Raw genomic sequence first — 57,671 nt, 5'->3', positions numbered from 1 at the left:
GGTGTAGAGTTAGTATGGGAACAATGGAGGAGATGCAAATGTTTACTTCGGCCTTGGGTAAAGTAATGGAGTAATTAATAGCCTAGCAGATAAATGGATCCAGCTTTACAAAAGACTTTCACTTTTTTATCATTCATTCTCTTAGGCTTTTTACTGAAGAGTAAGTTTAATAGCAAAGAGCAGGTAAATGGTATCAAGTCATTCATATTAACAATAGCCTTACCATCAACAATTTTTGTGGCTTTAATGGGGGTTGAAATGAGTGCAAGCATGCTTGTCTTCCCCATACTGGCTCTAGCCTTTAACTTTGTTATATACTTCATTACACCACCGCTACTTAAAGTGGTAGGTGTGGATAATGATTCAGCGAAAGGAAGAACCTTAAGGTTGTTGTTGCCTTCTTTGGCACCTGGTCTATCTTGTTTTCCATTCATACTTGAATACCTGGGAGAGAAGAGTCTTGCGGATGCTGCCTTGGCCGATGTTGGCAATAAGTTCTTTGTACTTATTTTTCTCTATGTAATGGCGATGAATATGTTTTATAGCATTCATCTTTTGGCTAAAACAAGTTCCAAAGGGAAGATCAAGGAGCTGCTTATGTCTTTAGTAAGGGAGCCTATCAATCTCGTAATTATAATAGCTATGGCTCTGTTGTCATTAGGGTTTAACTTTGATAGTCTACCAGTATTCATCGGAGATACTTTCAGTAGGTTAAGTCTCATTATGACTCCACTTGTCCTGTTCTTTATAGGTTTAGCAGTTAAGCTTAAAAAGGAAAGTCTTTGGGCTATTTTGAATATTCTTTTGCTCAGAGCGGGAGTTACTCTATTGATAAGTACAGGTTTGGTTCTATTGCTAGAAGTTCAGGATACCAGTACCATCCTCCTCATGATGGTTTTTCCGTTAAGCTCTTGCAGCTTTTGGCCTTTTGCTCATTTGTCTGTGTTCAGCAAGCGCGAGAAAAATTCATCAAAGACTTTTGATACTGAATATGCCATTTTGGTTTTGGCGTTATCATTGCCCATTTCAACGTTAATGATATTAGGTATACTATCTAGTGGTGAATTTTTTGCCAGACCAGAGGTCTCGGCCACCTCTGGGTGTATTTTACTGGGTACAGTAGCACTGGTTCAATTAGTTAGAAAACTAAGTTCATCCAGGTTTAATTGGCAGGTTGAAGAAAACAAGAAGCTAATTGAACAGGCAGAATGATTTAAAGAAATAATTCCTCAATAAAGTCATGTTGATTTATTGTGTTTTATGTAGTGTCAACCTGAAAGGCCCCTGGAGAGGGGGCTTTTCGCTTTGCTTTGATGTAGAGATAAGCTTATTGTCGAAAATTACATGTTCTAAGCTGGTCGATTTGTATACGGGTATTAGATGTAATGTTGATACCAATCAAGCCATCTGATCTGATCGGTTGGTATACTGTGCCAATTAAAATAGTTAGATTAGTTGATGTGTCAATTGTGTTATTTCTAGTAGTACTAATATAGCCATCATTTAGGCTTAAGTACTTGGAGGATACTGTTCTTTAGCAAATTCAGTCCATCTGACCCTATAATTACAAATTCACTTCCTGAAAAGACATTTCTTATCCATTTCGGATTTTTAAGGACGCGCTTTGGATACCGGTCCAGTTGGTAAGAGTGAATCCAAAATCAAGTGAGTTAGTGTCACATAAATAAAACTCGATACCAATAATGAGGAATAGAATCAAATATTTTTGAATTAGAAAGCCAATTGATTCCATGTCATAGTTATATGTAAGGTTGGTTTTCTTCCCTTACTATTAATAAAAAGTCCTTGAAGAACCACCGAAACTTTCGCTATCCGTCTTATACTGGATACTAAAAGAACACCGAAACGCTTTTACTTTATCTTCTTGATATTCATTCGTCTTATACGTTTCTTTTTTACTTAAACAACTTAGAATAATTGAATGACAAAAAAAAAAACTTTATGATGGAATCAACTAAAAAACCAAATTATTCAAAAATACCAGTGGGCAAGCCGTCAATGCTTACTTGGTTCTTTTCTTCCCAATAACTTCTAATTCCATCTTCACCCTTTTGCTTTGCCCACTCTTTAAGTATTGGTCTTTCTTCCTTGAAGTCCATTAATGGAACTGCGAAACCACATGAGGTTTGAACAGAATCTAACTCTACTTCAAAAATATTTCTGGCGCCACTGTCTTTTGGGAACAGAGCGTAAAGATCATCCCATTCTGCATCTTGTCGATGTATGGTTTTGGCGGTTCCGAAAAGCCTTAATATCAATGGTTTTCCTTCAAAAGCACAGAACATTATGGTCATTCGGTTTACCTCTTTCAAATGTGCAGCCGTCTCATTTCCACTGCCAGTCAGGTTTAACCATACTACTTTGCTAGGTGAGATAACCCTGAGCGAATCTAAGCCCTTTGGCGAAATATTAACCCTGCCTGATGCAGCAGCCGTGCCGGTAAAGAACACTTTTTGATTTTGAATGAATTCGATTTGTTGAGGTGTTAGAGATTCATAGAATTTTGCCATGCTCTTATAATCGTTAAGCGGATAAGAAATGTTCTTCATTTCTAAATTAATTACTTTTTGAACAATCATCTTTCCTTAGTTTTGTGCCCGCTCAAAATTTTACCTATGATGTATTCTCAACTTATAGCTCAAGAACTTTCGGTTGCAAATAAGCAAGTAGACGCAACAATTAAACTATTGGAAGAAGGTGGAACAGTCCCATTCATTGCCCGATATAGAAAAGAGTTAACAGGTAGTTTAGATGAAGTACAAATTGCTGCTGTCAGAGATAGGCTGCAACAACTTAAAGAGCTAGATAAAAGAAGAGATGCAATACTTAAGTCTATAGAAGAGCAAGACAAACTAACAGATGAACTTGAGTCCAAAATAAAATCGGCAGAAACCATGTCGGTTTTAGAAGATATTTATTTGCCCTATAAGCCTAAGAGAAAGACTAAGGCTTCAATGGCTCGAGAAAAAGGTTTAGAGCCATTGGCTACATGCATATTAGAGCAGTCTAGTTTAGATGTAGAAGCTGAAGCCTCTAAATATATTAATGAGGAAAAAGGTGTGGCTAATGCCGATGAGGCCTTAAAAGGTGCTCGGGATATTATTGCTGAAACGGTAAATGAGAATGCTGAGGCTCGTGAAAAGATGAGAAAGTATTTTCAGCAACATGCTACAATTAAGTCTAAGGTTTACACTGGTAAAGAAGAAGAAGGTCAGAAATATAAGGACTATTTTGAGTGGGAAGAAGCCTTGAAAGATGCGCCATCGCATAGAGTTTTGGCTATGCGCAGGGGAGAGTCGGAGCTTTTCCTTATGCTCGATGTTTTGCCTCCAGAAGAAGAAGCCATCGGCATATTGGAGCGGCAGTTTATAACTGCTAATAACGCAGCAGCTGAACAAGTGAAGTTGGCAATAAGAGATGCTTACAAAAGATTGTTGAGCACTTCAATGGAAACGGAGATGCGAATGCTTTCTAAAAAGAAAGCTGATGAAGAAGCAATAGATGTATTCGCTAAGAACCTGCATAAGCTCCTCATGGCGGCACCACTGGGAAGTAAAAGAGTCTTGGCAATTGACCCTGGTTTTAGAACTGGCTGTAAAGTAGTGTGTCTAGATGCTCAAGGTAAGCTGCTACAGTTTGAGGCTATCTTCCCTAACGAACCTCAGAAGAAAGTAGCAGAGTCAGGAGCAGTTATCAAACATTTGGTTGATAAACATAATATTGAAGCAATTGCTATAGGTAACGGAACGGCCAGTAGAGAAACGGAAGATTTCGTTCGAAATTTAGGCTTACCTTCTTCGGTAACAATTGTGATGGTCAATGAAAGCGGAGCTTCTATTTACTCTGCTTCTGAAATTGCCAGAAATGAATTCCCAGATCAAGACGTAACAGTTCGTGGGGCCGTGTCCATTGGCAGAAGATTGATGGATCCACTTGCTGAACTCGTGAAAATAGACCCTAAATCGATTGGCGTAGGGCAGTATCAGCACGATGTAGATCAGTCTGCGTTAAAGCACTCTTTAGATGATGTGGTGATGAGTTGTGTGAATGCCGTTGGAGTAGAGGTCAATACTGCTTCAGAGCAATTACTCACCTATGTAGCTGGTCTAGGGCCTCAATTGGCTAAGAATATAGTGGAGTACAGAAATCAAAATGGTCCTTTTACCAATAGGGCAGCTATTAAGAATGTTCAACGTCTAGGAGAAAAGGCATTTGAGCAAGCAGCTGGTTTCTTGCGAATTAAAGGAGCAGCAAATCCATTAGACGATAGTGCTGTTCACCCTGAAGCGTATAGCCTAGTTAAGAAAATGGCTAAAGACCTTAATTGTGAGGTTAAAGACCTTATCAGAGATGCATCACTAAGAGCAAAGATAGACCTTAAGCAATATGTGACCGATACTATTGGCTTACCTACTCTTAAAGACATTCTGGCTGAACTAGCTAAACCAGGCCGTGACCCACGAGACAAATTTGAAGCATTTAGCTTCGCTGAGGGCGTAAATCATATTGAAGACCTGAGAATAGGCATGAAAATTCCGGGCATTGTTACTAATGTGACCAATTTTGGTGCATTTGTAGATGTTGGAGTGCATCAAGATGGGTTGGTACATATTAGCCAATTGGCCGATCATTATATCAGTAACCCAGCAGATGTGGTAGCAGTGCAGCAAAAGGTAATGGTTACTGTTACTGAGGTAGACGTAGCCAGAAAGCGCATCTCTTTATCTATGAAAGGTGAAGCTAAACCACAGGCTAAAAAAAGCGCTAAACCTAAAAGGCAACGAGAGCCTGAGACCGATATGGCGGCTAAGTTAGCAGCCTTAAAAGGTAAGTTTGGAAGGTAAGATAGCTTCTTACTTTTCAACTATTCTGATGCTATACTTTATTAACTAATAAGTAGTAAATTGAAGGTTAGGTTGAACTAACTTCAATGACAGGAAACAGTTGCTGTAAGAATTGTGGAGCACCTCTAAAAGGTTCTTATTGTCACTTATGTGGTGAAAAGAGGCTTACTATCCAAGACAGGTCTGTCAGCTACTGGTTCAAGGATACTCTTTCTCAGGTCACTCAGTTAGATGGTAAAGTAATAAGAACTATCATATCCATGATGGCTCATCCTGCACGGTTGTCTAACAATTATCAGGAAGGTATTAGAAAGCCATATTTGAAGATGGCCAACCTGTTTTTAATTGCCAACCTGCTATATTTCTTAATACCTGGCTTACAGACTTTCAAAACACCTCTTCGCATTCAAGCTAATGAGCAGGTGTATAGTGTTTTGGTAGAAAGAATCGTAGATCGTTACATGTCGGTTACAGGCGAAAGCTTTGAGACATTAGAGGTAGTCTATGATCAGAAAACTACTGAGGTAAGCAAGCTCTTACTCATCTTGCTAGTCCTGTTGTTGGGGCTGTCAATCTATGGGGTGTTCTTTCGGCAAATGTATCTCTCCGATGCATTTAATGTGGCACTGCAATTTTGGTCGGCTTACATTATTATGTTCATCCTGCCATCTTCGCTGCTCATACTCATTCACTCTAGGTTTTTCTCCTTTGGGGCAATTAGCCAGGTTGTTTTCTCAGAATGGTTTCTGTCAGGTGGAACATTACTTTTTTCAGCTGTATACTTATGGAAAACGCTTAGTATGTTCAGTCGAAAGTGGTGGCATCATCTGTTAAGGATGAGCTTCATCATCCTTTCATTTTTTGTGATTTTTACCTTTTACAGGTTAATTCTCTTTCTGGTGACAATGCTGGTTATCTAAACTATTGTTTGCTTTTAGATGCATTTCTCTCGGTGTTCGAGATTAGCATTTTGTATACTATCTTATTCTCAAAAGTTGAACAATGGAGTATATGCCCTCCGTTCAAGTCGAAGGTCCACTCTTTAGAGTGACCGTCTTTTCCAGTATGGTTAGATGATCCTAAAAGTATATTGGCATGTAATTCCATAGAAACCTCATCTTTAAAGTTTACTACTACTTCATAAAGAGGCATTCTGGGTTGTTCTGCATCAAAATAATAAATGATGGAGGTAATATCCTCAGAATGCATAGGCTCCAGATACGTATTTGGTGATCCGTTTTCAGCCTCTTGGGCCACGGCATTAGGCCTAGTCGACATGAACTGCATAAGCTCTTCATTGAAGGCTACTTCTTGTATCTCCTTAGGTAGTAAGTCTTCAAGGGTTTTTCCGCGCTCAAGGGAGTTCCAATATAAGACGCTGAAAACAACTAGCTGACTGGCCAAAATTATGTGTGTGAATTGTCTGACAGTCTGATTGTTCATAATTCACAGGTTGAGTACGATGAAAGTAGATATTTTTCTCCTCTCATTCAATGAAAACGTAAATTATGTAATCGTTAAATATTGACTGTTAGGTAGTTATAGGTATTTTGCCTATCGATTGACTCTGTGTTTAGTAGAGTAATGCGTTCATCCAGTTAAGAATATTCATGTTCTGACCAGATTTTTTTCTAATTGAGAGTGTTTTTCTCAATTCAGTATTTTTTAGTTCAATCTGTTTGTTTTTAATTAACTGTTAATCAGTGTGTTGTGTATTTCTGGTTTTCATGGAACGGTTCTTTCTCATTATCAGATGAAATTATTATTAACCAAAAATTTATCATCATGTTACGTTGGACATTAACCTTCTTAATTATAGCAGTAATCGCAGCCATTTTAGGATTCGGAGGAATTGCGGCAGGTGCGGCATCAATTGCCAAAATTGTCTTCTTCGTATTCCTTGTACTTCTAGTGATTTCATTGATCAGAGGAGCGGCCAGCAGGAGTTAGATAAAATATTACCATACAGTCATAAATAAGCAACGTGCACCTTGAAACCAAGGTGCACGTTGCTTTTATGGAACTCTTAAGAGAGAGATGACTTATAAAAAAGTAGTATCATATAGCTTATTACCGCTGCGTCAAACAGGTTTAAGGATTGCCTTAGAATCTCTAATTCAGGTTAGTGTAAAGGCAAAAGTTCGGACTGTATAAGAGAATGGAGGATGCAACGCTATGTTTCAGATCTAACCGATCAGACGTATGTTGTCTTTTATGGAATGATTTGGTCTATTGTATAACCTGTATAGTCTTCTGTTCTTCCCATTTTGCATAGTCTCTTATGGTGGGCTATAAGAGTTGAGTTAGTAGAGATTGCAGCTATATGGAAGACATCAATTATGAAATTCTAGCAGGTGATCTTAGCCATGAGGCTTATTCTTCCACCATTTCGGCCAGCTTATTGATTGTATTTAGGTTTCGGGCTGTCATTTCTGCCTTTGCGAAGGCTTTTGGGATTTTGTCAACCATTTTAGATCGGCCAATGCCGTCTGGAGCATGTAGGTAGAGTACATTATCAATCAACTGGTAATGCTCGTTTTTGGCCTTTACATCATCTAGTGTATTATAGTCGACAGATGAAGGAGAACTATGAAAAAAGAAGAAATGTACCATTTTACCTCCATCTCCCGGGTAGGGATTGTTTTCAATTACCGACATTAGGTTCTCAACTGTTAAAGCGAAAATAGAAGGTTTAAATCCAAACTTTTGCTCTATTAGAGTACTTATTTTGTGACTTGGGTTAGTTGGGTAGCTACAAACAATATTTCCGCTTTGAATGTACGTAGCCACTTTTTCAAAACCATTATTTTCTAAGAGTTGTCTCAGTTCTTTCATGGGTACTATGTGGTAGCCACCAACATTAATGCCTCTAAGAAGTACAATCCAGATTTTCATAAGGGTAAAAGTTAACGATTAAAGTTAAAAGACTACCAACCGCTACTTAAGCCAGCTTCATTAGCTTTGATGTAACTGGCCTCATCAAATTCATAGAGTAAAGGAGCTTTGTGTGCCACACCAGTTCTTCTTTCATTGGTACAGACCAAAATACCAAAGCTCATCACCTTTCTTCTGAAGTTTCGCCTGTCTAATTTTTTGCCCAAAATGGTTTCGTATAACGACTGTAATTCTGGTATAGTGAATCGTTTTGGAAGTAAGTTTAGACCAATAGGTTGGTTGTTGAGTTCTTTTTTAAGTGTTTCATGAGCTACGGTAAGAATATGTTCATGATCTAACATAAGGGGAGGGAGGTCATTGACTGAGCACCACTCGCATGCCTCAGATATTGGCCCGGGAATAGGTTCCTTCACTTGAGAGTATTCAACCAATGCGTAAAAACCAATGGAAATAAATCGCTGGTTAAACCAAGGAAACCATTCTTCTGGTATAACTTTTTTGTCTACCAACATTTTATTGTGATCAGTGTCATTGCGCTCAATTGATCCGAAGGTGTGAAACTGCTTCAGAAAAATATTGTCTAAGCCTGTCCGAAGCTCTAGAGCATTGTGAGCCTCCGTTTCTATATCTACATGCTTATGAACAAAACCTCCAGGCAAGGCCCATAAATCTATATTCTTGAGCTTTAGCAACAATACCTTGAGTTCGTTTTCATGAAACCCGAAAACCACACAATCAATTGCTACAGAAGGAGTTAGGAGGTCAGTGTTTAGGTTAGCCATTCAGAAAATTAGGAACTGATTCCAAAGTTAATCAAATGTATTATATCTTAGTGTCTTATTGACACTAAGAAAATTATATGAAACGCGCTTATATTATTCTGGTGATTTGTGCCGTAATGGCCAATACTGTCTCGTTAATGGGGCAAACACCACAGAAACATCAGGTAGAAGTAAATAAGGATGTAGTGTTTGCTTCTCCTGAGGGTTTTGACCTTACTATGGATATCTATACTCCTCAAACGGGTAGAAATAGTTATCCTGTTCTAATTATAATTCATGGAGGCGGATGGCTTATTAACGATAATTCAATCATGAATCAGATGTCGGAATATGTCTCTGGTAATGCCGAATATGTAGTGGCCAACATTAACTATAGACTTCTTGGTGATCAGAACAATACAGTTACCATTAATGAAATTGTAGAAGATGTATTTGGTGCGGTACTATGGGTTAAAGACCACATTGAGCAATATGGAGGTGATCCAAATCGCGTAGCCGTTACCGGTGATAGTGCTGGAGGTCATTTGACTGAAATGGTTGTTCTGGCTGGACATAATCTTAAATCGTCTGGATTCGCCCAAGAACCTTATGGATTCAACCCGAGCTATTTACCGGCAGGTAAAACGGCAGAACAAGTAGCTGAAGATGAAGGCCTAAAGGTACAGGCTGCCATACCAAGCTATGGAGCCTTTGACATGCTAGCTGCTGCTCAAGGTGGCTTTGAAAAGGAATCGAACTTTTTTTGGCAAATGGGGGGAGCTAAGGCAAGAGGGCTTTTTGGTAATAAGTTTAACGTAGAAGATAATGCCGCAATGTACAGGGCCGTAAGCCCCATTTACCTTATTCCTTCTGCTGATGAAAGACAATTACCACCTCAGTTTTTTCATGTTGGTAGTGAAGATTCAACCACGCCTCCTGTAGCTGTAAAAGCATATTTTGACAAGCTGAAGGCACAAGGTCAGCCAGGTCAATTCTGGTTATATCAGGGCAGAAATCATGCTTATTTAGATTCTGGGTCTAACGAGTTTTTAGGAAATAGCTTTGAGAAAGATGCTATTGAACCGTTAAATAGAATGATTACGTTTCTGAATGAGGTCTTTTACTAAGCTTTAATTTCAATCGTGAGTTTTAGCAGAGCTTTCTACCATAGAATTGATCTGCTGTAACTCCTTTGGAGTAAGGTCTCGCCATTGTCCTACTTTCAAGTCTAAGTGTATGTTCATAATGCGAACACGCTTGAGTTTATAAACCTCGTAGCCTAAATACTCGCACATACGTCTAATTTGACGGTTAAGTCCTTGAGTAAGAATAATCTTGAACTTGAACTTACTGATTCTTTCAACCTTACATTTTCGTGTAACCTGATCTAAAATAGGTACTCCATTACTCATCCTTCTAATGAATTCATCAGTGATGGGCTTATTCACATCTACTATGTATTCCTTTTCATGATGGTTGCGGGCTCGAAGTATTTTATTTACAATGTCACCATCACTGGTAAGCAGAATGAGGCCTTCACTGGGTTTGTCTAATCGGCCTATTGGAAAAATCCGCTTTTCATGGTTGATGTAATCAATGATATTGTCTTTTTCAACCCGAGTATCTGTAGTACATACTATGCCAACAGGTTTGTTGAAAGCGATGTAAACATGCTCTTCTTCTGGGTTAGAAATAAGTTTTCCATCAACCCTAACTTCATCACCTTCACTTATTTTGGTGCCTAATTCTGGTACTTTTCCGTTAATGGTAATTCTACCTTGTTCCAGAAGCTTGTCGGCAGCACGCCTAGAGCAATAGCCCACCTCACTGAGGTATTTGTTTATTCTTACAGTCTTCGATTCTGACATTACTGCAAAGTTATTGATCTCTTCGGAATCAGTGCTGTTGAAACGGTTACTTGTGTGGGCTTGCCTTCCATTAAGAACAAATGCCACATTGGTTGGTTTATATGTCTGTAGATTTTTTAACCATAAACTGAACCATGAATAGCCTTATTAAAACCATTTTAATTATTGTTGGAGTTGCCCTTTTAGGATATGGAGGGTATTTGTTAGTGACTCCAGAAGCATCTATAGACATTGGAATTGCCGAGGCATCGGCACAGGATAATGACAATGCATATATCACTATTGGTCTTGGCTTAGTAGCCTTGTTAATCGGACTTTTAGCTAAGAAGAAGTAGGTTCCATAATTCTGCTTACCTTCCTGTATGAGTACTTATCAAGTAGCAGTAGTGCAGGCAGCACCAGTATTATTCGATCTAGAAACCACACTTCAGAAGGTTGAGTCGTTGGTGAATGACTCAGCCCAAAGAGGTGCTAAGTTAGTACTCTTTCCAGAAGCTTTTTTATCGGTTTACCCTAGGGGGTTGAACTTTGGAACAGTAGTAGGGAGTAGAACCGATCAAGGTAGGTTACTATGGCAGAAATATTGGGATTCTTCAGTTGCTGAAGGAGACCAAGCATGCAATAGACTGGCTGAGTTAGCTAAAAAGGCACAAGTATTCTTAGTCATTGGCGTCAATGAAAAAGATACTATCTCTGGTACGCTTTATTGTAGCCTCTTTTATTTTTCTCCTCATGGTGAATTCATAGGGAAACATCGTAAAACTAAACCTACCGGTCAGGAGAGAGTGATTTGGGGTGAAGACGATGGTTCTACACTCAGCACTTTTAAAACCGTCTACGGAAATATTGGAGGCCTAATTTGTTGGGAGAATTACATGCCCATGGCCCGGATGGCCATGTATCAGAAAGGGGTTCAGCTATATTTAGCACCCACTGCCGATGCCAGAGAAAACTGGCAAGCCACCATGAAACATATTGCACTAGAAGGTAGATGTTTTGTTCTAGCCAGCAATCAGTTTGTACAAAAGTCAATGTATCCTGCAGAACTTCAGGCAGCGCTTTCCGATCAGCCTGAAGTAATGAGCCGTGGAGGCTCGGTGATTATAGATCCTTTAGGTGAAGTTCTTGCTGGGCCACTATGGGATGAGGAGGGAATAATCACCGCTGAAATCAATTTAGACCGTGTTACACAAGCTAAGTTAGACTTCGACCCAATTGGTCATTATCATCGCCCTGATTTGTTTAACTTAACAGTCAAGAATATGCCCGCTATCAAACATGTAGACGATTGATAAGGATGTGATTTGGTGAATTTACTTTGCCTCAGAAGGCCAATTCCTTGCTGAAAACAATGTGCCAATAGCGGTTCAACCGATAACTACTAATTATGAAATTCAAACACCTCTTATCTGGCTTGCTGATGATGCTTATGCTCTCACAAGCTACTGCTCAATCTGATTACTTTTTTCCCGAGGGTTCTCGCTTTGACCCGAACATTCCTACACCCGAAGAGTATTTAGGCTACCCTATTGGAACGCTCCATACTCGGCACGATGCCATAGTAGGGTACATGAAAGAACTGGCAAGTAAATCTGAAAGAGCCAAGTTTGAGATAATTGGTGAAACTTACGAACACCGTAAGCTAGTGGTGCTTACTGTGTCTGCTCCTAGCAATATCGAAAACCTTGAGTCGATTAGAAAAGATCACCTACAATTGGTAGACCCAGATAAGCACGTTGGGGATTATGCAGATCATAAGTCTGTTGTGTTGTTGGGGTATAATGTTCACGGTAATGAGCCTTCAAGTTCTGAAGCGGCATTGTTAGCGGCTTACTATTATGTAGCAGGCTTACATAATGAGGTAACCACCGCGTTGGATGAAGCTGTGATAATGATTGACCCAAACTTTAATCCAGACGGAAGGGATAGACATTCTACTTGGGCAAACGCGTACAAAGCTAACCCTCTAGTTTCGGACCCTACAGATGCAGAGCATAACGAAATGTGGCCTGGTGGTAGAACAAACCATTATTGGTATGATTTGAATCGCGACTGGCTACCATTAGCTCATGTAGAAAGTCAGGCCAGAATTGATTTTTATCACAAGTGGTATCCTAATGTGGTGACAGATTTTCATGAAATGGGAACCAACTCTACTTACTTCTTTGAACCCACAAAACCTTTTGGGTCGGAGAATCCTGTAGTACCGAGAGATAATTATGATGGGTTGAATAATCTTTTTGCAGGCTATTTCCATGAAGCTCTAGACGAAATTGGTTCTCTCTATTTCACCAAAGAAAGCTATGACAATAGTTATCCTGGCTATGGTTCTACCTATCCTGATATTCATGGTGCATTAGGTTTGGTGTTCGAACAAGCGAGCTCTAGAGGTCATTTGCAAGATTCAAGAATGGGTAAAGTAGCTTTTGCCTTTACCATTAAGAATCATTTAACCTCAAGTATGGCCACGGTAAGGGCAGCTGTAGCAGAGAAGAATACCTTGTTGGCTCACATGGAAAATTACTTTGAGTCAGCTAAAAGTGAAGGCGCTCAAGCTGGTGGAGGCTGGGTTTTTGGAGACCCATCAGATAACGGTAGAAATGAGGCATTTTTAGACCTTTTGCTTCGCCATAAAATCAAGACTTTGGCCTTAAATGAAGATATCTCTTTGGGTGATAAGAACTTTAAAGCTGGTAGTGCATTCTATGTTCCTAACGCTCAGAAGCAATACAGAATGGTGAGAACAATGTTTGAGAAAGTGACCACCTTCTATGATAGTATTTTCTATGATGCCTCTGCTTGGACAGCTGCACTGAGCTACAATATGCCTTATGAAAGATATGTTGGTAAGAATCAATTGAATGGAGTAGAACTCCAACGTGACGATTTAAAAGGTAGCTACGAAAGCGTAGGTAAGTCAGAATATGCTTATTTAATTGAATGGGATGAATATTTTGCCCCTAAAGCGCTTAACTACTTGCTAGAAAAAGGGCTTTATGTTAATTCAGCATTCAAACCTTTCAGCATAGAAACTCCTAAAGGAGTTCAAGAATTTGGATACGGTACATTAATGATTCCGGTTCGAAGACAAGAGGTTAGTTCAGAATTGGTGAGGGCCTATGTAGATGAGGCAACAGAGTTAGCAGGTATATTGGCTTACCCTGTCACTACAGGCTATAGTACTTCAGGAATAGATTTAGGGAGTGGAAACTTCCAGACAATAAGAAAGCCTAAACTGCTAATGCTTATTGGTCCAGGAACAAGCAGTTATGAGGCTGGCGAAGTGTGGCACTTGCTAGATTCTAAGGTGGGTATGCCTATTACCAAAGTCTGGACTGATAATGTTGGGCGAATTAACTGGAGCGATTACAATACCCTGATTCTACCTTCTGGTTATTATTCATCTTTAGGAGAAAATACTATAGATAGAATTAAACAATGGGTGAGAGACGGAGGCACTATGATTACGCTCAGAAATGCTACTAGCTGGGCTATTTCTTCCAAGTTTGTGAATGGAAAGTTTGCAGATAGACCTCAGCGAGAAACGCCTGAAAGAATGGACTACGTAACGTCTAGAGACTTCTATGGGTCAAATGCTATTGGTGGTTCAATGTACATGACCGATGTGGATATTACTCACCCACTTGCTTTCGGATATACCAGTAGAGAATTGCCGGTTTACAGAAACCACTCCATTTTCATGGCTCCTAGTAGCAGTCCTTTCAATACGGTAGTAAAGTATGCGGATAATCCTCTCTTAAGTGGCTATGTCAACAAAGAGAACCTAGCGGCACTAGGAGGAACAGCCTCTTTAATTACTAGTGGAATGGGCAGAGGGAATGTGATTCTATTCGCGGATAACCCAAACTTCAGAGGTATGTGGTACGGAACCAATAAGCTATTCCTAAATGCGATTTTCTTAGGGAATATGGCTAGGTAAGACTAGGCCTTTTATAAAATGAAGAGGCTGCTTTAAAGTTTAGACCGTGCACGGAATAAGCTTTGAAGCAGCCTCTTTCTTGTTTTATTATATAGATACTTGCAGTTGAAGAACAGTCATTCCTCTTCTATCTGTAGAAACTAAATCGTTGGTATTGTTAAAGTTGAAGACAGGCCTACTTTGGTAGTTTAAAGAGACCTTGGTAGCATGCCCCTTTATTAACCAGTTCATGCCAAATTCATACATGGTCATGGTATCATTAAGTAAATCCAAACTAGCGATTTGTGAGGCAACATAGGGCTGGAGGGTTCCCATTTCTCCGAGTAAATTATTCTTCAATAGATAGCCCAACTGAAAGTAACTAAGTGTACCGGTGCCATTGATAGGGAAAGAATTACCTGAGCCATTAAATGAGCTTCCGCCACCATTGGCAGGGTTCATAACCCCTAAGTTTCTTACATAGTTTTTCCCATAATCGTTCGAACTGATTGCTGCATATGCTGTAATGGCAGTGTTTTTAGAGGCGTCAAGCACACGGTCGTAAAATACATCTACGCCAAAAAGTGCTAAGTTTTCTCTTACAATATCAGCCCCGTTGTTCTCTGTGTGCCACATGGCATCCTTCTGATAAATGAAGCCTGCACCAATGTTGAAGACATTTTTAGACCCTAAGTATGAGCCTGTATTATAAGGCGTAAGGTTAGACTCTGAGTCCAAAAATTCATACTTGAAGTATCCTTGTGTTTGGAGGTTTGCTGGTTCGTTAGAAAACAGTGAATTAGGGCCGATAACTGCACTTTGGACTGACGAGGCTGAAATGCTCATGGGTTTAGATAGGGCAACTCTATAATCTAGCTTCCCTAATTTGCCTTTAGCATAGATACTATACTTTCTTACAAACTGATCGCTTACATCGTTAGTTGCTTGTTGATAAAGTGGAGCATCCATAGTAAGCAAGCTGCCTATTGAAGGAGAGGAGTACCTAAGAAAGCCCACCCAGCCAGTGAGCCCGGTGCCAACTGAAAGCTTGTCTTAGGCCAATTCTATTTCTCCAATAGCATCGTGAAAGAACAGACCCTGCTTTCTTTCGCCAATGTAGCTAAGGTTGTTTGTGCCGAACTGTGTGTAGACAAATACTCTATCAGATATTTTTCCAAAAAGTTGAATTCTGGTTCTTCTTAGGCCAATATCAAAAGTGTTGTCTTCTAAATAACCATCTACCAAAGCGCCCGGGTTATTTTGAGTCCATCGAACCCAGGTCTGGTTAAGAAAAGTGGCTTTGATGTACTGACTGCCGTCATCGTTGAGGTTATATCTCAAGTCCTTTTTTTGACCATATAGTGAGCCAAGTGTTAAAAGAGATACGGTGAGGAGGGATAAGAATCTAGTCATAAAAAATAGTTCGCTTCAATTTACTTGCCCAATAATAGGAGTTTCTGGAGCGAAAATGACCTTGTTCTCTATCAAAAGTACATAGGTTGTAAGAATGGTATAAAAAGAAACCCCAGCAATTGCTGGGGTCTCAGTAAATACAAATTACTTTATTGCTTAGGCCTCGGTGCCAATTTGAGCATCGAGTTTGTTAGTTAAAACGCCTTTTGGAACAGCTCCAACTACGTTGTCTACTACTTCACCGTCTTTGAAGAAAAGCAAAGCAGGAATAGATCTGATACCATATTTGATGGCAATGTCTTGGTTGTTGTCTACATCAATTTTACCAACAACGGCAGTATCACCGTACTCATCTGCAATTTCTTCCACCACTGGACCAACCATTCTACAAGGCCCACACCACGCTGCCCAAAAATCCACTAAAACTGGCTTGTCAGACTTCAACACCACTTCCTCGAAGTTTGAATCGTTTATTTCTAATGCTTTTCCCATTATATATAGTTTGTTATTTTCTTATGCTAAGCTACACCGAATAGACATCAAAAGTAATCAAAAAGTTCCGAACGGAAACTTACTCAATTACACACGCCTTATGCAGTAATTAATCTGGCACCATCTGTACAGCTATTCAAGGTTTTGATTAACTCACGAGTTGGATCGATTTTCACTTTTCTAGAGATAAGTTCAACCTTGATGTTTTCTTCCCTGTCAAAAAGCTCAATCTTCAACATGGTTTCTCCTTCGTAGGTTTCGGTAAGTTGCATAATGGTATCGATTAAATCTTGATCGACCATTCTTGCATTTAGTCTTATATGAACTCCTTTCCCCATTTTCTCTCGAAGCTCACTAAGTAGTGAGATGGTCTGAGTCTGGAGTTCCCAGTCTTCAGGGTTCGGGTTAATAGCCGGGTTGTCTCGAATTTCCTTCTTTTTTCTCCAGTTTAATTCAACCTTTCCTCGGATGAATAAGAACTCACCTGGGCGTAAGTAGGCGGCATTATTGATGAATTTTTCACCCATCAAGAAGAGCTCTGTGGCCCCGTTGTAATCTTCAATGTTTAGTATACCGAAGGGTTTACCAGTTTTAGTCTGCCCATTCCGAACGGAGTTGACTATTCCACCAATGGAAATATCTTGATTGGGGAATTTATTGATGTCTGAAATTGGTTTGCAGAAAGATTCTAATTCTATCTCAAACTGGTCGAGAGGATGGCCAGAAACGTAGAAGCCAATGACCTCTTTCTCTAACCTAAGTTTTTCCATCTGACTAAAGGTTTCTACCTCAGGAACTTTAGGTAGGGGAGTGGCTACATTACTATCTCCGCCAAACAATGAAACCTGAGCAGCATCTTTCTCTGCCTGCATGGCATTGGCATATCTGATAACCTTTTCAATTAGGGTTTGCTCATTGTCTTCTGCCCATAAGTATTGTCTTCTATGGTATTCGAAGCAATCAAAGCCTCCTGCTTGCGCTAGGGCTTCAAAGTTTTTCTTATTTACCGCTCTTAGGTTTACGCGTTCGGCAAAATCAAAAATGTTCTTATACGGCCCATTTTCTTTCCTTTCTGCCACTATCGATTCAATAGCTGCTTCGCCTACACCTTTAATGGCCCCCATTCCAAAACGTATTTCTCCGTTTTGGTTTACAGTAAATTTATAGTTCGATTCATTAACATCTGGACCGAGTACAGGAACCCCCATTCGCTTGCACTCTTCCATAAAGAAGGTTACCTGCTTAATGTCGTTCATGTTGTTGCTGAGTACAGAAGCCATGTATTCAGCAGGGTAGTGAGCCTTAAGGTATGCCGTTTGGAAGGCTACATAGGCATAGCAAGTTGAGTGCGACTTATTGAAGGCGTAAGAAGCAAAAGCCTCCCAGTCGCGCCAGATTTTTTCAAGCTTCTTTTCATCGTGCCCTTTGGCCTTAGCTTGCTCAACAAACTTAGGCTTCATTTTGTCTAGTACAGCCCTCTGCTTTTTACCCATGGCCTTACGCAAAACGTCTGCCTCACCTTTGGTAAAGTCGGCCAGCTTTTGCGAAAGAAGCATCACCTGCTCTTGATATACCGTAATTCCGTATGTTTCAGCCAGATATTCTTCCATATCGGCCAAGTCATAAGTGATTGGTTCATCACCATGTTTTCTTCGAATAAAGGAAGGGATGTATTCAAGAGGCCCCGGGCGATAGAGGGCGTTCATGGCAATAAGGTCTGCAAACTCCGTAGGTTTTAGCTCCTTCATGTACTTCTGCATGCCAGCAGATTCGTACTGGAAAATCCCTACCGTTTCTCCTCGCTGAAAGAGCTCATAAGTCTTTTGGTCATCTAGTGGAAAGTCATCAGGAACTAGGTCTACATCATGTTTCTCTTTTACGTTTTTAACCGCATCCTTAATAAGGGTAAGGGTTTTCAGACCCAAGAAGTCCATTTTCAGTAGACCTGCACTTTCTACCACCGAGTTGTCGAACTGAGTACACCACATGTCAGAGTCCTTGGCGGTGGCTACAGGAGCAAACTTGGTGATGTCGTCAGGCGTAATAATTACTCCACAAGCATGTATACCAGTGTTTCTAACAGAGCCTTCAATTACTCGTGCTTGGTTAACCGTTCTTGCTTCGAGGTTGTTGCCTTCGGCTATCTTTCTAAGTTCTTGTGCTAGTGGTACCTGTTCAGACCTTAGGTTGTCGCGGAGGTCTTTTTCAGACCACCCAAAGAGTTTTCGCAGTTTGGTGTCAGGAACCAGTTTTGCAACTCGGTCGGCTTCCGAAAGAGGGAGTTCAAGCACTCTGGCTGTATCTCTGATAGAAGACTTGGCCGCCATTGTACCGTATGTAATAATCTGAGCAACTTGATTTTTGCCGTATTTGTCAATCACATAATCAATTACTCTTTGTCTTCCTTCATCATCAAAATCAATATCAATATCGGGAAGTGATACCCTGTCAGGGTTTAGGAAACGCTCAAAAAGGAGATCGTACTTAATTGGGTCTACGTTAGTAATTCCTATACAATAGGCTACGGCCGAACCAGCAGCCGAACCCCGGCCAGGGCCAACGGATACATCTAGTTCTTTGGCTTTGTTGGTAAAATCTTGAACAATGAGGAAGTAGCCAGGGTAACCTGTTCTTTCAATGGTAGCAAGCTCAAAGTCTAGCCTTTCTCTAATATCATCAGTTATTTCTCCGTATCGAGCTTCTGCACCTACATAAGTTAGATGTCGTAGATAGGCGTTTTCTCCTCTCTTGCCTCCGTCAATATCGTCTTCGGGGTGTTGAAACTCTTCTGGAATCTCGTATTTAGGAAGAAGTACATCTCTCGCTAATTGATATGATTCTACCTTCTCAACAATTTCATTGGTATTGGTAATGGCATCTGGAATATCGGAGAAGAGCTTCTTCATCTCGTCTTCCGACTTAATGTAGAACTCGTCATTAGGGAAGCCATACCTAAACTCTCTACCACGCTTACCTATGTACTTTTTCGGCTTATTGACCGATTCGGCATCTTTTACACAAAGCAGTACATCGTGAGCAGAAGATTGGTCTTTGGTGGTGTAGTAAGTGTTGTTGGCTGCTATATATTTTACATCATACTTTTTACAAAGTTGAAGTAGAATGGAGTTGACATGGTCTTCTTCAGGGATGCCGTGTCGGTTTATTTCTGCATAGAAGTCGTCTCCGAACTGTTCTTTCCACCAAGCAAAGGCTTCTTCTGCCTGCGTTTCTCCAACGTTTAGAATCTTATAAGGAACTTCGCCCCAAAGGCCACCAGTAAGTATAATTAGGTCTTCTTTATACTTAATTAAGTCGTCCTTGTCAATTCTTGGTACGTAGTAGAAGCCTTCTGTAAAGGCAATAGATGAAAGCTTTACAAGGTTATGATACCCGTTTCTGTTTTTAGCCAGAATAACCGTTTGAAAACCATTGTCTTGAACTTTTTTATTAGATCGGTCGGCACAAACATTGAATTCGCAACCTACAATAGGCTTGATGTCTGCAGCTAAAGCGGCACTTACAAAATGAAAGGCTCCCATCATATTGCCATGGTCAGTAAGAGCCACGGCAGGCATACCCATTTCTTTTACAGCCCCAACTAAACTATTGATATCCGATACGGCCTGGAGGATGGAAAACTGTGAATGAACGTGTAAGTGTGAAAATGGTACTTCTTTAAGCTCTGTGAGCCCTTCTTTATCTACTTTATTGTGGTCTATTTTGGGGCCAGTAGTGTCTGTTTTAGCAAAATTTGCTTCGTCTAACTCAGGGGCTTCATAAATAACCTCGTGTAGTTTTATTCCTTTTGCTGGAGGAACAACGCTTTCCTTGATTAGGCCGAAGAAACATCGTGCTGTAGCGTCTACATCATAGGCGGCATCGTGAGCCTCAGCGAAGGCCTTGCCGAAGAGTTTAGTATGAAGTTCGGTTAGGGTAGGCCACTTGAATTGACCGCCTCTACCTCCCGGAATTGCACAATAATTAGTAGAAACTAATTTGGTGTCTAACTCTTCTAAATGCTCCAGCGGATTGGTTAGTCCGGCTCTTAAGAATTCAGATCCTACAATGTTATAATCGAACTCTATATTATGGCCAATACCGAATTCGGCACCTTTCATGTCCTCTTCAAACATGGCTAGCACTTCTTTCAGGTCTTTCCCTTCTTCTAAAGCTCGTTCAGTAGTAATTCCATGAATTTGAACCGAGTTATAAGGAATGGTGAAGCCCTCAGGTTTAACTATGAGGTTTCTGGCAACGAGCAAGTTACCCCTCATGTCATGTAACTGCCATGCTATTTGCACTAGCCTTGGCCAGTTCTCAAAATCCGTTAACGGAGCATTGTAATTTTGGGGTAAACCGGTGGTTTCGGTATCAAATATCAGATACATAGAGACTTAGTTCGATCGGTTGCTGGAAAACTAAAATTGGACATCTAAATTACTAAATCTCACCCGAGTGGAAAGGTTCCTTAGCTAAAAAATGATACAGAATTACTCAAGTTTTTAGGAGGGCCGTTTATTATTCTTGAGTAACGAAAATAGAAGCTTTTGAAGGCTATAAGAAGATGATAATCCCAAGAGATATAGATATGATCAGGACTATGATTTGCTTAATTAGCTCCCTTTTCTTTTCAGTAGAAAGTTGTGCCTTTAGCTTTCTAAGGTATTGAGGGGTAGCTTCTTTAAATCTATACTTTCTGATTTCGGAAGAAGCTTTAGGTCTGAATGAATTGGCTTCTTTTATGTTGAAAGCGTCCCTTCGCGTAGTTAACGCTCTGTTGGCTTTCATCCTTTTTATAGAATCCATTACGTGACCTGCGCTAGACATATCAACATATACGGCTCACCTATGTGCCTTGTAAAGAGATACGGGTAACCGGACTTAGACTTAGATTGAAAGGTATCTAATGAGTTTCAAAAACCATTTCTGGCTCTTCAACTTCAACTACGCCATTGTCATTAATATGAGTGAGTTGAACAGTTTTGAGCTCATTTATCAGAAGTGGATCATATTTGGCAGCTACACGAACATAGTTTTCGGTGAAACCGTGCATCATACCATCTTGAACGTCATCTTCAAAAAGTACGGTTCTAGTAGAACCAAGTTGGCTTTCGTAAAACTGACGCTTCTTCTTTTCTGACAGAATGCGAAGCATTTTAGATCTTCTATTTCTCTCCTTCATAGGAACCGTTCCTTCCATGTCTGGAGCGGCAGTATTGGCTCTTTCAGAATAGGTGAAAACATGAAGGTAAGATATATTCAGCTCATTCAAGAAGTTGTAGGTGTCTAAGAAGTCTTCTTCTGTTTCGCCAGGGAAGCCCACAATCACATCTACTCCGATACATGAGTCTGGAATAATGTTTTTGATTTTAGAAACTCTGTCTTCGTAAAGCTCACGAAGATATCTTCTGCGCATCTTCCTGAGTATTTTGTTGCTTCCAGATTGAAGCGGAATATGAAAGTGAGGCACAAACCTATTGGAGGTTAATGTGTACTCAATTATTTCATTGGTTAATAGATTGGGCTCTATAGATGAGATTCTTATTCTATCAATCCCATTCACTTGATCTATCGCCTTGACAAGGTCTACGAATTTTTCAACGCGTTTACCCTCTTGAATACCAAAATCGCCAATATTGACACCAGTTAGAACTACTTCTTTGGTATCGGTAGCCGCAATTTCTTCTGCAGACTTAATAATATTGGCTATGCTATCACTTCTACTCTTTCCTCTCGCCAAAGGAATAGTACAGAAAGCGCAATGGTAATTACAGCCGTCTTGAACTTTAAGAAAGGTTCTGGTTCTATCATTAACAGAGTAGGCATTGTTAAATGCACGAGCCTCTTTAATTTCTGAAGCAAGCACTTGAGCTTCGTCAGACTTTTGAAACGTAGGGAGAAGGTCTAATAGCCTGAACTTTTCTGCTGCTCCTAATACAGCATCAACTCCTTCTATTTCTGAAATTTCTTTGGGCTTGAGCTGAGCGTAACATCCTATTATAGCTACAAACCCGTCTGGATTGATCTTTTGAGCCTCTTTTACAATCTTTTTACACTTCTTGTCAGCATTTTCAGTAACCGAACAAGTATTAATGATGAAAACGTCTGGAGTGTCTGAAAACTCCACCTTCTGAAAGCCTCTGTTTTCAAACTGTCTGGAGATAGTTGAAGTCTCAGAGAAATTCAGTTTACATCCTAGTGTATAAAAGGCAACTTTCTTCATGCTTTCCTTAACGGGGTGCAAAGGTAAGAATTATGAGTGCAATTTAGTTCATTTCCCGTAGAATTCGATTTCATCCAATTTTGTTTAAAATTTCGTTTTAGGTTGTTTTCGAGACCTAATTTTCAATTTGAAAACGTTTTCATTCCGAAAACGGATAATTTTCTGAGTGTTGTTCGTCATGGATTACGTAATTATGTTAATTTCGAGACGAATTTTAAAACACAAAAATCAATAGATATGTCGAATCAGCGCCAACGTGCCCTAAACATCGTTCAGCAAAGAACAACTGATCGTGTTTTTGCTCCTTCGGACAAGATTTCTGACTTCTTCGCGGATGAAGTATTCACCATGGAGAAAATGAAAGCTACTCTTGCTCCCGATACTTTCAAAAAAGTAGAATCTGCCATAAAGAAAGGTAAGAAGATAGATGTAGAAACTGCCAACGAAATAGCATCGGCTGTTAAAACTTGGGCTATTTCTAAAGGTACTACGCACTACACGCACTGGTTTCAGCCACTTACTGGAGCTACAGCAGAAAAACACGACTCTTTCTTTGATGCCCACAAAAAAGTGGAGGTTCTTAAAGGGAGTGAGCTGATTCAACAAGAACCAGATGCCTCTTCTTTTCCTAACGGAGGTATTCGCTCAACTTTCGAGGCTAGAGGATATACCGCGTGGGATCCAAGTTCTCCAATCTTCATTTGGGGTAGAACGCTATGTATTCCTACCATCTTCGTTTCTTACACAGGGGAGGCGTTAGATTACAAAGCTCCATTGTTGAAAGCGGTAGAGGCTGTTGATAAGGCCGCAACCAAGGTTTGCCAATTGTTCGATAGGAATGTGAACAGAGTAAGTGCTTCTTTGGGTTGTGAGCAAGAATATTTTGTTGTAGACAGAGCATTGTACAACGCAAGACCTGACTTGGTGATGGCGGGGAGAACCGTATTCGGGCGTCATCCTGCAAGAGGTCAGCAGTTAGACGATCACTACTTTGGAGCTATTCCGAGTAGGGTTTACAACTTTATGAAAGACTTTGAGATTGAGTGTTTAAAATTAGGTATCCCTGTTTCTACACGCCACAATGAGGTGGCTCCAGCTCAGTTTGAGGTGGCTCCAATCTTTGAAGATATCAACGTGGCTACAGATCACAACTCTTTAATGATGGATGTGATGAATAGAGTTGCTGAAAGACATGATTTGGCTATTCTGTTCCATGAAAAGCCATTTGCTGGCCTAAATGGAAGTGGTAAGCACAACAACTGGTCACTTATTGCTTCTAACGGGGTTAATGTTTTCCAACCAAGTTCAAGTGCACGTGAAAACCTTCAGTTCCTTACTTTCTTGGTAAATACTGTAATGGCCATCCATAAAAATGCTGGTCTTCTAAGGGCTAGTATTGCGTCTGCTGGTAACGACCATAGACTTGGTGCTAATGAGGCTCCTCCGGCAATTATGTCTGTTTTCCTTGGTTCTGATCTTACTGCAGTTCTAGATGAGTTGGAGAATAACGGTAACATTAAGGTAGACAAGGGTGATAACATGTATATGAAGCTGGGTATCGATAAGATTCCTCAGATTATACTGGATAACACTGATAGAAATAGAACTTCCCCGTTTGCGTTTACAGGTAATAAGTTTGAGTTCAGGGCTGTAGGTTCTAACCAAAACGTTGCAGAACCAATGACAGTGTTGAACTTGATTATGGCTAAGCAGCTCAAGGAGTTCTACAAAGTTGTTTCTGACAGAATTAACAAAGGCGAAGACAAGAAAATTGCCATTGTTAATGTGCTTAGAGAATATATTAAGGCTTCTAAAGGAGTAAGGTTCGAAGGTGATGGTTACTCTCAAGAGTGGGCCGATGAAGCCGAACAAAGAGGCTTGCCTAATGTGAAAGATACTCCAAGAGCACTTGATGCTTACATTACTGATGATGCAAAAAGTACTTTTGAGGAGTTTGGCGTTATGTCTGCCATTGAGCTTGAAGCAAGAAATGAAATTCAGCTCGAGAATTACATTTTGAAGATTCAGATTGAGGCCAGATTGATCTCTGAAATTGCAATGGCTCAAGTTGTTCCTGCCGCGGTGCAGTATCAGAATAAGTTGATGCAAAACGCAAGAGGTTTAGCAGAATTTGGTTTAGATAATAGCCACATTAAATCGATCCTTGAAAAGGTAAATGCCCAAATTGTTACCATCCAAAACAATGTTCAGGCTATGAACGATGTGAGAGGAGAGATTAACAACCTTGAGCACTCTAGGGATAAAGCAATTGGTTATTGCGATAAAATTAAGGGGACATACTTTGATGTGATTAGAGATGCAGTTGATAGGCTAGAAGGAATTCTAGATGATGAATCTTGGCCATTATTGAAGTATAGAGAAATGTTGTTCTTAAGATAATTGTCTGACAGAAGCGATATTTAAAACCACTTCCGTTTGGGAGTGGTTTTTTATTTTTATCAGGTTGAATAACTATGAAAGCGAAAAGGAAAGTTAAAGTCGGGTGTCTAGTAATCTTTATTGGCTTTATTGTGGTTTCGCAAATTGTAAGTAGCTGCATTAGCTTCTCTAAAACGGAAAGGGAGGTGGAAGCTTATTTTGCCAACAAGCCCGTAAAACCTGAAAGTACTTACTACGATGTTGACGGCTATCAGATGCACTATAAAGTGTTGAATAGAGCTGATAGTGGTTCTTTCATATTCATTCATGGAACACCCGGTGCTTGGGATGCATTCATAGATTATTTTGCTGATAGCACTCTTTATAACGGTGCTCAGATTTACGCCCCAGATAGGCCAGGTTTTGGTAAATCGAGTTATGGAATACCTATTCGCTCATTGGAAGAGCAGGGGAGATTACTAAAACCTATGCTTGAAGTGGCGGCAGCTCCACGCATAGTGATTGGACACTCTTTGGGAGGGCCAATTGCAGTGCGAATGGCTATGGACTATCCAGAATTAGTAGATGGCTTGGTTTTGTTAGCTCCTGCTTTAGACCCAAAGTTGGAGCCTGAAGAAGATTGGTTTAGAGTGCCAATGCGTTGGCCAGTTGTAGGTGCTATTGTCCCTAAAATCTTTAGAATATCTAACGAAGAATTGATTTTTCTGGAAGAGGAGTTAGAGTTGATGCTGCCTTTATGGAAAAATGTAAAAGCTGATGTCATTACCATTCAAGGAACTGAAGACAACTTGGTTGCTCCTGGTAACGGTCCATTTGCAGATAGTGCTTCGGTAAATGCACCTCATGAACTAATTATGCTAGAGGGGCAGAATCATTTTTTGCCCTGGAATGAATCTGTGCTAATCAAAAACAAACTCTTGGAATTGTTGCAGAGATTGAAATCGGTAAATTAATTCAGCGACTCTATCTTTCTTAAAATTTCATCAGCTTCTGCAGCCTTTAAATCGCTGGCTTTTCTGTCGGTGTGTGATAACTTATAAGACTCAGCAATGAGCTTTTCGTATTTGCTTTGAAGCTTTTCTTTTTCAGACTTTCTCTTAAATAATCCCATAATGACTAAGGAACAGAAGGTAAGACTTATTGTTTAGTCATTTCTGCTACTACGGGTAAGTTCTCCATTCTCATATAGCTCAACCTCTATTACTTGACCATATCTACTGAAGATTTGCCATGCGCCTTCTTTTACACCATCTTTTAAAGTTCCAGAGGTTACTTTTCTACCTTTTTCATCATAGAAAGTCCAATTTCCATTAGGCATTCCATTCACGTAATCGCCTTGAGAGAATACTTCACCATCGGCATAATAGTTAATTACTAGGCCGTTACCATTTTTTAATGAACCAGAAGAGTGAGTGTCACCATTGTTATCCGTAAAATCAGTAAGAGAAAGAAGTTTTCCATTGTTCCATTTTTCTTCCTTCATACCGTCTCCATCTCTATGAAAATATCCCCATAAGCCATCTTTTTCTCCCTTTACAAAGCTTCCTATAGACTCCAGTTTTCCATTGTTGTAGTAGTAAAACCACTGGCCCGCTTCTTTATCTTCTAGGTACGACCCTTCGGCAATTAGGGTGCCTTGCGTGTCGAACGATTTCCAGTTGCCTATTCTCTTGTCTTTGGCATATCTTCCGAGTTCTGAAATCATTCCGTTTTCATGAAAAATCTTCCAAGGGCCAGTTTTCAAGCCAAGCTCAAAAAGGCCTTCCATGGTTAAAACTCCATTACTATAATACTGTTGATAAAGGCTATCGGCTAAACCGAACTTGTAATGAGTAATAGACTCCAGTTGTCTATTGGGGTGCCAGCTTTTGGCTGTGCCAACTGGTTCATTGTTTTTGTAGGTGATTTCGGAAGCTTTTCTTCCGTTTGGATGATAGGTTACCCAAGTGCCTGTTTTTTTACCTTCAATGTAATATTCTACCGCAGCCTTCATATTCGGTCCATAGCTGTATTCCCAGGTTCCATCCCTTTCCCCTTTTACGAACTGACCTTCTTCGATGACAAAACCATCGAAGTCAAACTTTCTCCATGAGCCATCTAGCAAGCCATTCTTGTAGGAGGTTTCTACCGTTTTATCCCCGTATTCATCATAAGAAACATAGCCACCATGCAGCTGACCATTATGATAGTCTGAGATGAATTCAATGGCCCCATTTTTATAAAAACCTTGCCAAGTACCAGTTTTGACTCCATTTTTGAATGTGCCTTTCTCAAGCATAGAAGAATCTTCTCGAAATGATTCCCAATCTCCATTTAGCTGATCACTAGCAAAATTGGCTTTTACGGCTATTACTCTGCTGGGGTAGAATAAATAATAGGTACCATTTAGGCTGTCGTTTTTATAGCTGACTCTGGCTCTTTCTACCATGTCTACAAAAACGTTCCAATATCCTGTTTTTACTCCTTCATAATAGTTTCCTCTATGAATGTAGGAGCTGTCTTCGTTGTATGCTACCCATAATCCGTTGCGTTTGCCGTCTTTGAAAGCGCCTTCATAGGCAAGTTCAGTGTCGGTAGAAGGAAAAATAAGATTGAAGTTATCTTGAGCTTGTAATAGGAGTGATGGAACTAAGAAAGAAAGGAATATGAAAGTGCTTCTTATTTGCCGCATAAATTGTGGTGGTTGAGAACGGCCTAATTTTAACAAATATTGAGCCAATTCAATTTGCAAACCAATCATTAAAATATTCAAGTGTCAAACGATGAATGTCATTGATTTGGTTCATGTTAAACCTTCTAAAGAGTCTTATTGATTCGCTTTTTTCGAAATAGGCAGAAATTTCATTCATATAATCTATGTGCATGGGAATGCTCTGGAGTGAGGAAGTGTCTGTTTCCCAGATGTTTTCAGACTTTAAAAGTTGGGTTTGAGAGTCTAAAAACCGTTCAGGATTATTTTTATATAGGTCTTTAAATTTCTTGGTGAGAATCAGATTTATGGAAAAGAAGTTGCCGTACCAAACTACTACTCTAAAGGTAAAGATGTTCTTTTTCTCAAAGATAGAGGGGAAGTCAAAAACCTGATAGGGAAAGTTGTTGTGGTTGTATCCTTTAATGATTTTACCAGGTGTTTTAGATATGCCAACTGGTAAATTCCATTCCTCACAGCTCTGCCAGCAATTTAAAATGTTTTGCTGTAGGGCGTAAAGAATGGAATTGAGTTGGTTATCTACTTCTTGCTTTAGTAAAAAGTAATCTTTGGACTGCAAGAAGTTAATATGTTCTTCAGAGAGCATTACTACCAGCGAATCAGTGCCGAAGCCCAAGTGAATCCACTACCGAAAGCGGCTAAACAAATCAAGTCACCTTCTTTGATTTTGCCTTGCTCCCAAGCTTCACTCATGGCAATAGGAATTGAAGCTGCAGTAGTATTGCCAAACTTCATTATGTTGTTGAAAACCTTATTGTCTGGCAGATTAAACTGCTTTTGCACAAAATTGCTAATTCTCAGGTTCGCTTGGTGTGGTACTAATAAGTCAATGTCTTCTGGGGTGTGGCCGTTCTGCGATAATGCCTCATTAATGACTTCACTAAACCGTACCACTGCATGTTTGAAAACAGCATTTCCGTTCATAGTTAGGTTGAAACTTTTACCATCCAGCAATTCTTTAGAAAGTCTGACTTTTCTGCTAGAGCCCGGGTCTTTAACATATAATTCTTCTGCATAATCTCCATCGGCATGAAGGTGAGTAGAAAGAACGCCTTTATCTTCATCTGTGGCTTGAAGAATAGCTGCGCCAGCACCATCGGCAAATATTACGGAGCTAGAACGCCCTTCGGTAGACTTGTCTAAGGCAGATGACTGTATTTCGGCCCCAACCACAAGTATGGTTTTGTACATACCAGTTTTAATAAATTGGTCGGCAATAGAAAGTGCATAAATAAAGCCAGAGCAAGCATTTCTAATGTCTAAGGCTCCAATACCCTGAAGCCCGAGCTCTCTTTGAAGTAATACTCCCGAACCTGGGAAGAAATAGTCTGGAGTAATGGTAGCGAAAACAATGAAGTCTATTTCTTTCACATCTAAACCAGCTCTTTCCAAAGCAACATGTGTTGCTCGGGTTGCCATATTTGATACAGTATCTTTTTCAGGGTCGAACCATCTTCTTTCCTCTATTCCAGTACGTTCAACAATCCACTCGTTGTTCGTATCCATTATTTTCTCCAAGTCACTATTCTTGACAACCTTTTCTGGAACGTAGTGCCCCAGCCCAACAATTTTAGATTTTTTCACAGGCGATGAGTTTACTTTGAGTACATGCTGAAACCAGAAGTTCAGCTGATAATTTCCTTTTGGTGGCTTCCAAGTTACATAATTTAGTCAAATCAGAATGTTTACATGTTTTAGTTAGAATTCTACGCCTAAAGAATGGACGGAAAAATAGGTAATCACTAACATTTTTGATGAATAGTTGGCTGACCCCGAAAAATTGATGTAAGATTGATATTTGGAAAAATAGAAACATCACAGACACTTATTCGTATCAGAGTTCGGAAGTAGTTCGAGTGAAATGAAAAAGAGCGGTATTTATTATTTTTTGGCAATAGCCATTCTCTCGGCATATAGTTGTGGTCATCAAGAATCGGAGTTAACAGCAGATCAAGTGATTGAAAAAGCTGTGCAAAAGCACGGAGGGAGTAACTATGACAACATGGAGGTGCAATTTGACTTCCGAAACAGACACTACAGAGCTAAGGTTAGCGATGGTGAATATGTCTATGAACGTACTTTCAAGTCTGACAATGGTTGGGTGACGGATGTTTGGTCTAACAAGAAATTCAAGCGAATGATAGATGAGAAGGAAATTCAGCTTAACAGAGAAGACCTTCGAACCTACCGTTCATCAACCAACTCAGTTATCTACTTCGCGCTTTTACCTTTTAATTTGAACGACCCTGTTGTGAACAGGCAATTAATGCGTTCGGTAGACATAAAGGGTCAGCCTTACTATAAGGTTGAAATAACCTATGGCGAAAGAGGAGGTGAAAAGGAAGACTTTGAAAATGCCTATGTCTATTGGATTCATAAAGAGAAGTTCACTATGGACTATTTGGCCTACTCTTTTAATATTAATGGAGGAGGTGTAAGGTTTAGAGAGGCCTATAATCAAAGAGAGGTCGAAGGAATCTTATTTCAAGACTATAGAAATTATACTATAGACAAAGATTTCCCAGCTCAAGAGCTAGACTATGCCTTTGTTACTGAGCAATTGCAATTGGTATCAGATATTAAGCTGGAAAATATTAAAGTAGACCTTGTTCAGCCAGATTAATTAAACAGAGTCAAGTTGCCAAACTGATTGGCTGGCGGTACCTTTTCCCATAAATCAATACTGTTAAACTTCGGATCGGCCAGTTTAGGATTTACCGTATAGCTTTTTAATGGTTCATCATTAAAAGGCTTTACATACTCTAAAATACTCTCTGAGGTATTGGCTTCATTTAGCCACTCATCTAGCAAATCATCATTCAAAATAGCAGGCATTCTGTTACTCACATCGGCCACATCATTATTGGCCATAGTAGTGAGCATCATAAAAGTGTTTACCTGTTCACCTTCTTCCGTTTCAAAAGTATCCCAAATGCCAGCAATGCTGAAAAGACTATTGTTCTGAAGATAAAATCTATAAGGTACTTGCTCTTTTTTCCCTACATCCTTCCAGCAATAAAAGCTATCGGCAGGTATAATGCACCTTTGTTGTTTTATACTTTTTCTTTGTGATGCTTTGCTCAGAATTTCTTCGGCCGGAGCGAAAATCAGTTTTTGACTTACGCCTTTACTCTTAGTAAAAGAAGGGTGAATTCCCCAGTGAAAAAAGCTGAGTTCATCAGGGTCTGCACTGGTAATAATTGGAAGTAAGTCAGTAGGTTGAGCGTTATAGGTCCCTTTGTGGTTCTCAGGAATTTCTATGCCAAAGTGTTCTTTTATGAGTTGCGACTCAGATGCAATGGAGTAGTTCGGAAGCATTTAATTGGTCAAATAATTGAACCAAGATCGGTAAAAATGCCTTTTGAATCAAATACTCTGTATGTTGTTTACAAATAAATGCACGTACAGGTTAAACTAGTGTATAAGGGGCGTTTATTCTAGGTGCTTTAATTTGAATATACATTGTTTTAAAACTATTTTTGGGGCTCAAATTTTGAACAAGTAATATGGCTGAAATCGTAAGAATGCCGAAGATGAGTGACACCATGGAAGAAGGTGTCATTGCTGTTTGGCATAAAAAAGTTGGTGATCAAGTAGAATCTGGAGAGTTAATGGCTGAGATTGAAACAGATAAGGCCACCATGGACTATGAGTCATTCAATGATGGTACAGTTCTGTACTTGGGAGCAGAAGAAGGAGAAGCAGTAGCAGTAGATGGAATTCTGGCTATTGTTGGTAAAGAAGGAGAAGACTATAAGGCGCTCTTGAATGATAATGGATCTACATCTGAAGAGAAGGAAGAGGAAGCCCCAAAAGAAGAAAAATCAGCTCCTGCAGAAAAAGCAGAGAAGATAGATACTAGCAGCATTAATGCTGAGATTGTAAGAATGCCAAAGATGAGCGACACCATGGAAGAAGGTGTTATCGCTTCTTGGTTAAAGAAAGTAGGAGATTCTGTTGAGTCTGGTGAGCTAATGGCTGAGATTGAGACAGACAAGGCCACTATGGAGTATGAGTCTTACAACGATGGAACTGTGCTTTACTTAGGTGCTAAAGAAGGCGAGTCGGTAAAGGTTGATGGTATTCTGGCTATTGTTGGTGAAGAAGGTGCTGATTATGAGGCATTGATTAAAGCAGACCAACAAGGTGGGAGTTCGGAAGAAAAAGCTGAAGAGCCTGCTGAAGAACCTCAGGAAAAAACAGAATCAGCATCATCAGCTACCAATGCTGCTCCAGCAGCTGAATCTTCAAATTCTAATGGAAGAGTAAAAGCTTCACCATTAGCTAAGAAGTTAGCCGAAGACAAAGGTATTGACCTTGGTCAGGTAAAAGGATCTGGCGATGGTGGTAGAATCATTAAAAGAGATATAGAGAACTTTACTCCAACTCAGAAAGCTGCAGCACCAGAAAAGGCAGAGGAATCTGCTAAGTCTGCACCTGCTATAGAGCTACCTAAAGTAGTTGGTGAGGAAAGTTTTGAAGAAATGAGAGTAAGCCAAATGCGTAAAACAATCGCTAAGCGATTGGCGCAAAGCAAGTTTACTGCTCCTCATTTCTACCTTACCATGGAAATAAATATGGATAAGGCTATAGAGGCAAGAAAGAGCATGAATGAGATTTCTCCGGTGAAAATTTCATTCAATGACATGGTTATCAAAGCTGCTGCAGTTTCATTAAGACAACACAAGATGGTGAATGCCTCTTGGTTAGACGATAAAATCAGAATTAACCATCACGTACATGTGGGGGTAGCAGTAGCAGTAGACGAAGGTCTGTTGGTGCCAGTTGTAAAGTTTGCCGATAACAAGCCACTTTCGCATATTTCTGCAGAGGTGAAAGAGTTAGGAGGTAAAGCCAAAAGCAAGAAACTTCAACCTGAAGAAATGCAGGGTAATACCTTTACCATCTCAAACCTAGGGATGTTCGGTATTGAAGAGTTTACAGCAATCATTAACCCGCCAGATTCTTGTATCATGGCTGTAGGTGGAATCAAGGAAACTGCCATTGTTAAAAACGGAGAGCTTACTGTTGGAAACATTATGAAGGTAACCTTGTCTTGCGATCACCGTGTAGTAGATGGAGCGGTAGGATCGGCATTCCTTCAAACCTTTAAGAGTTTGTTGGAAGACCCGGTGAGGATTCTAGTTTAAATTGAAAATTTTCCGTCCCGCTTCTAGCGGGACGATTTGTTTATAAGCATATCAAAATGACAAAAATAAAATCAACTACGGTTTTGGCTGTTAAGCACAATGGTTCCATTTCAATAGGAGCAGATGGCCAAGCTACTATGGGTAATACGGTTGCTAAAAGCAATGTAAAGAAGATTAGAAAGTTGCAAGATGGAAAGATTGTAACTGGTTTTGCAGGCTCTACAGCCGATGCTTTTACGTTGTTAGAGCGGTTTGATGAAAAGCTCAATTCATATGGCGGTAACATGAAAAGAGCCGCTATAGAGCTAGCCAAAGATTGGCGCATGGATCGTTACTTGAGAAAGTTGGAGTCAATGTTAATTGTGGTAGATAAAGATGATATCCTGATTTTATCTGGAACAGGAGATGTATTGGAGCCAGATAACGGTATTGCGGCAATTGGTTCAGGTAGTATGTACGCTCAAGCTGCAGCTCAAGCCTTAACAAAGCATGCTTCTCAACTTGACAGTAAAGAAATTGTAGAAGAAAGCTTAAAAATTGCTGCTGACATCTGTATTTACACTAACAGCAATTTGATTATTGAGAAGATTGGTTAACTTTGTGTTAAGGAAAAGTACAACTTTTTCTTAACGCACCAACAACACCTATCATTTTCTAACACTCTGGGAAATACTCGGATATAAGAGCTTTTGGCTTTTGTAAAAAGATAGAAAATGAAACTGATAGGTAAATTATCAATCCTTTTAAGCTTACTGTTATTTGCTTCGTCTTGCGCGGAGTCTCCATTGGTTAATTATCAAGAGGCAACCGAAGGTAGACTGCTCTTAGGAGCTAATGTTCACCTTGGCAATGGCGAAATAGTTGAAAATGCCGCCTTAGGAGTTAAAGACGGTTACGTTACTCTTTTGGCTGAAGATGCGTTAGATCAACTAGACCTGAGGAAATTTCAGGTAGATCGCTTAGGAGGGCAATACCATATTTACCCTTTCAAGAAGATCGATAGAGGTAATTCAGGGATTGTATTAGCTAGAGCAGATGCTGAACCTATCAATATCGCAATTCGAGATAGAGAAGTAGAAAGATGCATAACTATAGGTTGTGAAGCTCAGCTACTCATCTGCTACGGAAGTATTGAGGATATGACCAAATTCAGAGTAGACTATGTAGTAATGGGCTCTGAGAAGGTGAAGATTTTAAGGCAAAGCGATTACGGAATGGCCATAGGGCCTAATCAATAAGAAAACAGTCTGATCAATTACATAAAAGGCCGCTGTGATTTCATAGCGGCTTTTTGTTTTAGCATGAAGCCATTATTGCCTCTTTTATCCTTTTACCAGCTTCCAGTATATCTTCATCCGAAATGTTAATAGGAGGGGCTAGTCTAAAGCTCTCAGGGCAAGAGAGAAACCAGAAAGTGATGATGCCCTTATCGAGACAGGCATGGACTATCTTTTGAACAAGATCAGCGTTTTCGAACTCAACTGCTAACATTAAGCCTTTCCTCCTAATTTCTTTAACAGCAGGGTGTGCAATGGTTTCTTCTAGTAATTGTCCCTTTTGTTCCACATGTTCTAGCATGTTCTCTTCCTGAATAGCCTTTAGGTTTGCCCAGGCTGATGCACAAACAACAGGGTGCCCTCCAAAAGTTGTGATATGGCCAAGGATGGGGTCATGAGTAAACAGGTTCATTTTCTCATGAGATGAAATAAAGGATCCGATAGGCATTCCACCGCCAAGTCCTTTGGCTAAGGCTAAAATATCAGGAACAACACCGTAATGCTCAAAGGCAAACATTTTACCTGTTCTTCCTATTCCAGTTTGAATTTCATCAAAGATCAATTGAGCGCCAGTCTCTGTGCATTTGAGTCTAAGAGCTTCTAGGAATTCTTGAGAACCTATTCTAACCCCGGCATCTCCCTGAATAGGTTCAACTAAAACCGCGGCTGTTTTTTCCGTAACCAACTCAAGGTCTTCCAATTTGTTAAAGTGCATGAACTTGACATCTGGCAATAAAGGCCTGTATCGGTACTTCTTGGTTTCATTTCCTGAAACACTTAATGAGCCATGGGTGCTTCCATGGTATGATTTATGGCACGAGATGATTTCCGTTCTTTCTGTTACTCTTTTAGCTAGTTTTAGCGCACCTTCTATGGCTTCAGTGCCACTATTGACAAAATAGCAACAGTCTAAAGTTGAGGGAAGAAGCTTAGCCAACTCCTTAGCCAAACCATTCTGAGAGTCTTGAACAAACTCTCCGTAGGCCATCACGTGGAGGTATTTATCTACTTGCTCTTTGATGGCAGCTACAACTTTAGGATGCCGATGACCAATATTAGTCACTGCAATTCCAGAGATGAGGTCGAAGTATTTTTTTCCTTCTTTATCGAAAATATACGTACCCTCAGCTTTTTCAACTTCAATTTTAAGCGGAAAAGGCGAGGTCTGAGCTACATGTTTAATGAACACATCCTTTGAATCCATATGCGAAATTAATCAAGTTCTGCTTACTGAATTGTGCTTATCTATTAGTTTTGATGCATGCTGGCAGAAGCTGAGTTTTCTAAGTTTGAAAAGAACTATTTATGGCTCTTAATTGGGGGGCTTATGTTCGCGTTTTTCTATCAACTGGGTATTTACCCTTTGTTTTTAGAAGAGCCAAGGCGTGGTCTTATTGCACTAGAAATGATGCTTCAAGATAACTTGTGGGTTCCAACACAAACGGGAGATCTTTATTTTAGGAAACCACCTCTTTATAATTGGGCACTTGTTGCCGCGTATAAGGTTTTTGGAGTAACAGAATTTGCTACTCGTTTTTTTTCAGTTCTGAGCCATACTCTGCTAGGTGGAGTTACTTACTTATTCTCTAGGAAGTATTTAACTAAACAAGCGGCTATTTTGGTAGCGCTGAGTTATTTGTTGAGTGTAGATATTCTGGTCTACTTTAGTGCTTTAGGAGAAATAGATTTGTTTTATGCACTCATCACGAGTAGTTCTATTTTTCTGATTTTCCATTGTGGTGAAAAAGGAAGATTTTATACGCTGTTCATTACTGTGTACGTGCTCACAGCACTTGGCTTTCTTACCAAAGGACTCAGTTCACTACCCTTTACAGCCATCAGTTTATTGGTCTATTTTATTTGGAAAAGGGACTTTAAAAGGCTCTTATCTCTAGCTCATTTCTCAGGTATTTTGGTTTTCTCTGCCTTGCTTTTTAGCTATTTCTACAAGTATAGTCAGTATGAAGATGTGTCGGGTTGGTGGAATACTCTGTATTCAGAATCGGCAGATAAAGCCGCTGGGGGTGGAATTGTCGCGTGGTTAAACCACTTGATTTCTTTCCCTTTAGATACCCTTAAAAACCTGATACCTGCCACATTAGTGCTGCCATTATTGTTTTCTAAAAAGACTCTCAGAGAGTTAAAGGGTAATAGGTTGGTCTGGTTTGCCCTTCTTATTTTCATATTCAATTTTTTGATCTATTGGTTTTCAACCGAAGGCAGGTCAAGGTATGTCTATCCAATTTTTCCATTTGCTTGTGTGGTGTTAATGGCCGTTTACCTACAGTCTGATAAGGCATGGAAGCAGAAATATTTGAAGTATGCGGCCTTTATTTTACTAGGAATACTTACTCTGGGTTTTGCGGCAATTCCCTTTATAGGAGGTTTAGAAGAAATTGATAGGCTTTGGGTGATTAGTATTGTAGGGGTGCTTCTACTGGCAGTCTTAATAGTCTGTTTGAGTAGACAGCTTGTTAGGCCTTACTTGGTGATTCTTGGGTTGTTAGTAGTTCTAAGGTTAGGTTTTTCGGCTATTGTACCACAATCTAGAGAGAAGACTACAGGAGCAGCAAGAGATAAAGCTTTAGGAATTGAACTGGCAGAACTAACTAAAGGTGAGCGATTAAGAAGGTTGGGAGATGTTAGAATCTCGCTTACCGTTGTTTTTTATCTTGAGCGGGAGAGAGGATCTGTGCTAAATCAGGTGAATAACTTTAAAGAAGGGTTCTATTTGTGTTATGCTAGTGATTTACCAGAGTCTCATAAAGTAATTAGAGAATTTGATTATCGTGGAGAACCAATATTTTTAATTGACTACAATCCTTAGGTATTGCTGACAAGTATTTGATTAATTCTGAACTTCAGATAATCTGGGATTATTGGTTTGCGGAGAACAGTGGTCTTTGTTAGAGAGGCAAATAAACTAGCACTGTCACCAGTGACAATAAGAGTCTTAAGCGTAGGCCTTGTTTTCATCACTTTTTCAACCAGCTCGCTGCCTGTCATCAATGGTAGTTGATTGTCAGTTAACAATAAGTCATAAGATTCCTCTTCAAGCATCTCTAGGGCTAGCATGCCGTTGTTAGCATAGCTTACGTCATACCCCCATTTACTCAAGAGTTTCACATACAGCTTCACCGATAATGAATCATCTTCTACCAAAAGTACCCTTCTCTTCTCCATGTCTGTATTTTCAATCAAAGATGCTCTTAACGAGTACTTATTGGTGAGATTATCGATGAGCTGTTCCTTTTCTTCGATAAGCACAAAAAAAGCCCTGATTAGTGAATCAGGGCTTTGCTGTGATTTAGTGAGATTACTTTCTCTTTATCACTCTTTTCGCTGCTTTTACAATGTTTTCAGCGTCTATTCCATACTTTTTCATCAATTCATCAGGAATACCGCTTTCTCCAAAAGAGTCGTTCACTGCCACCATTTCTAGTGGTGCCGGATGGTTAAGTGCTAAGGTTTGAGCTACGCTGTCTCCCAAGCCACCATTCATTTGATGCTCCTCGGCTGTTACTACACAACCGGTTTTGGCTACTGACTTTAAAATAGCTTCTACGTCTAGAGGTTTAATCGTATGAATATTGATTACTTCTGCACTGATGCCTTCTTTTTCTAAAGCCTCTTCTGCTAAAATAGCCTCCCAAACTAAATGACCTGTAGCGAAAATGGTAACGTCAGAACCTTCAATAAGGTGAAGGGCTTTGCCAATCTTGAACTTTTGATCTTCAGGAGTGAAAATTGGCACCTTTGGTCTACCAAAACGAAGGTAAACCGGTCCGTCATGTTCTGCAATAGCCAAAGTAGCTGCCTTAGTCTGATTATAATCGCACGGATTAATAACAGTCATATGAGGTAGCATCTTCATCATGCCAATGTCTTCCAGAATTTGGTGTGTAGCACCATCTTCTCCTAGTGTAAGACCAGCGTGCGAAGCACAAATTTTTACGTTTTTGCCAGAATAAGCGATAGACTGTCGGATTTGGTCGTAAACTCTACCTGTAGAGAAGTTGGCGAATGTTCCAGTGAATGGAATTTTTCCACCGATAGTCATACCTGCTGCAAGGCCCATCATGTTCGCTTCAGCAATACCAACCTGAAAGAATCTATCAGGATTTTCATTGATGAAGTCTTGCATTTTAAGCGAGCCTACTAAGTCGGCACAAAGTGCTACAACATCAGGGTTAGTTCTGCCCAATTCTGCCAAACCAGCACCAAAGCCAGATCTAGTGTCTTGTGTTTTTGTATAAGTGAATTTTGCCATGATGTTGAATTAGTAATCGCCTAAAGTTTCTTCCAATTGAGATAGGGCAGAGGCCAATTGCTCATCGTTTGGAGCAACGCCATGCCATTTGTGAGTACCAACCATAAAGTCTACTCCATAGCCCATTTCAGTATGCATAAGGTTCATGATTGGTTTGCCTTGGCCAGTCAATGACCTAGCTTCTTCCAAGCTCGCAACCAAGCTATCCATGTCGTTTCCTTTGCTCTCAATTACATGCCAACCGAATGCTTCCCATTTGGCTCTAAGATCGCCTAATGACATTACCTCTTCAGTAGGGCCATCAATCTGTTGGCCGTTTAAATCTACCGTAGCAATTAGGTTGTCAATTTTATGATGGGCCGCATACATAGCTGCTTCCCATACCTGACCTTCTTCCAATTCGCCATCGCCCATTAGTGCGAATACCAAGTTGTCTTCTTTATTCAACTTTTTGGCCTGAGCGGCACCACAGGCTACTGAAAGCCCTTGTCCTAAAGAACCAGAGGCCACACGAATACCTGGCAAGCCTTCTTCTGTGGCAGGGTGGCCTTGAAGACGCGAATCGATTTTTCTAAAGGTAGCAAGCTCATTTACATCGAAATATCCTGCTCGAGCTAATACACTATACCAAACCGGAGAGATGTGACCGTTAGAAAGGAAGAATAGATCTTCGTTTTTTCCGTCCATGTCGAAGCCATCTTTGCGGTTCATAGCGTTAAAATATAGTGCTACTAAAAAGTCGGCACAGCCCAAAGAGCCACCTGGGTGACCTGAGCTTGCACCATGCACCATTCGCACGATGTCTCTTCTAACCTGAGAAGCTATGCGCTCAAGTTCTTCAATGTTTGATTTGCTCACCTTAAAATAAGTTTATGGTTGTTGAATACTATTTAATAATCTGATTGGCGTGCTCTTTAGTCTTCACCTTTGAGATGATTTCTTCAATAACGCCATTTTCATCTATGATGAAAGTAGTTCGGGCAGTACCCATATAATTTCTACCATACATTTGCTTCTCTACCCAAGTTCCGAATTGCTCGTGAATACTTTTGTCTTCATCTGCAATAAGAGGGAAAGGTAGCTCGAATTTATTGATAAAGTTAGTGTGTTTCTTTGGTGAATCAGAGCTGATTCCCACTACGGCATAGCCAGCATCTAAGAGTGCCTGATAATTATCTCTGAGATTACAAGCTTGTGCTGTACAACCAGGAGTATTGTCTTTAGGGTAAAAATACAGAACTAGTTTTTTACCTGAAAAATCTGATAGTTTAATCGGATTACCATCTTGGTCTATTCCTTCAAAGGCTGGTGCTTTGTCTCCTTCTTTTAAGCTCATGCTTTATTCAATATTTAGTTTTAGAATTGATTCATTTCCGGCATTGTCTGCCACTTTCAATTCAAACTGTCCTTTTAATGGTTTGTTTTTATCAAGTCTTTCAGACCAGAGTAGGTTCCTTTTTGGCTCATAATTCATGAGCAACCACTCACCATTTAGCTTGGCTTCAAAGTTATTAATCCCTGAAAGTTCATCACTAATAGTTACACTAATAATATTATTCTGAACACTTCTTTTTTTAATTGTCGGTGGCTTAAGGTCTTTCAGAAGAGTATACTTTCCAAAACTGTACAGGCTGAAGTTAAGCTTTCCGTTCTCAATAGATCCACCCACAAATGAGGGGAATCTGGAGTTGTTTACCGCATATAGATGATACTGGTCTAGAGAATCATATTCGCCCAATAATTGGAGCTGAGCGGTTATGCCACCTTTCAATGGGTAAATGTTTTCTGATATTTCAAAAACGTCTCGTTTAGACTGCTCATCTACATAATGTCTTGCTCGGAAATAGATGGTGTCGAATAATGTGGTTTTCGAAAACTTTAAAGAGTACGTGTCTGCAAGGAAAGAGTGCTCACTAGCCGCAGGTACTCGATCTGAATAGAGTAGATGCTGTTCGCTACCATCGGCATAAACCACTTCTCTAGGCAGTGTATTTCTTAAGTCGATTAGGTAAACGTTGTTCTCATCGTTGAAATAGGCTGGTTCATAAATCTTTGAACCTTCTTTATTATAAACTGTGATTTTGTTGTTTGTAGAATCTCTAGGCTGAAAGAGCATTAAGGTGTTATCGAGCGTATAGCTGTCTTTTTTTACCTCTATAGGCTCGGATATACAAGCAATTTTCTCTTTTCCCTTTAGCACAAAGTTCACCGTTGTTTGGTTACCATAAGCATCTCTTGCCTCAATGCGAATATGCTTTACTTCATTTGGTTTGATATTAATGAGGCCGCTGTTCTTCTTTTTTCCGTAGAAATTGAGTGGGTTGCCATCGTCTATATAGAGCTTGCTGAAGCGCTTTCTGGTTTCTAAAGTAGCCTGATAGTTGGTGTGAATGAGTATGTTTTTCTGAAGAGAAAAATCTATGCTATCAATGTTTTGGCTGAAGTAAAGCTCATCGTCCACAAAGACATCGAATAAAGGAACCCCGTTTTTGTTGGGAGCCCCATTCAGTTGATCATAAGCATAAAGTTCTAAGCCAACCTTGCCGTTAACGGCAATAGTGTCTGTGTTTAATCCATCAGAATTTTTCCTTCTAATGTCGAATTCAAAGCGACCAAATTGATCGTTAACTCTTGCATGAATGTCCATGCTTTTTACGGCAAGTCTTTCCAGAGCAGGAGGAATGTTATCTTTCACCTGGTTAAAACCAATTCTAAGTGGGTCTAACACTTTATGGTCGCTACTTCTGATTTCAAAGTGAAGATGTGGGCCAGTTGAAGAACCACTGTTTCCGCTTAAGCCGATAACCTCGCCTTTTTTCACAGGCAATTCGTTTCTCTTTGGGAAAATATTAACAGCGAATGATTTTCGTTTATACTGCTCTTCTAGCGTGTATTGGGCTAAAACCTCATTGAAGTTTTTTAAATGCGCATAAACTGTTGAAGTACCATTAGGGTGTTGAATGTAGATGCAATTGCCATAGCCACCAGTTCCTACTCTAATTCGGCTTACGTAACCATCGGCAGCGGAGTACACTTCAAGACCTTCTACACCATTAGTTTTGATGTCTAGCCCAGCATGAAAATGACTAGACCTAAGTTCACCCATATTGCCACTGAGAAAATTCTCGCTTTCAGGTTGAATAGGGAAACTGTAATAATCTTTGTCAATATTGTCGTACTGAGCCTGCAGCGAAGCAGACATTAAAACGAGCAAAAACCAGATTGAACTCTTTCTACTTAATCTCAAATTCCAATAGTTTTTCTTCTTCAATATACGCCTCCAATTTATCTCCTATGGCTACCGAACCAACACCCGCTGGTGTACCTGTGAATATAATATCGCCTTTCTTTAAAGTAAAGTACTGCGAAACGTAAGCCACGATTTCATCGAAAGAAAAGAGCATTAGGCTTGTGTTTCCTTCTTGCTTTAGTTCACCATTTTGCTTTAACGAAAAGTTTAAATTATTCAAGTCATATGCTGTTTTAGGCTTGAATCCCGATATAGGAGCAGAGCCATTAAATCCTTTGGCAATTTCCCATGGTAGGCCCTTTTCTTTACACTGACTTTGCAAATCTCTTGCCGTAAAATCTACTCCAATGCCAATTTCTTCGTAGTACTTATGAGCAAATTTTTGGTCGATATACTTGCCTTCTCTATTGATTTTTAAGAGGATTTCTACCTCAAAGTGAATGTCTTTTGAGAATTCAGGATAGTAAAATGGTGCGTTGTTTCTAAGAATAGCCGTGTCTGGCTTCATGAATACAACTGGCTGAGCGGGTTTCTCATTGTTGAGTTCGGCAATATGGGCAGCGTAATTTCTGCCAATAGCAATAATTTTCATAGAGTAGTTTTAGTATCGGAAGCTTAAAGGACCTTAAATTCACAACAAATTTCAACGGACCTCTGTTTCAATTGATAAGATAAAGTTAAGAACAAGCATGAAAACAATATATAAATGGCGCGTTGCGCTTCTCATTTTTCTTTCAGCGGTTGCCGTTTGGGCATGTACTACAGTACCTATTACTGGTAGATCTCAACTAACAGGCCTTATTGGAGACCAGCAGGTGGTGGCCATGAGTGCCGAAGCTTATAGAGATGTTATAGATTCGGTTAGAATATCTAATAATGAAGAACAAACCGCCATGGTTAGGCGAGTGGGGTTCAGAATTAAGGATGCTATTGAAGAGTATTTGAGTAATAATGGCCAGAGTAGCCTTTTAGATGGTTTCGATTGGGAGTTTAATCTGATCGAGAATGATACTATGATAAATGCATGGGCTATGCCCGGAGGGAAAGTAGCCTTCTACACTGGTATTTTGCCAGTATGCCAAGATGAACTTGGAGTAGCTGTTGTAATGGGGCACGAGGTAGCTCACGCTGTGGCAAAACATGGCCAAGAGCGTATGAACACAGCCTATGCCCAACAAATAGGGCTTTCGCTAGGCTCTGTAGCATTAGGGCAGGACCCAACCATGGCTCAGCAACTGGTATTTCAGGCAGTTGGCTTAGGCTCTCAGTTGGGAATGCTAGCTTTCTCACGTAAACATGAGTCGGAAGCTGATGAACTAGGGTTGATCTTTATGGCTATTGCTGGTTACGACCCAAGAGAGGCTCCAAAGTTCTGGCAAAGAATGTCTAGCAATGGCGGTGGAGCACCACCAGAGTTTCTTTCTACTCACCCTTCTCACTCAACAAGAATTAGTGATCTCAATGCTCAAATGGCCAAAGCTGTAGAGTATTACCAGAACAGCAAAATGAGATAAATTAAGTTCAGATCTGGAAAATGGATCAATCACTGAATAACTTTAGTGATTGATCCACTTCACTGAATTTTCAGACATTTTCCGATAATCGTGCCCTACATTCTTTACTGTGTCGATTGACCAGTTGAATGACCAATCATTCTTTTCGCTCAAGCTCTTATTGGCACGGAAAAAGTTAGAGCCACGTTCGAGCCTATGCTTTCCTTGCTCCATGGCCAGCTTAGTAGTTCTAAAGGTTCCTAAACTTGGGTCGTTATCCATTTCGCCCAAAAGTACCACTAGTCTTTTATTGTAAGCCTGTTTGACGTTTGGCTGGAGTTTCACCTCCGTATTTTTGAGTCCATAAGGAAATTGAAGTGTTTCATCTGGAAAGCTGTAAAAACCAGCGTTCGCTGCTACCGCTGTTCCAATTCGCGATTCGGGCATAAGCATGATCATTCGGTGAACGAACTGCCCGCCAGCTGAATGACCGAAAATATCGTACTGCTCGTTCGTAATGCTATTGACCGACTTGATATGGTCAAAAATGTTTTCAACTACCGTATATGCCCATTGGCTTTTCGAGTTTTTCGTTTTGAAAAAGGTGAAGAGGTTGCCCTCTTGATAATCGTTAGTGGTAAGGTGGGAGAATTTATTCTCAAACTCAGGCGCAATAATAAGCAAGTTGTTATCCTCAGCTAATTCAACCCAGGCATCTCGGTAGTCATCTGCGTTTCTACCGCCACCATGCATTACAAAGACAATTTTATCTTGGTCTTTCCAGTTTGCTGGTTTGTAGGTCCATACTCTAATTGATTTTCGCTTACTGTTTTCATAAGCATACATAACAAAAGAACCTTTTCCAGTGCTTAACTCAGTTTGCTCAGTTACTTCTGGTCCTTTTGGTAGAACATATAGATAGACCAAACCAGTAACAACGAGCAATAGTATAAAAGCGAGAGTCCATAGTACGGCCTTCTTTAAAATTCTTAGTGCTTTGTTCATGAATGTAGAGGTGTTGTTTAGATAATGTGAGTTATGAGTATTTTAGATTTTATTGACCAACTTTTCAGCTTAGTGATTAGTTCCTTAGGCTTTCAGCTTACTAAAATAACCGCTGTCATTGGCATAAAATGACAGTAAAATGGGGTTAACTAAAAGACGATCTGAATTCTGAGGCTTTAGAGTTCTATGAGAGGAGTGTGATGAGGTAATAGAGCGAGAAGTAGGAAGTTTGATTAACGGTTTTGTGTATGGTAAGTAGGGCAGAAGAAAGCGATAAACTCTCAAGTTTGCACTGAGTCAAACGTTTTATTTTGTTTTTAATTTATTCATTCTTAAAAGCCAAATCAACGATTTGGCGGTGTCAGTAAATAGCACCGAACTTTCGTGAATCACCGAACGCACTATTTGTTATATACCGTGTTGTAGGTAGTTTTTTAATCTCTTGGTTCGCTGAAGTGATCTCCATCTCCTAACCATTCTCTGTTCAATCCAGTTTTTTCGTTAAAGATTGATTGCTCTTTTTCTGTAGCATAATCAATTACCCATTGCTGACCACCATTATCGTAGTATGTGTATTTACCTTTTGTATTTAACTCCTTTGGTAGATATGAAAACCTTTGGACAAAGTGGTCGGCTATATATCCAGTTTTTTCAAGTTTCCACTTTTTTGGTTGCCCGTTCACTTTGAAAGAAATCCATTCCCAGTTTTCAGAATCAGTCTCAATTGTTATTTCAGAGAATTCAATTTCACCATGTGTTATTGTTCCCATTCTTTCCATGAACCATTTATATTGTGAATTATGGTCAAAAAATTCTAAGTCAAACCAGATACAGTCATCTGTATAGTTGTACCCTTCAACTTGAGAGTCTCGCCAGCCATAGAAATAATATAAAACTGAATAAGGGTTTTGTTCAAGGTGCTTCTCCGTTTCTTCTTCCCAAGTCATTTCATAGACATCTCGTAATATCAAATCTTTAGTCACTCCGTTAGAGAATTCATACCCTAAAGTCTTAAATACTTTAATTTGGGCTTCTATGGTCATACTCTCTTGATTTTCAATTGATGAATTTTGAATGTTTTGAGTTGATTTAGTACTATCATTTTTGCTATGAGACTTACAACTTGACAGTAGTCCGATTAAAAATATGTACTGAATTATTTTCATTTTTGTAATTGCTCACAACGGTTTGGGTATGCGCAGTAGCATACCGTAGGGTGCTATTGCGTATAGGTTTTGTTGGCTTTAGTTTTTTTCTTTAATCATTGATGTAATGAATTTTCCGGAAAGACTTGGGGCAATTTCCTTAGTCAATTGCTTGATAACATCAATTTGCCAATTCGCACAGAATGGTGAAATCATAATACTATCTATAAAATTTTCTAAATCAATTTCAATCGACATAAGATTAGGAGGTTTGAAGAAAACAGGTTGTCTCTTTTCCTCATCAAATTTCATGAAGTTGAAGTGGGTGAAAATTCTCAATTCTTCTTCGTCTTTATAGGCTATGCTCTTAGTAAAGTTGAGTTGACCTTTTTCGATATCCTCAAACTTTAGTTCTTTTTTATAGATCACTTCGTGGATAGAAAAAGATTTTTCATCCCAATTTACGTGTTTATAAATGCTATCCACCGTAGACTGAATTGCGACTCCAATTCCATCTTTACCAAGGTAATGTCTCCAAAGAGAAATTTTTTCATCGGGATTTTTAGTCCAACAGCTGATAAAGTTGTTTTTCAAATGAGATTCAACAAATTTTTCAACTCCCTCACGATGATTTTCATTGCTATCATCTATCGTGTCTAGAATCCACCTAACCTCGTTTTGGTCAGACATTATTTCAATTGGACTAAAAATCAATCTTTTATTCAAGAGAAAGTCTATAAACTTATCTAAGCTCATATACCTCCATATAATTTGATTTCTATCTAATTCTTTCATTCAATTAAAACCAACGTATGCTAACGCTTATAAAAGTAAGCGCTAGCCATCCAATATAGCATGCTATCCGTGCTTTTTAAGTTTTTACCAAGCAATAAATCTAAGGCTTTCTAACTTTATAAAGCATCAGTTGGCTTGTCTCTCGCCAAGATTTGTCGCGAGGTATATCTCGGTTTCTTTCCAGGGTTTCCCCACTTGAGCACTTCAACAATAGCTTCAAATTGATCATTAAGAAGATATACCCAATAGCCTTAATTTTACCTCAGGTGAATGGTTGTCGTTTTATCCAATCAGCCAAACAGAGTAGCCGATAAAGCTTATAAGAAGTATAGCGGCTTCCCATCTATCGAGTTTCTTCTTTCCTCCCGAAAACATGGCAGTAAAAAGAAAAATTGTACCAATTAATAAGACGTAGATTTCTCGGTTAAATGCGTGGTCATAAGGAATTGGTCTTATAAGGCCACTAATTGAAAGGATTAAAAGGATATTGAAAATATTGGAGCCTATAACGTTACCTATGGCTATATCGCTGTTCCTTTTAAAGGCTGCCACAACAGAGGTTACTAACTCCGGTAAAGATGTGCCTGCAGCCACAATGGTAAGGCCAATCACTCTTTCGCTAATTCCAAAACTTTGTGCCAAGAGCGTGGCTTGATCTACAACAAGCTTTCCACCGATAATTAGGCCGGCAAGTCCTGCTAAAATTAGTAGCCAAACCCATTTAAAACTTCCAATTGGTTGAACATGGCTTGTAGTCTCATCGGTTTTCATCTGTTTGAAAACATAGAATAGGAAAGCACCAAAAATGGCGATTAATGCTGTAGCTTCTAGTCTACTGATCTCTGCAGTGCTTCCAAACAACCAAGTATTGGCGAGAATTAGTAATAGCCCTGCAGCTATGAATGATAAGGGGATTTCCTTCCAAATGGTGCTAGATTGTACGGCAATAGGAGAGATGATTCCCACAATACCTAGAATAACAAACAGGTTGAAATTATTGCTACCTATAATGTTGCCAAATACGATTTCTGCATGGCCTTGATATGAGGCCACCGCATTGACAATTAGCTCAGGGGCCGAAGTGCCAAAGGCTACTATGGTGAGGCCAATGGCCAAATCGGAAATGCCATACTTCTTGGCAAGTTTTGTAGCACCAGAGACCAACCAGTCTGCTCCTTTAATTAGTAAACCAAACCCAAGGAGGATTAATAGTATTTGTGAAAGCATTTGCTCCTTAGACGGAAAGCTGCAAAGAGGTCACGGAATAGGGAGATGTTTAATGTTCGGGTCAAAGAGGGAGGACGGAAGACCGAAGACGGGGGCTGGAAGCCAGAAAGCCCGCAACCGCCATTGAGTCGAAAATGTGACCACCCTAAATACCGTTGACTATGAGGTTTTTTGAGTTAATCCTTATGTACTCTAAATGTGATCATCATATCAGAAAATAGCTTTGCATATTTTGAATTAAAATCATCGGAGAGCGAATAGCCAATTAGAATAAAGAGTTGGTCCTTATGGACCAGCAAAGTCGTAAGATTCGAAATTTCTTGATCATTCTCTTGGAAAGAATATTTGATCCATTGACTGGGAATGCCATTATGGTCGTCATTACCTTCATCAATTATCTTAAACTTGTTGAAAGTATCCGGGAATGCATCTAGAATATATTTTTTGTAACATTCTTCAAGACTTAAATAGTTGGCAGGAGCCATAGATATACCCCAATTCTCCCTGTGTATATCCCTGGAGCCATCTTTTGGAGCAAATATAGTTACTCTTCCATCGCTTTCCTCTATACTCCAATCTTCAAAGTATTTGAAACTGAACTTCCCAGTCTTGGATTTATATTCTTTTGTTTGAGCATTGAGGTTGTTGCTCCAAAGCACAGTCATTACTAAAAGAGCAAAAAATGTAAATAAGTACCTTTTCATAATTACATCTGAAAACCTCTCAACTTAATTTGAGTCAGTTTGCGCTTAGTGTCCAGAGGGAAGTCGCCTTGCATCATCCAGTCGTAATAACCTGGTTCTCTTTTGAGTACATCTGCCACTGGTTTGCCTTTGTTCTTACCAAAGTTGAATACTTCAACGCCTTTGTCATTGAAAACCATTCTTCCCGCCAAATCTACCATGTTACTGGCCACCAAATGATGAATAGAAGCCATGTTATTTTCAATTTTACCCAAGTCTCTACCTGAAGCATCAGTCACCGCTTGGCCATTGTATTTCTCAATTTGCGCTTTGAATACTTCGTAAGTGGCATCGTTATCGGCTTCAGCACCATGAGCACCTTCCAATTCTTTTCCGCAATAGAACTTATAAGCGGCTGTCAGCGTGCGTTGTTCCATCAGGAAGAATACCTTCTGCGCATCGATCAACTTGCGTTGGCTTACTTCAAAATCTACCCCAGCTCTTAAAAATTCTTCCACTAAAAGCGGAACGTCAAATCGAACAATATTGAATCCGCCTAAATCGCAGCCTTCGAGGAACTTAGCTAGGTTTTTTGCTAGTTCTTTGAAGGTGGGTTTATCAGCTACATCTTCATCTCTAATGCCGTGAATCATGGCAGATTCTTCAGGGATTGGAATGGTTGGGTTCACCAAGTGCACTTTCTTCTCCGTTTCGCCATTAGGCATCACCTTTAAAAAGGCCAGTTCTACGATTCGATCTTGAGCAATGTTGATTCCGGTAGTTTCAAGGTCAAAAAATACCAGCGGGTTTTTAAGGTTGAGTTGCATTAGCTAAGAATTGTGTCTTTGATTTTTTCTATGTCCAAACCTCCGAAATTTCCTGAGCTCATCAAAAGAAGGTTTCTATTATTCCAGTCTTGGCTCAGAATAAACTGCTCAAGCTTCTCCGCATCGGTAAATAATTTGAGATCCTTGCGCTTGAAAGCGTCAACCAGTTCATCTTCAGAAATCATTTCCAACTTTTTGGCTTTTACCGCTTCAGGGTTGATAAACACTATGGCCTGCTGGGGTAGGTCATAACAGCCCTCATATTGATGAATGAATTGCTTATTGAGGCTACTAAAAGTATGCAACTCAAGTACTGAAGTTAGTTTTCTGTCTTTGAATTGCTTGGTTACAGCCTCAGAAGTAGCCTTTAGCTTAGATGGCGCATGTGCAAAGTCTTTGTAAATGGTAGAAAAGTCATTTTGACCGATCAACTCAAGTCTTTTTGAAGCACCTGTGAAAGACTGAATATGTTCGAAGAACTCATCGTCCGAAATGCCAACTTGGTTCAATAGTAGCCTGGCAGCATTGAGGTTCTGGAGGTTATGATCTCCGAAAACTTGAAGTGGAATTTCTCTTCCTTCCCAAAGTACAATGGTCTGATTGTCTTCAATTTTCGATTCGAACGCGTTGTACGGAATGAGTTGCTCCTCGTTGGGTTCGGCACGTTCTACAATCTTACAAAGTGCCTGATCTACTTCGGCATAAAAGACCTTACCGTTATTAGGCGTTTGGTTGATGAACTTTAGGAATTGTTCTTCATAAATATCTAGGGTAGGGAATACATTGAAGTGGTCCCATGCTATGCCGGTAATACAAGCAAAATGATGGTTGTAGTGTAAGAATTTTGGGGTTAGGTCTAGCGGGCTTGTGGTGTATTCATCGCCTTCAATGATCATCATAGGTGCATCGGAAATCTTCACCATAGTATCGAAGCCTTCTAGTTGGGCACCCACTAGATAATCGAACGATTTTCCAGCCTTATTGAGCACGTGAAGAATCATTGAGGTGATGCTGGTTTTGCCATGGGAACCTGCTACCACCAATCTGATTTTCTCTTTTGAAACCTCGTGGATAAACTCAGGGAAGGAGTAAATCTTCAATCCTAAGTCCTTGGCCTTGAGTAATTCAGGGTTGTCATTTTTAGCATGCATGCCAAGTATTACATAGTCAAGTTGGCTATGCACTCGCTCTGGATGCCAACCTTCATTGTCTGGTAGTAGGCCATGTCTTTTTAGGTTGGATTTTGATGGGTCGAAGAACATATCGTCCGATCCAGTTACTTGATTATCAAGAAGTTTAAGGCAAATAGCCAAGTTGTGCATTACACTTCCGCCAATAGCGATAAAGTGAATTTTCTGATTTTTTAGCATGAATTATATTCTGAAGAACGATTCAAAAATAAAGGAAATGACGGGTCGTTCAAATGTTGAACGCTCCTTGTTGGTAAAAGTGGATAATGATGTGGACAACTGCCAAAAAGTTGATTGCCAATGTTTAATCACTGTCTATGAGATGGTTGAAAAATAAAGGTGCTCATCTGCTTGAATTTATGAGGTTGATAGAGATAGTTTTGTAAAATGGAAAAAGGGAAATCAGCAGCACTTCGACTCGGATACAAGTCTAAAAACATGTCTGTGGAAGGAGCCCAATTGGGTAAACTACCACCTCAGGCAACGGACTTGGAAGAGGCGGTTTTGGGTGCGTTGATGTTGGAAAAAGATGCGCTTACCAATGTAATTGATATTCTTAGTCCAAACTCTTTTTACAAAGACAGCCATAAAGAAATTTATCAGGCTATTTATGATCTTTTCCAGGCCTCAGAGCCTATCGATATTTTAACAGTAACCAGTCATTTAAGAAAGGCAGGTAAGCTGGAGATAGCAGGTGGTCCTTACTACATTACTCAACTTACCAACCGAGTTTCTTCGGCAGCCAATATTGAGTACCACGCCAGAATTATTGTTGAACAATCGATTAAGCGTGAGCTCATTAGAATCTCTTCTGAGATTCAGAAAGATGCCTATGAAGATACTACCGATGTTTTTCAGTTGTTAGACCGCATGGAGCAGTCGCTCTTTGAGGTTTCTGAAGCGAATATTCGTAAGGAGTATGACAGCATGAAGAACATTATGGCCACAGCCCTAGAAGAAATTCAGGCGAGAAAAGACCATCAAGATGGTCTAACAGGTGTGCCTTCAGGCTTTACTGCTCTAGATAGAGTGACTTCTGGATGGCAACGATCTGACTTGGTTATTATCGCGGCTCGTCCGGGTATGGGTAAAACTGCCTTTGTGGTTTCAGCCTTGAGAAATGCGGCAGTAGATCACGGACAGGGTTGCGCCATATTCTCGCTAGAGATGTCATCGGTTCAGTTGGTTAACAGATTGATTTCTGCAGAAGCTGAACTAGGTAGTGAAAAGATTAAGAAAGGTACACTAGCCGAGCACGAATGGGCTCAGTTGGTGCACAAAACGGCTAATTTGACTAAAGCCCCCATATTTATAGATGATACCCCAGGTCTTTCAATCCTCGAATTGAGGGCGAAATGCCGAAGGTTGAAACAACAGCACGATATTCAGCTAGTGGTAATTGATTACCTCCAGCTGATGTCGGGCGACTCTTCAAAAAGTGGAGGAGGAAGCGGTAACCGTGAACAGGAAATCGCGTCAATCTCCAGAGCTTTGAAGAACTTGGCTAAGGAACTTAACGTTCCCGTAATTGCACTTTCGCAGTTAAGCCGTGCCGTAGAAACCCGAGGCGGAGATAAGCGTCCCCAGCTTTCCGACCTCAGGGAATCCGGTTCAATTGAGCAGGATGCCGATATGGTAATGTTCCTTTATCGACCTGAGTACTATGGTATTACGGAAGATGAAAGTGGCATGCCAACTCAAGGAACTGGTGAGGTGATTATTGCCAAGCACAGAAATGGTTCATTAGAAAATGTACAGTTGAAGTTTATTGGTCAGTACACCAAATTCTGTGATCTAGATATGAATTATGGCGGTACCGCAACTTACGGAAATACCTTCCCTTCAGGAGGAGGAAGTAATTTTGAGTCGGGAGGCGGAAATACTATGACTTTCCAAAGTAAGGCCAATAGTGGTGATAAGCCTAATTTGCCTACTAACGATGAGGAAGCTCCTTTCTAACAGCTTAGGGTGCGAGTAAAGAAATTCATGTTCGGTTAATTTAGTTTAACCCACAACCTAATTTCTTTAACTTTGAGAACCTATGAAAGCACTTTGCATTACAGACCAAAAAGAACCCCTTCAGTTTATAGATAAACCCATTCCTGAACCCAAAGCCGGTGAGGTTCTGGTGAAGCTTAAAGCAGCTTCTTTAAATCACCGCGACCAGTGGATTCGAGAAGGAATGTATCCTGGAATTAAGTTCGGAACTACACTTGGTTCTGATGGAGCAGGAGTGGTTACATCAGTTGGAGAAGACGTAGATGTGGAATGGTTAAGCAAGGAAGTAATCATTAACCCTAATAGAAATTGGGGGCCAAACCTAGCAGTTCAGTCGGCAGAATATCAGGTGTTTGGTATGCCAAAAGATGGCACTTTAGCAGAATACGTTTTAATCGAAGCCGATAGATTAGTCCAAAAACCTGATCACCTTTCATTTCAAGAAGCATCGGCCTTGCCTTTAGGAGGGCTAACTGCTTTTCGAGCAACGTTTTTTCATGGCCAATGCCAAGAAGGTAAGAATGTCTTAATCTCTGGTGTAGGAGGAGGAGTGGCTCAGTTTGCCTTTCTTTTTGCTCAACATGCCGGAGCCAATGTTTGGGTTACTTCTAGTAGTGAAGAAAAGATTGAGCAGTGTAAGTCATTAGGCGCTAAAGGCGGGTTCAACTACAGATCTGAAAACTGGATAAAAGAAGCAAAGGCTGTTAGAGGTTTCGATTTGGTAGTGGATAGCGCAGGTGGAGATCAACTCAATGACTTCATTAAGTTAATGAAGCCTGCTGGAAGAATAGTATTCTACGGTGCAACAACAGGAGTACCTTCAAAGCTAGACTTGCATAGAATGTTTTGGAATCAGATCACTCTTCAGGGGAGTACCATGGGTAATGATGAGGAGTTTGTACAGATGGTTGATTTCATCAATAAACATCAGCTTAGGCCCATAATAGATTCTGCTAGACCATTTGATGAGGCTATCTCAGCATTTGATGAAATGAAGGCAGGTAAGCAATTTGGGAAGTTGGTTTTAACCCTTGATTGATCCTTATTGTGATTGACTTATAAAATAAATTTCTACCCTTCTATTAAGCCTTCTGCCTATATCAGATTCATTGTTGGAAATAGGAAGTAGTTCGCCAAATCCTGAGGTTGTGATTCTGTGACTTGCTATGCCATTAGAGGTAAGGTATTTAGCTGCCGATGCTGCTCTCTTTTCCGACAATTGTTGGTTGAAGTCCTCTTCATCAATATAATCAGCATGACCTACCAATTCGATATTTAAGCTTGGGTCAGATTTTAGTCTTTCTAGAATAGCGTTGAGTTTTGTCTTAGCTGTGTTGGTCAGGGTAGATTTATTAAAGTCGAAGAAAGCATAGCCATCAGCACTGCTCTTGTTTTGTAGTTCTGGTATATGTTGAGTAGTTTCTGTAATCGCTGTTAATTCAAGTTTTTGCTCTATAGGTTCTTCTTCTGTCAGTGCGATGGGTTCAATACTGCTTATTTCAACTTCTTCTGGTAGATTTTTGAATACCCTCAATTTGGATTTATAAATATCATTTGAACCCATTCTATCACTAGAGAAAAGAACCGTGCTGTCTGAGCTTATTGAAAAATAGGCATCGAACAAGTTTGAGTTGATTGGTTCAGGTAGGCGCTCTGGCTCAGTCCAGTTTCTCCAAGTGTCATCTAACCTTTTTGAAACATATATGTCTGCGTCTTTGGTCTGGTTGCCTCGGCTAAAAAACAGGTGAATAGAGTCGTATGATAAAAATGGAGCAATTTCATAGCCTTTGCTATTGATGGTTGGGCCAAGGTTTATCAACTCAGACCATTGGCCTTCTGGTGTCAATAGGGTCACAAATAGGTCTTCGTTACCTGAGTCTCCTTTAGAGACCAAGAGAATTTTTTCTGAGCTGTGCATGCTTAAGCCGTAATAGCCACCTTTGATCTTCAGGTCGGGGATTTCTAATGATTGTGGTTTGGTGTAAGCACCATTTTCAATATGTGTTTCAGAAGCTCCATTCTTGTTTTTGAAGCCACCTGAATAATCACCAAACAGGTATAGTCCATTATTTTTAAAGCCAATTACAGCGGTGTTCTGGTTATCGTTGAGTGGATGAAACGCCTTGACAGCCTTGGTCCAACCTTCTTCCAAAAAGTCAGAAAACCATATTTCATGAATGCTGACCTTTTTGTCGAATTGAACTACGTTGGCGGTTCGGGTAAAATATATTCTATCTCCTTTGGGACTAATTAGTGGAGCGGCTTCTTCCTCTTCTACCGAGTTGACAGGCTTTACTGGTACAGGCCGATCGAAACTATACGTATTGAAATGCTGACCCAACAATGGATTTGCTGTTCCGTAGGTCAGGAGGATTAATATAATAAGTTGTGCAGTTTTCATTCTTTGTAGAGGTTTTGGAATGCACTGAGATTAAGAGAAAACTCGTGGGCATTGAGTCCATCTCTATCACCAGAGCCCATGCCATGGTCATAGGTGTAATTGAACCTAATGTTGGAGTTCAGGAAAAGCCCAAAAATGCCTACTAGGGCGTTGGATTTTCTTAAAGAAAGCCCTAACCATATTCTACTTTGGTATTCAAATCTTAAGCTGTAATCAATACTGATAGGTCCGGTAGGAGAGTATCTAATCATACTACTTGGTACAATTCGCAAGTAAGGGTTGATGCTAAAAGAATACCCTAATGACATAAAGTGATGGGCTACAGATTCGTAACCTGTAGTTTCGCCTAGCTGATCTGGGTTTTTTCCACCCATTTGTTCAAGGGAGTATCCCATGAAAAATTTGTCAGAGTAAAGCCAAAGGCCAAAGCCAATGTCTAAAAGGGTTTTTGAACTGTAAGCGCTTAGAAAGTGCTTAAACGGGTCGTCATTTTTATCAAGCACCCATAAATCATCATTTAGGTTAAGGTTCACTACCCCAATTTTTGGCGCTGCAGAAACGCTCAGTTTTTTGGTCAGTGGCAGGTGTATTCCATAGCTGAAGTGTACCGTGGTTTTGTTGAATAATCCGAAGTCATCGCTCATTATTACAGTACCTAAAACATGGCTAATGCTCGACTTTTTTAGTTCATTACGGGGTCTAGATTGTATTTGGCCGTTCATCCTCATGGATGCTCTCATATACTGAGACTCTTCTGGCTTTGAAATAGGGGCATATGCTGTGAGGTAGAGAGTTCTCGGGTTGCCAGGAATATCGCCCCATTGTTGCCTGAAGCCCATGCCGAATTTGATGTTGTTTTGAAGGTCTGTGGCTGCCGGATTAATTAGATAATTATTATCTAGGTATTGACTGAATTGAGAGAGTTGTTGCGCCTGTAAAGAGCAACAAAAAAGAGACAACAAGAGTATGGTGTGTCCTTTCATTACCTGACAATTGAAATGTTACCCTTGATTTCGTTTCGCTGATCGCTTCCAAAACTCACTACATAATAGTAGGTGGCTGTAGGCATTAGCTTGCCTTTGTAATGCCCATCCCATGGTGCGTAATAGTAATTGTCGCTGGAGTAAATTACATCGCCCCATCTGCTAATGATGGTTACCCTGCCATTGAAATCCTCATCGATGAATGGGATGAGGAAGGTGTCATTGGTGCCATCGCCATTAGGTGTAAAGGCTGTTGGAATGGAAGAGATATCTACTGGGTAGACCTTTTCTGGACCCACTGTATAGGTTAAGGTGGGCTCAGATATGTTTGCACTTACTCTATTGCTTTGAGTGTCACTGTTTCTTTCGGAAGAAGTGCGCACGTGGGTCCATTCGCCTGTGTTTTCAAGCATCCAAATTTGAGGCTCATAGTCCATGTTTTTAGCCTCAGTATCGAAGTAGGAAATACTGATATTCAAAGGAGATGATGGGTTTATATCGGTGTATAATTCAAAGGTTTTAGAGATGCCTTCGCCAGACGGTAGGGTGGTGGAAGAGTGAGTTCTATAGATTTCGGTTAGACCTAGATTTTCGTTGCTGCTTATGATAAAACCTAGGTTTCCGGGGCTAACATTTTGTGGTTTATTTAAAGTGGTTGTTTTGATGATTTTACCTCCATTTTTGCTGTAAACCCTGAATTCATTCGTTTCGCCCTCTAAATAGCCACCTTCACTCGGGAAGATTAAATCTGCTGAGCCTAGGTTTAGGCTAGATTTATTTAATTCCAATAAATCATTGATTTCTATTGAGTTGACCAGAAGGAATTCTCCATTCGGAGAGTAGAGGTAAAGTCGGCCAAAATGGTTATTTCCTTCGCCTCCCAAATTGGTCTGAGCGAAGTTGGAAGAGATGAAAATATTGGAATTGGTTCCTATTAACTCTCCATCTGTAAGCAATTCGGTATCATCTATATTGAGTGAAACGTTATCGAAACTTTGAAAAAATGTTCCTTCAGAAATGGCTAATTGCCCCTGAGCCGCTAAGTTTTGCGGAAGCCAGATTAACAGACCATATAGTAGGGCAAAACGCATTTTATCGATCTTGTTTTTTTAAGGCTTGTTCAATGGATGAGATTCTTTCCAAAAGGGCTTTGTATCTGTTGTCTGCTTCTTTAAGCTCAGATTGTAAATCTTCAATCAGTTTTTGTTGCTCCTTCATGGCTTCAATAATGATGGGAGAGAGGCCTGAGTAAGATACACTCAGGAAACCTTCACTATTGGTTGAAACCAGTTCAGGGAAAAGTTGCTGTACTTCCTGAGCAATAAGGCCAATGTTAGAGCCTTCTTTGAATCGCCTATTAGGGAAGTCATCAATCCTCCATTGGTAACTTACTCCACGGAGAGAAAGTAGCTTGCTCAGACTGTTTTCCAAGGGAAGGATATTCTTCTTGAATCGTTGATCAGAAGTTTCTGTAAGTGTAATTACGGTAGCATGTCCATTGACTTCTAGCTCGTTGGTCATAGCGGCTGGATTAGCCACACCAACTCCTAGCTTTCCGTTAATGTTAGCTACTCCAGCTTGAAAATCGCCCCAAATTAGTGGTGTGTTTGTGTTTGAATTGGCAATGTAGAGTTTGTTGCTCCCAGTTTCGTTGAATCCTGCGTTATAGCCAATGGCCACATTTCCCTGTCCAGTAGCGTTTTGCCTTAGTGCGCGGTAACCCACTGCAACGTTGAATCTTCCTGAAGAATTGTTAAGCATTGTCTCTGAACCTAAGCCTACATTTCCAGCTCCAGAACTACTTATGCCTGCGCTTTCACCAATAAAGGTCGACCCACTATTCGCTAGAAGTTCGAGAGTTCTGTTTCTTAGTCGCATGGTTTCATTGCCCTGTATGCTGAACCTGATGATATCATCATTGGCTCCGCTGTTGTCTACAGTAATGAGTGTGTTATTGTCGGTGTCGGTTATTTCTGATGAAGTACCGATAGAGGAGAGGTCTACTGAACGATTTATACCGCCTTCTCTAATTTGTAAGCTTGAGCCAGATAAGCTAAGTGATGTTATTAGTTCATTAGTGTCACTGAAGTCTCCATCTGGCTGAGATGTAAAACTTGTGCCGTCAGTGAAGTTGAAGGTTAAAGAACCATCAGGATTGTCTAACGTGGAGGAAATCCCAGTTCCTTTTAAGACAACTCCAGCAGGCCAACCAGTGCCAGTTTTTGGTCCAAAAAAGGTAAAGGTGTTGAAGTTGTAGTAGAAGTCTCCAGTATTGCCTGTGGCGTTGGTTGGGTTAGAGCTACCGCTAAGCACAGTGTTGCCGTCTTGGCCATCTGCTCCGTTGGTTCCGTCTATACCATTAGTTCCGTCAGTTCCGTCCGCACCATCGGCTCCCGCAGGGCCAATGAGGGAAGTTCCGGCACTCCAAACC

53 protein-coding genes (1 of these 53 running past the window's edge) are annotated in these 57,671 nt (G+C 40.1%); 19 read left to right on the top strand and 34 right to left on the bottom strand.

Annotation, left to right across the window (positions count from 1 at the left end):
- Both AWW68_RS17830 and AWW68_RS17825 read left to right on the top strand, forming a co-directional pair.
- Positions 1 to 74, top strand: the final stretch of a protein-coding gene (locus tag AWW68_RS17830; protein ID WP_068224451.1) for a pyridoxal phosphate-dependent aminotransferase. It extends 1,108 nt beyond the left edge of the window; only the last 74 of its 1,182 coding nucleotides appear in the window; its start codon lies beyond the left edge, outside the window; the stop codon is at positions 72 to 74.
- Positions 75 to 93: 19 nt separating this feature from the next.
- On the top strand, positions 94 to 1,212 hold the full coding sequence (locus AWW68_RS17825) for an AEC family transporter (protein ID WP_068224448.1): 1,119 nt from the start codon (positions 94 to 96) through the stop codon (positions 1,210 to 1,212).
- Between the two features lie 776 nt (positions 1,213 to 1,988).
- Here AWW68_RS17825 and AWW68_RS17820 read toward each other — a convergent pair.
- The gene (locus AWW68_RS17820) at positions 1,989 to 2,600 is read right to left on the bottom strand and encodes a pyridoxamine 5'-phosphate oxidase family protein (protein ID WP_245660266.1); all 612 of its coding nucleotides are present in this window, start codon (positions 2,598 to 2,600) and stop codon (positions 1,989 to 1,991) included.
- Positions 2,601 to 2,636: 36 nt separating this feature from the next.
- Here AWW68_RS17820 and AWW68_RS17815 point away from each other — a divergent pair, with 36 nt between their 5' ends.
- Both AWW68_RS17815 and AWW68_RS17810 read left to right on the top strand, forming a co-directional pair.
- On the top strand, positions 2,637 to 4,865 hold the full coding sequence (locus AWW68_RS17815) for a Tex family protein (protein WP_068224446.1): 2,229 nt from the start codon (positions 2,637 to 2,639) through the stop codon (positions 4,863 to 4,865).
- An 86-nt stretch (positions 4,866 to 4,951) separates the two neighbouring features.
- Complete coding sequence (locus AWW68_RS17810; RefSeq protein WP_068224444.1) at positions 4,952 to 5,785, top strand: DUF3667 domain-containing protein; 834 nt, start codon at positions 4,952 to 4,954, stop codon at positions 5,783 to 5,785.
- Between the two features lies 1 nt (position 5,786).
- Here AWW68_RS17810 and AWW68_RS17805 read toward each other — a convergent pair whose 3' ends face one another.
- Positions 5,787 to 6,308 carry a hypothetical protein gene (locus tag AWW68_RS17805; protein WP_068224442.1) on the bottom strand — a complete coding sequence of 174 codons (522 nt, stop codon included), beginning with the start codon at positions 6,306 to 6,308 and terminating at the stop codon, positions 5,787 to 5,789.
- A gap of 342 nt (positions 6,309 to 6,650) precedes the next feature.
- Between AWW68_RS17805 and AWW68_RS17800 the strand changes: the two genes are divergently transcribed.
- The gene (locus AWW68_RS17800; protein ID WP_084375757.1) at positions 6,651 to 6,815 is read left to right on the top strand and encodes a DUF1328 family protein; all 165 of its coding nucleotides are present in this window, start codon (positions 6,651 to 6,653) and stop codon (positions 6,813 to 6,815) included.
- Between the two features lie 423 nt (positions 6,816 to 7,238).
- On the opposite strand, the gene AWW68_RS17795 is transcribed toward AWW68_RS17800, so the two are convergent.
- Together AWW68_RS17795 and AWW68_RS17790 are read right to left on the bottom strand one after the other, a co-directional pair.
- Complete coding sequence (locus tag AWW68_RS17795) at positions 7,239 to 7,760, bottom strand: DUF1697 domain-containing protein (protein WP_068224438.1); 522 nt, start codon at positions 7,758 to 7,760, stop codon at positions 7,239 to 7,241.
- Positions 7,761 to 7,792: 32 nt separating this feature from the next.
- Entirely contained in the window at positions 7,793 to 8,542 is a 750-nt protein-coding gene (locus tag AWW68_RS17790) for an NUDIX hydrolase (protein ID WP_068224436.1), read from the bottom strand.
- Positions 8,543 to 8,619: 77 nt separating this feature from the next.
- Between AWW68_RS17790 and AWW68_RS17785 the strand changes: the two genes are divergently transcribed.
- Complete coding sequence (locus AWW68_RS17785) at positions 8,620 to 9,648, top strand: alpha/beta hydrolase (RefSeq protein WP_068224433.1); 1,029 nt, start codon at positions 8,620 to 8,622, stop codon at positions 9,646 to 9,648.
- A gap of 9 nt (positions 9,649 to 9,657) precedes the next feature.
- Here AWW68_RS17785 and rluF read toward each other — a convergent pair whose 3' ends face one another.
- Entirely contained in the window at positions 9,658 to 10,389 is a 732-nt protein-coding gene (rluF, locus tag AWW68_RS17780) for a 23S rRNA pseudouridine(2604) synthase RluF (protein WP_068224430.1), read from the bottom strand.
- A 134-nt stretch (positions 10,390 to 10,523) separates the two neighbouring features.
- On the opposite strand from rluF, the gene AWW68_RS17775 reads away from it, so the two are divergent.
- The 3 genes from AWW68_RS17775 to AWW68_RS17765 all read left to right on the top strand — a co-directional run bounded on the left by AWW68_RS17775 (position 10,524) and on the right by AWW68_RS17765 (position 14,329).
- The gene (locus tag AWW68_RS17775) at positions 10,524 to 10,724 is read left to right on the top strand and encodes a hypothetical protein (protein ID WP_068224428.1); all 201 of its coding nucleotides are present in this window, start codon (positions 10,524 to 10,526) and stop codon (positions 10,722 to 10,724) included.
- 27 nt (positions 10,725 to 10,751) lie between these two features.
- On the top strand, positions 10,752 to 11,681 hold the full coding sequence (locus tag AWW68_RS17770; protein WP_068224426.1) for a carbon-nitrogen hydrolase family protein: 930 nt from the start codon (positions 10,752 to 10,754) through the stop codon (positions 11,679 to 11,681).
- A 95-nt stretch (positions 11,682 to 11,776) separates the two neighbouring features.
- Positions 11,777 to 14,329, top strand: a complete 2,553-nt coding sequence (locus AWW68_RS17765; protein ID WP_068224423.1) for a M14 family zinc carboxypeptidase — start codon at positions 11,777 to 11,779, stop codon at positions 14,327 to 14,329.
- Between the two features lie 87 nt (positions 14,330 to 14,416).
- Here AWW68_RS17765 and AWW68_RS17760 read toward each other — a convergent pair whose 3' ends face one another.
- The 6 genes from AWW68_RS17760 to mtaB form a co-directional block, all read right to left on the bottom strand.
- Positions 14,417 to 15,277: a hypothetical protein gene (locus AWW68_RS17760; protein ID WP_068224420.1), complete on the bottom strand. Its 861-nt coding sequence runs from the start codon at positions 15,275 to 15,277 to the stop codon at positions 14,417 to 14,419.
- An 84-nt stretch (positions 15,278 to 15,361) separates the two neighbouring features.
- On the bottom strand, positions 15,362 to 15,721 hold the full coding sequence (locus AWW68_RS20000; protein ID WP_068224418.1) for a hypothetical protein: 360 nt from the start codon (positions 15,719 to 15,721) through the stop codon (positions 15,362 to 15,364).
- Positions 15,722 to 15,877: 156 nt separating this feature from the next.
- Positions 15,878 to 16,213: a thioredoxin gene (gene trxA, locus AWW68_RS17750; protein ID WP_068224415.1), complete on the bottom strand. Its 336-nt coding sequence runs from the start codon at positions 16,211 to 16,213 to the stop codon at positions 15,878 to 15,880.
- 98 nt (positions 16,214 to 16,311) lie between these two features.
- Entirely contained in the window at positions 16,312 to 20,601 is a 4,290-nt protein-coding gene (dnaE, locus tag AWW68_RS17745) for a DNA polymerase III subunit alpha (protein WP_068224413.1), read from the bottom strand.
- A 166-nt stretch (positions 20,602 to 20,767) separates the two neighbouring features.
- The gene (locus AWW68_RS17740) at positions 20,768 to 21,001 is read right to left on the bottom strand and encodes a hypothetical protein (RefSeq protein WP_157717716.1); all 234 of its coding nucleotides are present in this window, start codon (positions 20,999 to 21,001) and stop codon (positions 20,768 to 20,770) included.
- Between the two features lie 115 nt (positions 21,002 to 21,116).
- Positions 21,117 to 22,436: a tRNA (N(6)-L-threonylcarbamoyladenosine(37)-C(2))-methylthiotransferase MtaB gene (mtaB, locus tag AWW68_RS17735; protein WP_068224400.1), complete on the bottom strand. Its 1,320-nt coding sequence runs from the start codon at positions 22,434 to 22,436 to the stop codon at positions 21,117 to 21,119.
- Positions 22,437 to 22,673: 237 nt separating this feature from the next.
- Between mtaB and AWW68_RS17730 the strand changes: the two genes are divergently transcribed.
- Positions 22,674 to 24,836, top strand: coding sequence for a glutamine synthetase III family protein (locus AWW68_RS17730; RefSeq protein WP_068224397.1), 2,163 nt, complete (start codon positions 22,674 to 22,676; stop codon positions 24,834 to 24,836).
- A 74-nt stretch (positions 24,837 to 24,910) separates the two neighbouring features.
- Complete coding sequence (locus tag AWW68_RS17725; RefSeq protein WP_068224394.1) at positions 24,911 to 25,789, top strand: alpha/beta fold hydrolase; 879 nt, start codon at positions 24,911 to 24,913, stop codon at positions 25,787 to 25,789.
- Here the strand turns inward: AWW68_RS17725 and AWW68_RS20190 are convergent.
- The 4 genes from AWW68_RS20190 to AWW68_RS17710 are packed head-to-tail and all read right to left on the bottom strand — an operon-like array spanning position 25,786 to position 29,130.
- Positions 25,786 to 25,947, bottom strand: a complete 162-nt coding sequence (locus tag AWW68_RS20190) for a Lacal_2735 family protein (RefSeq protein ID WP_317038763.1) — start codon at positions 25,945 to 25,947, stop codon at positions 25,786 to 25,788. The two genes, AWW68_RS17725 and AWW68_RS20190, sit on opposite strands and share 4 nt — an antisense overlap.
- Before the next feature lie 33 nt (positions 25,948 to 25,980).
- Positions 25,981 to 27,507: a toxin-antitoxin system YwqK family antitoxin gene (locus AWW68_RS17720; RefSeq protein WP_185101297.1), complete on the bottom strand. Its 1,527-nt coding sequence runs from the start codon at positions 27,505 to 27,507 to the stop codon at positions 25,981 to 25,983.
- A 49-nt stretch (positions 27,508 to 27,556) separates the two neighbouring features.
- Complete coding sequence (locus tag AWW68_RS17715; RefSeq protein WP_068224388.1) at positions 27,557 to 28,132, bottom strand: hypothetical protein; 576 nt, start codon at positions 28,130 to 28,132, stop codon at positions 27,557 to 27,559.
- 2 nt (positions 28,133 to 28,134) lie between these two features.
- Complete coding sequence (locus tag AWW68_RS17710; protein ID WP_068224386.1) at positions 28,135 to 29,130, bottom strand: 3-oxoacyl-ACP synthase III family protein; 996 nt, start codon at positions 29,128 to 29,130, stop codon at positions 28,135 to 28,137.
- 277 nt (positions 29,131 to 29,407) lie between these two features.
- On the opposite strand from AWW68_RS17710, the gene AWW68_RS17705 reads away from it, so the two are divergent.
- Positions 29,408 to 30,169, top strand: a complete 762-nt coding sequence (locus AWW68_RS17705; protein WP_068224381.1) for a DUF6503 family protein — start codon at positions 29,408 to 29,410, stop codon at positions 30,167 to 30,169.
- Here AWW68_RS17705 and AWW68_RS17700 read toward each other — a convergent pair.
- On the bottom strand, positions 30,166 to 30,864 hold the full coding sequence (locus tag AWW68_RS17700; protein WP_068224379.1) for an SOS response-associated peptidase: 699 nt from the start codon (positions 30,862 to 30,864) through the stop codon (positions 30,166 to 30,168). The genes AWW68_RS17705 and AWW68_RS17700 overlap by 4 nt on opposite strands.
- A 188-nt stretch (positions 30,865 to 31,052) precedes the next feature.
- Here AWW68_RS17700 and AWW68_RS17695 point away from each other — a divergent pair, with 188 nt between their 5' ends.
- The 3 genes from AWW68_RS17695 to AWW68_RS17685 all read left to right on the top strand — a co-directional run bounded on the left by AWW68_RS17695 (position 31,053) and on the right by AWW68_RS17685 (position 33,934).
- Positions 31,053 to 32,696 (top strand): pyruvate dehydrogenase complex dihydrolipoamide acetyltransferase, encoded by a 1,644-nt coding sequence (locus AWW68_RS17695; RefSeq protein WP_068224371.1) that lies wholly within the window; start codon positions 31,053 to 31,055, stop codon positions 32,694 to 32,696.
- A gap of 56 nt (positions 32,697 to 32,752) precedes the next feature.
- On the top strand, positions 32,753 to 33,292 hold the full coding sequence (hslV, locus tag AWW68_RS17690; protein ID WP_068224367.1) for an ATP-dependent protease subunit HslV: 540 nt from the start codon (positions 32,753 to 32,755) through the stop codon (positions 33,290 to 33,292).
- A 117-nt stretch (positions 33,293 to 33,409) separates the two neighbouring features.
- Positions 33,410 to 33,934 (top strand): hypothetical protein, encoded by a 525-nt coding sequence (locus tag AWW68_RS17685; RefSeq protein WP_157717714.1) that lies wholly within the window; start codon positions 33,410 to 33,412, stop codon positions 33,932 to 33,934.
- A 58-nt stretch (positions 33,935 to 33,992) separates the two neighbouring features.
- On the opposite strand, the gene AWW68_RS17680 is transcribed toward AWW68_RS17685, so the two are convergent.
- Positions 33,993 to 35,177 carry an aspartate aminotransferase family protein gene (locus tag AWW68_RS17680; protein WP_068224361.1) on the bottom strand — a complete coding sequence of 395 codons (1,185 nt, stop codon included), beginning with the start codon at positions 35,175 to 35,177 and terminating at the stop codon, positions 33,993 to 33,995.
- Positions 35,178 to 35,234: 57 nt separating this feature from the next.
- On the opposite strand from AWW68_RS17680, the gene AWW68_RS17675 reads away from it, so the two are divergent.
- On the top strand, positions 35,235 to 36,800 hold the full coding sequence (locus AWW68_RS17675; RefSeq protein ID WP_068224358.1) for an ArnT family glycosyltransferase: 1,566 nt from the start codon (positions 35,235 to 35,237) through the stop codon (positions 36,798 to 36,800).
- Here the strand turns inward: AWW68_RS17675 and AWW68_RS17670 are convergent.
- Genes AWW68_RS17670 through AWW68_RS17645 form a run of 6 tightly spaced genes read right to left on the bottom strand, consistent with a single transcriptional unit; the run spans position 36,797 to position 42,085 of the window.
- A complete protein-coding gene (locus tag AWW68_RS17670; protein ID WP_068224356.1) occupies positions 36,797 to 37,240 on the bottom strand; it encodes a response regulator in 444 nt (147 codons plus the stop codon). The genes AWW68_RS17675 and AWW68_RS17670 overlap by 4 nt on opposite strands.
- Before the next feature lie 49 nt (positions 37,241 to 37,289).
- Positions 37,290 to 38,243: a transketolase family protein gene (locus AWW68_RS17665; protein WP_068224353.1), complete on the bottom strand. Its 954-nt coding sequence runs from the start codon at positions 38,241 to 38,243 to the stop codon at positions 37,290 to 37,292.
- Between the two features lie 9 nt (positions 38,244 to 38,252).
- Positions 38,253 to 39,101, bottom strand: a complete 849-nt coding sequence (locus tag AWW68_RS17660; protein WP_068224351.1) for a transketolase — start codon at positions 39,099 to 39,101, stop codon at positions 38,253 to 38,255.
- 28 nt (positions 39,102 to 39,129) lie between these two features.
- Positions 39,130 to 39,579 (bottom strand): thioredoxin-dependent thiol peroxidase, encoded by a 450-nt coding sequence (bcp, locus tag AWW68_RS17655; protein WP_068224346.1) that lies wholly within the window; start codon positions 39,577 to 39,579, stop codon positions 39,130 to 39,132.
- Between the two features lie 3 nt (positions 39,580 to 39,582).
- Positions 39,583 to 41,445, bottom strand: a complete 1,863-nt coding sequence (locus AWW68_RS20370; protein WP_068224337.1) for a M23 family metallopeptidase — start codon at positions 41,443 to 41,445, stop codon at positions 39,583 to 39,585.
- Between the two features lie 31 nt (positions 41,446 to 41,476).
- Positions 41,477 to 42,085, bottom strand: coding sequence for a fumarylacetoacetate hydrolase family protein (locus AWW68_RS17645; RefSeq protein WP_068224332.1), 609 nt, complete (start codon positions 42,083 to 42,085; stop codon positions 41,477 to 41,479).
- A 97-nt stretch (positions 42,086 to 42,182) separates the two neighbouring features.
- Here AWW68_RS17645 and AWW68_RS17640 point away from each other — a divergent pair, with 97 nt between their 5' ends.
- Positions 42,183 to 43,007: a M48 family metallopeptidase gene (locus AWW68_RS17640; protein WP_068224326.1), complete on the top strand. Its 825-nt coding sequence runs from the start codon at positions 42,183 to 42,185 to the stop codon at positions 43,005 to 43,007.
- Positions 43,008 to 43,049: 42 nt separating this feature from the next.
- On the opposite strand, the gene AWW68_RS17635 is transcribed toward AWW68_RS17640, so the two are convergent.
- The 7 genes from AWW68_RS17635 to AWW68_RS17605 all read right to left on the bottom strand — a co-directional run bounded on the left by AWW68_RS17635 (position 43,050) and on the right by AWW68_RS17605 (position 50,038).
- Positions 43,050 to 43,991: a hypothetical protein gene (locus AWW68_RS17635; protein ID WP_068224324.1), complete on the bottom strand. Its 942-nt coding sequence runs from the start codon at positions 43,989 to 43,991 to the stop codon at positions 43,050 to 43,052.
- A 434-nt stretch (positions 43,992 to 44,425) separates the two neighbouring features.
- Positions 44,426 to 45,034, bottom strand: coding sequence for a hypothetical protein (locus tag AWW68_RS17630; protein WP_157717713.1), 609 nt, complete (start codon positions 45,032 to 45,034; stop codon positions 44,426 to 44,428).
- Positions 45,035 to 45,235: 201 nt separating this feature from the next.
- Positions 45,236 to 45,931, bottom strand: coding sequence for a hypothetical protein (locus AWW68_RS17625; RefSeq protein WP_068224317.1), 696 nt, complete (start codon positions 45,929 to 45,931; stop codon positions 45,236 to 45,238).
- A 282-nt stretch (positions 45,932 to 46,213) separates the two neighbouring features.
- Positions 46,214 to 47,158, bottom strand: a complete 945-nt coding sequence (locus AWW68_RS17620) for a calcium/sodium antiporter (RefSeq protein ID WP_068224312.1) — start codon at positions 47,156 to 47,158, stop codon at positions 46,214 to 46,216.
- Between the two features lie 176 nt (positions 47,159 to 47,334).
- Positions 47,335 to 47,862, bottom strand: coding sequence for a hypothetical protein (locus AWW68_RS17615; RefSeq protein WP_068224309.1), 528 nt, complete (start codon positions 47,860 to 47,862; stop codon positions 47,335 to 47,337).
- A gap of 2 nt (positions 47,863 to 47,864) precedes the next feature.
- Complete coding sequence (locus AWW68_RS17610; RefSeq protein WP_068224306.1) at positions 47,865 to 48,668, bottom strand: 3'-5' exonuclease; 804 nt, start codon at positions 48,666 to 48,668, stop codon at positions 47,865 to 47,867.
- Positions 48,668 to 50,038 (bottom strand): UDP-N-acetylmuramate--L-alanine ligase, encoded by a 1,371-nt coding sequence (locus AWW68_RS17605; RefSeq protein ID WP_068224303.1) that lies wholly within the window; start codon positions 50,036 to 50,038, stop codon positions 48,668 to 48,670. The genes AWW68_RS17610 and AWW68_RS17605 overlap by 1 nt, the downstream gene beginning before the upstream one ends.
- Positions 50,039 to 50,245: 207 nt before the next feature.
- Here AWW68_RS17605 and dnaB point away from each other — a divergent pair, with 207 nt between their 5' ends.
- Positions 50,246 to 51,817, top strand: a complete 1,572-nt coding sequence (gene dnaB / locus AWW68_RS17600; RefSeq protein WP_068224300.1) for a replicative DNA helicase — start codon at positions 50,246 to 50,248, stop codon at positions 51,815 to 51,817.
- A gap of 82 nt (positions 51,818 to 51,899) precedes the next feature.
- Positions 51,900 to 52,895 (top strand): zinc-binding dehydrogenase, encoded by a 996-nt coding sequence (locus AWW68_RS17595; RefSeq protein ID WP_068224297.1) that lies wholly within the window; start codon positions 51,900 to 51,902, stop codon positions 52,893 to 52,895.
- Positions 52,896 to 52,898: 3 nt separating this feature from the next.
- Here the strand turns inward: AWW68_RS17595 and AWW68_RS17590 are convergent, their stop codons facing one another.
- From AWW68_RS17590 to AWW68_RS17575, 4 genes are all read right to left on the bottom strand, one after another.
- Positions 52,899 to 54,257 (bottom strand): OmpA family protein, encoded by a 1,359-nt coding sequence (locus AWW68_RS17590; protein WP_068224294.1) that lies wholly within the window; start codon positions 54,255 to 54,257, stop codon positions 52,899 to 52,901.
- Complete coding sequence (locus tag AWW68_RS17585; RefSeq protein ID WP_068224291.1) at positions 54,254 to 55,240, bottom strand: PorP/SprF family type IX secretion system membrane protein; 987 nt, start codon at positions 55,238 to 55,240, stop codon at positions 54,254 to 54,256. Before AWW68_RS17585 ends, AWW68_RS17590 begins: the two co-directional genes overlap by 4 nt.
- Positions 55,240 to 56,331, bottom strand: a complete 1,092-nt coding sequence (locus AWW68_RS17580) for a gliding motility-associated C-terminal domain-containing protein (RefSeq protein ID WP_068224287.1) — start codon at positions 56,329 to 56,331, stop codon at positions 55,240 to 55,242. The genes AWW68_RS17585 and AWW68_RS17580 overlap by 1 nt, the downstream gene beginning before the upstream one ends.
- 1 nt (position 56,332) lies before the next feature.
- On the bottom strand, positions 56,333 to 57,671 hold a 1,339-nt coding region (locus AWW68_RS17575; protein ID WP_185101295.1), incomplete at its 5' end, for a tail fiber domain-containing protein.

It is taken from the genome of Roseivirga spongicola (assembly GCF_001592965.1).
GTDB classification, from domain to species: Bacteria; Bacteroidota; Bacteroidia; order Cytophagales; family Cyclobacteriaceae; genus Roseivirga; species Roseivirga spongicola.
This window is presented reverse-complemented; position numbering and strand designations above follow the sequence as displayed.

Coding starts and splice junctions, on each gene's coding strand:
- AWW68_RS17590 (WP_068224294.1), bottom strand. CDS start 54,257: ATGAAAACTGCACAACTTATTATATTAATCCTCCTGACCTACGGAACA.
- AWW68_RS17640 (WP_068224326.1), top strand. CDS start 42,183: ATGAAAACAATATATAAATGGCGCGTTGCGCTTCTCATTTTTCTTTCA.
- AWW68_RS17715 (WP_068224388.1), bottom strand. CDS start 28,132: ATGCTCTCTGAAGAACATATTAACTTCTTGCAGTCCAAAGATTACTTT.
- AWW68_RS17730 (WP_068224397.1), top strand. CDS start 22,674: ATGTCGAATCAGCGCCAACGTGCCCTAAACATCGTTCAGCAAAGAACA.
- dnaE (WP_068224413.1), bottom strand. CDS start 20,601: ATGTATCTGATATTTGATACCGAAACCACCGGTTTACCCCAAAATTAC.
- AWW68_RS17705 (WP_068224381.1), top strand. CDS start 29,408: ATGAAAAAGAGCGGTATTTATTATTTTTTGGCAATAGCCATTCTCTCG.
- AWW68_RS17675 (WP_068224358.1), top strand. CDS start 35,235: ATGCTGGCAGAAGCTGAGTTTTCTAAGTTTGAAAAGAACTATTTATGG.
- AWW68_RS17760 (WP_068224420.1), bottom strand. CDS start 15,277: ATGGATGCTCCACTTTATCAACAAGCAACTAACGATGTAAGCGATCAG.
- AWW68_RS17700 (WP_068224379.1), bottom strand. CDS start 30,864: ATGCTTCCGAACTACTCCATTGCATCTGAGTCGCAACTCATAAAAGAA.
- AWW68_RS17815 (WP_068224446.1), top strand. CDS start 2,637: ATGATGTATTCTCAACTTATAGCTCAAGAACTTTCGGTTGCAAATAAG.
- AWW68_RS17775 (WP_068224428.1), top strand. CDS start 10,524: ATGAATAGCCTTATTAAAACCATTTTAATTATTGTTGGAGTTGCCCTT.
- hslV (WP_068224367.1), top strand. CDS start 32,753: ATGACAAAAATAAAATCAACTACGGTTTTGGCTGTTAAGCACAATGGT.
- AWW68_RS17785 (WP_068224433.1), top strand. CDS start 8,620: ATGAAACGCGCTTATATTATTCTGGTGATTTGTGCCGTAATGGCCAAT.
- AWW68_RS17790 (WP_068224436.1), bottom strand. CDS start 8,542: ATGGCTAACCTAAACACTGACCTCCTAACTCCTTCTGTAGCAATTGAT.
- AWW68_RS17800 (WP_084375757.1), top strand. CDS start 6,651: ATGTTACGTTGGACATTAACCTTCTTAATTATAGCAGTAATCGCAGCC.
- AWW68_RS17645 (WP_068224332.1), bottom strand. CDS start 42,085: ATGAAAATTATTGCTATTGGCAGAAATTACGCTGCCCATATTGCCGAA.
- AWW68_RS17825 (WP_068224448.1), top strand. CDS start 94: ATGGATCCAGCTTTACAAAAGACTTTCACTTTTTTATCATTCATTCTC.
- bcp (WP_068224346.1), bottom strand. CDS start 39,579: ATGAGCTTAAAAGAAGGAGACAAAGCACCAGCCTTTGAAGGAATAGAC.
- AWW68_RS17740 (WP_157717716.1), bottom strand. CDS start 21,001: ATGAAAGCCAACAGAGCGTTAACTACGCGAAGGGACGCTTTCAACATA.
- AWW68_RS17805 (WP_068224442.1), bottom strand. CDS start 6,308: ATGAACAATCAGACTGTCAGACAATTCACACACATAATTTTGGCCAGT.
- AWW68_RS17810 (WP_068224444.1), top strand. CDS start 4,952: ATGACAGGAAACAGTTGCTGTAAGAATTGTGGAGCACCTCTAAAAGGT.
- AWW68_RS17765 (WP_068224423.1), top strand. CDS start 11,777: ATGAAATTCAAACACCTCTTATCTGGCTTGCTGATGATGCTTATGCTC.
- trxA (WP_068224415.1), bottom strand. CDS start 16,213: ATGGGAAAAGCATTAGAAATAAACGATTCAAACTTCGAGGAAGTGGTG.
- dnaB (WP_068224300.1), top strand. CDS start 50,246: ATGGAAAAAGGGAAATCAGCAGCACTTCGACTCGGATACAAGTCTAAA.
- AWW68_RS20190 (WP_317038763.1), bottom strand. CDS start 25,947: ATGGGATTATTTAAGAGAAAGTCTGAAAAAGAAAAGCTTCAAAGCAAA.
- AWW68_RS17595 (WP_068224297.1), top strand. CDS start 51,900: ATGAAAGCACTTTGCATTACAGACCAAAAAGAACCCCTTCAGTTTATA.
- AWW68_RS17580 (WP_068224287.1), bottom strand. CDS start 56,331: ATGCGTTTTGCCCTACTATATGGTCTGTTAATCTGGCTTCCGCAAAAC.
- AWW68_RS20000 (WP_068224418.1), bottom strand. CDS start 15,721: ATGACTAGATTCTTATCCCTCCTCACCGTATCTCTTTTAACACTTGGC.
- AWW68_RS17610 (WP_068224306.1), bottom strand. CDS start 48,668: ATGCAACTCAACCTTAAAAACCCGCTGGTATTTTTTGACCTTGAAACT.
- AWW68_RS17665 (WP_068224353.1), bottom strand. CDS start 38,243: ATGGCAAAATTCACTTATACAAAAACACAAGACACTAGATCTGGCTTT.
- AWW68_RS17695 (WP_068224371.1), top strand. CDS start 31,053: ATGGCTGAAATCGTAAGAATGCCGAAGATGAGTGACACCATGGAAGAA.
- AWW68_RS17820 (WP_245660266.1), bottom strand. CDS start 2,600: ATGATTGTTCAAAAAGTAATTAATTTAGAAATGAAGAACATTTCTTAT.
- AWW68_RS20370 (WP_068224337.1), bottom strand. CDS start 41,445: ATGTCTGCTTCGCTGCAGGCTCAGTACGACAATATTGACAAAGATTAT.
- AWW68_RS17635 (WP_068224324.1), bottom strand. CDS start 43,991: ATGAACAAAGCACTAAGAATTTTAAAGAAGGCCGTACTATGGACTCTC.
- mtaB (WP_068224400.1), bottom strand. CDS start 22,436: ATGAAGAAAGTTGCCTTTTATACACTAGGATGTAAACTGAATTTCTCT.
- rluF (WP_068224430.1), bottom strand. CDS start 10,389: ATGTCAGAATCGAAGACTGTAAGAATAAACAAATACCTCAGTGAGGTG.
- AWW68_RS17625 (WP_068224317.1), bottom strand. CDS start 45,931: ATGAAAGAATTAGATAGAAATCAAATTATATGGAGGTATATGAGCTTA.
- AWW68_RS17585 (WP_068224291.1), bottom strand. CDS start 55,240: ATGAAAGGACACACCATACTCTTGTTGTCTCTTTTTTGTTGCTCTTTA.
- AWW68_RS17770 (WP_068224426.1), top strand. CDS start 10,752: ATGAGTACTTATCAAGTAGCAGTAGTGCAGGCAGCACCAGTATTATTC.
- AWW68_RS17615 (WP_068224309.1), bottom strand. CDS start 47,862: ATGAAAAGGTACTTATTTACATTTTTTGCTCTTTTAGTAATGACTGTG.
- AWW68_RS17680 (WP_068224361.1), bottom strand. CDS start 35,177: ATGGATTCAAAGGATGTGTTCATTAAACATGTAGCTCAGACCTCGCCT.
- AWW68_RS17630 (WP_157717713.1), bottom strand. CDS start 45,034: ATGACCATAGAAGCCCAAATTAAAGTATTTAAGACTTTAGGGTATGAA.
- AWW68_RS17605 (WP_068224303.1), bottom strand. CDS start 50,038: ATGCTAAAAAATCAGAAAATTCACTTTATCGCTATTGGCGGAAGTGTA.
- AWW68_RS17620 (WP_068224312.1), bottom strand. CDS start 47,158: ATGCTTTCACAAATACTATTAATCCTCCTTGGGTTTGGTTTACTAATT.
- AWW68_RS17720 (WP_185101297.1), bottom strand. CDS start 27,507: ATGCGGCAAATAAGAAGCACTTTCATATTCCTTTCTTTCTTAGTTCCA.
- AWW68_RS17685 (WP_157717714.1), top strand. CDS start 33,410: ATGAAACTGATAGGTAAATTATCAATCCTTTTAAGCTTACTGTTATTT.
- AWW68_RS17795 (WP_068224438.1), bottom strand. CDS start 7,760: ATGAAAATCTGGATTGTACTTCTTAGAGGCATTAATGTTGGTGGCTAC.
- AWW68_RS17725 (WP_068224394.1), top strand. CDS start 24,911: ATGAAAGCGAAAAGGAAAGTTAAAGTCGGGTGTCTAGTAATCTTTATT.